The organism is Novosphingobium sp. SG919 (genome assembly GCF_012932495.1).
Taxonomy (GTDB): Bacteria; Pseudomonadota; Alphaproteobacteria; order Sphingomonadales; family Sphingomonadaceae; genus Novosphingobium; species Novosphingobium rhizosphaerae.
On sequence record NZ_JABCNG010000001.1, the window covers coordinates 980,418 to 1,035,416 of the forward strand.

At 65.6% G+C, this 54,999-nt stretch carries 56 protein-coding genes and 3 tRNA genes (2 of these 59 running past the window's edge); 34 read left to right on the forward strand and 25 right to left on the reverse strand.

Translation table 11 applies throughout. The features are described 5' to 3' along the window. The 19 genes in view from FHT19_RS04300 to FHT19_RS04390 are tightly spaced (at most 34 nt apart) and all read left to right on the forward strand, a layout consistent with a single transcriptional unit that may run on beyond the window. Positions 1-115, forward strand: partial view of an NADH-quinone oxidoreductase subunit B gene (locus FHT19_RS04300; RefSeq protein ID WP_168554519.1) — the 3' end only. It extends 443 nt beyond the left edge of the window; 115 of the gene's 558 nt are visible here — the last part of the coding sequence; its start codon lies beyond the left edge, outside the window; the stop codon is at positions 113-115. A gap of 13 nt (positions 116-128) precedes the next feature. Continuing rightward, positions 129-860: an NADH-quinone oxidoreductase subunit C gene (locus tag FHT19_RS04305; RefSeq protein ID WP_169474059.1), complete on the forward strand. Its 732-nt coding sequence runs from the start codon at positions 129-131 to the stop codon at positions 858-860. Next, on the forward strand, positions 857-2,068 hold the full coding sequence (locus FHT19_RS04310; protein WP_168554521.1) for an NADH-quinone oxidoreductase subunit D: 1,212 nt from the start codon (positions 857-859) through the stop codon (positions 2,066-2,068). Before FHT19_RS04305 ends, FHT19_RS04310 begins: the two co-directional genes overlap by 4 nt. Continuing rightward, positions 2,065-2,274 carry a hypothetical protein gene (locus tag FHT19_RS04315; protein ID WP_168554522.1) on the forward strand — a complete coding sequence of 70 codons (210 nt, stop codon included), beginning with the start codon at positions 2,065-2,067 and terminating at the stop codon, positions 2,272-2,274. The genes FHT19_RS04310 and FHT19_RS04315 overlap by 4 nt, the downstream gene beginning before the upstream one ends. Before the next feature lies 1 nt (position 2,275). Then, positions 2,276-2,611: a nuclear transport factor 2 family protein gene (locus FHT19_RS04320; protein ID WP_168554523.1), complete on the forward strand. Its 336-nt coding sequence runs from the start codon at positions 2,276-2,278 to the stop codon at positions 2,609-2,611. Further along, positions 2,611-3,279, forward strand: coding sequence for an NAD(P)H-dependent oxidoreductase subunit E (locus FHT19_RS04325; protein WP_169474060.1), 669 nt, complete (start codon positions 2,611-2,613; stop codon positions 3,277-3,279). Before FHT19_RS04320 ends, FHT19_RS04325 begins: the two co-directional genes overlap by 1 nt. A gap of 3 nt (positions 3,280-3,282) precedes the next feature. Further along, positions 3,283-4,578 (forward strand): NADH-quinone oxidoreductase subunit NuoF, encoded by a 1,296-nt coding sequence (gene nuoF / locus FHT19_RS04330; RefSeq protein WP_168554525.1) that lies wholly within the window; start codon positions 3,283-3,285, stop codon positions 4,576-4,578. Continuing rightward, positions 4,578-6,584 (forward strand): NADH-quinone oxidoreductase subunit NuoG, encoded by a 2,007-nt coding sequence (gene nuoG / locus FHT19_RS04335; RefSeq protein ID WP_169474061.1) that lies wholly within the window; start codon positions 4,578-4,580, stop codon positions 6,582-6,584. Before nuoF ends, nuoG begins: the two co-directional genes overlap by 1 nt. Continuing rightward, positions 6,581-7,627 (forward strand): NADH-quinone oxidoreductase subunit NuoH, encoded by a 1,047-nt coding sequence (gene nuoH / locus FHT19_RS04340; protein ID WP_168554527.1) that lies wholly within the window; start codon positions 6,581-6,583, stop codon positions 7,625-7,627. The genes nuoG and nuoH overlap by 4 nt, the downstream gene beginning before the upstream one ends. Beyond that, the gene (gene nuoI / locus FHT19_RS04345; protein WP_168554528.1) at positions 7,624-8,109 is read left to right on the forward strand and encodes an NADH-quinone oxidoreductase subunit NuoI; all 486 of its coding nucleotides are present in this window, start codon (positions 7,624-7,626) and stop codon (positions 8,107-8,109) included. The genes nuoH and nuoI overlap by 4 nt, the downstream gene beginning before the upstream one ends. A gap of 12 nt (positions 8,110-8,121) precedes the next feature. Further along, the gene (locus FHT19_RS04350; protein WP_169474062.1) at positions 8,122-8,739 is read left to right on the forward strand and encodes an NADH-quinone oxidoreductase subunit J; all 618 of its coding nucleotides are present in this window, start codon (positions 8,122-8,124) and stop codon (positions 8,737-8,739) included. Beyond that, a complete protein-coding gene (gene nuoK, locus FHT19_RS04355) occupies positions 8,739-9,044 on the forward strand; it encodes an NADH-quinone oxidoreductase subunit NuoK (RefSeq protein WP_110761368.1) in 306 nt (101 codons plus the stop codon). Before FHT19_RS04350 ends, nuoK begins: the two co-directional genes overlap by 1 nt. 4 nt (positions 9,045-9,048) lie before the next feature. Continuing rightward, the gene (gene nuoL, locus FHT19_RS04360) at positions 9,049-11,094 is read left to right on the forward strand and encodes an NADH-quinone oxidoreductase subunit L (RefSeq protein ID WP_169474063.1); all 2,046 of its coding nucleotides are present in this window, start codon (positions 9,049-9,051) and stop codon (positions 11,092-11,094) included. Further along, positions 11,091-12,623, forward strand: coding sequence for an NADH-quinone oxidoreductase subunit M (locus tag FHT19_RS04365; protein WP_168554531.1), 1,533 nt, complete (start codon positions 11,091-11,093; stop codon positions 12,621-12,623). The genes nuoL and FHT19_RS04365 overlap by 4 nt, the downstream gene beginning before the upstream one ends. After that, on the forward strand, positions 12,623-14,086 hold the full coding sequence (gene nuoN, locus FHT19_RS04370; RefSeq protein ID WP_168554532.1) for an NADH-quinone oxidoreductase subunit NuoN: 1,464 nt from the start codon (positions 12,623-12,625) through the stop codon (positions 14,084-14,086). The genes FHT19_RS04365 and nuoN overlap by 1 nt, the downstream gene beginning before the upstream one ends. 7 nt (positions 14,087-14,093) lie before the next feature. Continuing rightward, a complete protein-coding gene (locus FHT19_RS04375; RefSeq protein ID WP_248290267.1) occupies positions 14,094-14,840 on the forward strand; it encodes a biotin--[acetyl-CoA-carboxylase] ligase in 747 nt (248 codons plus the stop codon). Further along, the gene (locus FHT19_RS04380; protein WP_168554534.1) at positions 14,840-15,646 is read left to right on the forward strand and encodes a type III pantothenate kinase; all 807 of its coding nucleotides are present in this window, start codon (positions 14,840-14,842) and stop codon (positions 15,644-15,646) included. The genes FHT19_RS04375 and FHT19_RS04380 overlap by 1 nt, the downstream gene beginning before the upstream one ends. Further along, positions 15,643-17,295 carry a ribonuclease J gene (locus FHT19_RS04385; RefSeq protein WP_169474065.1) on the forward strand — a complete coding sequence of 551 codons (1,653 nt, stop codon included), beginning with the start codon at positions 15,643-15,645 and terminating at the stop codon, positions 17,293-17,295. The genes FHT19_RS04380 and FHT19_RS04385 overlap by 4 nt, the downstream gene beginning before the upstream one ends. Positions 17,296-17,329: 34 nt before the next feature. Beyond that, entirely contained in the window at positions 17,330-17,605 is a 276-nt protein-coding gene (locus FHT19_RS04390; protein ID WP_168554536.1) for a DUF1467 family protein, read from the forward strand. 87 nt (positions 17,606-17,692) lie between these two features. Here the strand turns inward: FHT19_RS04390 and FHT19_RS04395 are convergent, their stop codons facing one another. After that, complete coding sequence (locus FHT19_RS04395) at positions 17,693-18,577, reverse strand: bestrophin family ion channel (protein ID WP_168554537.1); 885 nt, start codon at positions 18,575-18,577, stop codon at positions 17,693-17,695. A gap of 18 nt (positions 18,578-18,595) precedes the next feature. Continuing rightward, complete coding sequence (locus FHT19_RS04400; RefSeq protein WP_168554538.1) at positions 18,596-18,895, reverse strand: hypothetical protein; 300 nt, start codon at positions 18,893-18,895, stop codon at positions 18,596-18,598. A gap of 186 nt (positions 18,896-19,081) precedes the next feature. Between FHT19_RS04400 and FHT19_RS04405 the strand changes: the two genes are divergently transcribed. Beyond that, positions 19,082-19,963 (forward strand): LysR family transcriptional regulator, encoded by an 882-nt coding sequence (locus FHT19_RS04405; protein WP_168554539.1) that lies wholly within the window; start codon positions 19,082-19,084, stop codon positions 19,961-19,963. Positions 19,964-20,029: 66 nt separating this feature from the next. On the opposite strand, the gene phoB is transcribed toward FHT19_RS04405, so the two are convergent. The 8 genes from phoB to FHT19_RS04445 all read right to left on the reverse strand — a co-directional run bounded on the left by phoB (position 20,030) and on the right by FHT19_RS04445 (position 27,782). Next, positions 20,030-20,719 carry a phosphate regulon transcriptional regulator PhoB gene (phoB, locus tag FHT19_RS04410; RefSeq protein ID WP_168554540.1) on the reverse strand — a complete coding sequence of 230 codons (690 nt, stop codon included), beginning with the start codon at positions 20,717-20,719 and terminating at the stop codon, positions 20,030-20,032. A 100-nt stretch (positions 20,720-20,819) separates the two neighbouring features. Further along, positions 20,820-21,503, reverse strand: a complete 684-nt coding sequence (gene phoU / locus FHT19_RS04415) for a phosphate signaling complex protein PhoU (RefSeq protein ID WP_168554541.1) — start codon at positions 21,501-21,503, stop codon at positions 20,820-20,822. Positions 21,504-21,514: 11 nt separating this feature from the next. Next, positions 21,515-22,357 carry a phosphate ABC transporter ATP-binding protein PstB gene (gene pstB / locus FHT19_RS04420; RefSeq protein ID WP_246865878.1) on the reverse strand — a complete coding sequence of 281 codons (843 nt, stop codon included), beginning with the start codon at positions 22,355-22,357 and terminating at the stop codon, positions 21,515-21,517. Position 22,358: 1 nt separating this feature from the next. Then, on the reverse strand, positions 22,359-23,642 hold the full coding sequence (pstA, locus tag FHT19_RS04425; RefSeq protein WP_169474066.1) for a phosphate ABC transporter permease PstA: 1,284 nt from the start codon (positions 23,640-23,642) through the stop codon (positions 22,359-22,361). Beyond that, positions 23,635-25,017, reverse strand: coding sequence for a phosphate ABC transporter permease subunit PstC (gene pstC / locus FHT19_RS04430; protein ID WP_179504498.1), 1,383 nt, complete (start codon positions 25,015-25,017; stop codon positions 23,635-23,637). The genes pstA and pstC overlap by 8 nt, the downstream gene beginning before the upstream one ends. 22 nt (positions 25,018-25,039) lie before the next feature. Next, positions 25,040-26,086, reverse strand: coding sequence for a substrate-binding domain-containing protein (locus tag FHT19_RS04435; protein ID WP_168554544.1), 1,047 nt, complete (start codon positions 26,084-26,086; stop codon positions 25,040-25,042). 151 nt (positions 26,087-26,237) lie between these two features. Then, entirely contained in the window at positions 26,238-27,431 is a 1,194-nt protein-coding gene (locus FHT19_RS04440; RefSeq protein ID WP_168554545.1) for an ATP-binding protein, read from the reverse strand. Between the two features lie 9 nt (positions 27,432-27,440). Next, positions 27,441-27,782 (reverse strand): hypothetical protein, encoded by a 342-nt coding sequence (locus FHT19_RS04445; protein WP_169474067.1) that lies wholly within the window; start codon positions 27,780-27,782, stop codon positions 27,441-27,443. A gap of 134 nt (positions 27,783-27,916) precedes the next feature. Here FHT19_RS04445 and FHT19_RS04450 point away from each other — a divergent pair, with 134 nt between their 5' ends. After that, positions 27,917-28,138, forward strand: a complete 222-nt coding sequence (locus FHT19_RS04450; protein ID WP_169474068.1) for a hypothetical protein — start codon at positions 27,917-27,919, stop codon at positions 28,136-28,138. A gap of 135 nt (positions 28,139-28,273) precedes the next feature. Here the strand turns inward: FHT19_RS04450 and FHT19_RS04455 are convergent. From FHT19_RS04455 to recJ, 4 genes are all read right to left on the reverse strand, one after another. After that, positions 28,274-28,348: transfer RNA gene (locus FHT19_RS04455), tRNA-Glu, on the reverse strand. Between the two features lie 79 nt (positions 28,349-28,427). Continuing rightward, positions 28,428-28,502: transfer RNA gene (locus FHT19_RS04460), tRNA-Glu, on the reverse strand. Positions 28,503-28,521: 19 nt separating this feature from the next. Continuing rightward, positions 28,522-28,596, reverse strand: a tRNA-Glu gene (locus FHT19_RS04465). Positions 28,597-28,700: 104 nt separating this feature from the next. After that, complete coding sequence (gene recJ, locus FHT19_RS04470; RefSeq protein WP_169474922.1) at positions 28,701-30,515, reverse strand: single-stranded-DNA-specific exonuclease RecJ; 1,815 nt, start codon at positions 30,513-30,515, stop codon at positions 28,701-28,703. A gap of 173 nt (positions 30,516-30,688) precedes the next feature. Here recJ and FHT19_RS04475 point away from each other — a divergent pair, with 173 nt between their 5' ends. From FHT19_RS04475 to FHT19_RS04485, 3 genes are all read left to right on the forward strand, one after another. Then, positions 30,689-31,171: an NAD(P)H-dependent oxidoreductase gene (locus FHT19_RS04475; RefSeq protein WP_169474069.1), complete on the forward strand. Its 483-nt coding sequence runs from the start codon at positions 30,689-30,691 to the stop codon at positions 31,169-31,171. Positions 31,172-31,318: 147 nt separating this feature from the next. Then, positions 31,319-32,023 (forward strand): hypothetical protein, encoded by a 705-nt coding sequence (locus FHT19_RS04480; protein ID WP_169474070.1) that lies wholly within the window; start codon positions 31,319-31,321, stop codon positions 32,021-32,023. After that, positions 32,014-32,562, forward strand: a complete 549-nt coding sequence (locus FHT19_RS04485; protein WP_168554550.1) for an AHH domain-containing protein — start codon at positions 32,014-32,016, stop codon at positions 32,560-32,562. The genes FHT19_RS04480 and FHT19_RS04485 overlap by 10 nt, the downstream gene beginning before the upstream one ends. 61 nt (positions 32,563-32,623) lie before the next feature. Here FHT19_RS04485 and leuA read toward each other — a convergent pair whose 3' ends face one another. The 7 genes from leuA to miaA form a co-directional block, all read right to left on the reverse strand. Further along, positions 32,624-34,294 carry a 2-isopropylmalate synthase gene (gene leuA, locus FHT19_RS04490; protein ID WP_169474071.1) on the reverse strand — a complete coding sequence of 557 codons (1,671 nt, stop codon included), beginning with the start codon at positions 34,292-34,294 and terminating at the stop codon, positions 32,624-32,626. Between the two features lie 250 nt (positions 34,295-34,544). Beyond that, the gene (locus FHT19_RS04495; RefSeq protein ID WP_168554552.1) at positions 34,545-35,198 is read right to left on the reverse strand and encodes a YceI family protein; all 654 of its coding nucleotides are present in this window, start codon (positions 35,196-35,198) and stop codon (positions 34,545-34,547) included. Positions 35,199-35,372: 174 nt separating this feature from the next. Continuing rightward, positions 35,373-35,756 (reverse strand): I78 family peptidase inhibitor, encoded by a 384-nt coding sequence (locus tag FHT19_RS04500; RefSeq protein WP_169474072.1) that lies wholly within the window; start codon positions 35,754-35,756, stop codon positions 35,373-35,375. 225 nt (positions 35,757-35,981) lie between these two features. Continuing rightward, positions 35,982-37,001, reverse strand: a complete 1,020-nt coding sequence (gene ilvC / locus FHT19_RS04505) for a ketol-acid reductoisomerase (RefSeq protein ID WP_168554554.1) — start codon at positions 36,999-37,001, stop codon at positions 35,982-35,984. 119 nt (positions 37,002-37,120) lie between these two features. Further along, a complete protein-coding gene (ilvN, locus tag FHT19_RS04510; RefSeq protein ID WP_179506435.1) occupies positions 37,121-37,636 on the reverse strand; it encodes an acetolactate synthase small subunit in 516 nt (171 codons plus the stop codon). Between the two features lie 39 nt (positions 37,637-37,675). After that, entirely contained in the window at positions 37,676-39,427 is a 1,752-nt protein-coding gene (gene ilvB, locus FHT19_RS04515; protein ID WP_169474073.1) for a biosynthetic-type acetolactate synthase large subunit, read from the reverse strand. 207 nt (positions 39,428-39,634) lie between these two features. Continuing rightward, positions 39,635-40,618, reverse strand: coding sequence for a tRNA (adenosine(37)-N6)-dimethylallyltransferase MiaA (gene miaA, locus FHT19_RS04520; protein ID WP_169474074.1), 984 nt, complete (start codon positions 40,616-40,618; stop codon positions 39,635-39,637). A gap of 52 nt (positions 40,619-40,670) precedes the next feature. Between miaA and serB the strand changes: the two genes are divergently transcribed. Together serB and FHT19_RS04530 are read left to right on the forward strand one after the other, a co-directional pair. Then, positions 40,671-41,495, forward strand: a complete 825-nt coding sequence (gene serB, locus FHT19_RS04525) for a phosphoserine phosphatase SerB (protein WP_211184780.1) — start codon at positions 40,671-40,673, stop codon at positions 41,493-41,495. Beyond that, positions 41,495-42,292 carry a Coq4 family protein gene (locus tag FHT19_RS04530; RefSeq protein ID WP_168554559.1) on the forward strand — a complete coding sequence of 266 codons (798 nt, stop codon included), beginning with the start codon at positions 41,495-41,497 and terminating at the stop codon, positions 42,290-42,292. The genes serB and FHT19_RS04530 overlap by 1 nt, the downstream gene beginning before the upstream one ends. Before the next feature lie 193 nt (positions 42,293-42,485). Here FHT19_RS04530 and purL read toward each other — a convergent pair whose 3' ends face one another. Beyond that, complete coding sequence (purL, locus tag FHT19_RS04535; RefSeq protein WP_169474076.1) at positions 42,486-44,627, reverse strand: phosphoribosylformylglycinamidine synthase subunit PurL; 2,142 nt, start codon at positions 44,625-44,627, stop codon at positions 42,486-42,488. A gap of 130 nt (positions 44,628-44,757) precedes the next feature. Here purL and FHT19_RS04540 point away from each other — a divergent pair, with 130 nt between their 5' ends. From FHT19_RS04540 to FHT19_RS04565, 6 genes are all read left to right on the forward strand, one after another. Further along, positions 44,758-45,003: an exodeoxyribonuclease VII small subunit gene (locus tag FHT19_RS04540; protein WP_110761299.1), complete on the forward strand. Its 246-nt coding sequence runs from the start codon at positions 44,758-44,760 to the stop codon at positions 45,001-45,003. 5 nt (positions 45,004-45,008) lie between these two features. Then, complete coding sequence (locus FHT19_RS04545) at positions 45,009-45,917, forward strand: polyprenyl synthetase family protein (RefSeq protein ID WP_168554561.1); 909 nt, start codon at positions 45,009-45,011, stop codon at positions 45,915-45,917. After that, positions 45,917-46,429, forward strand: a complete 513-nt coding sequence (gene coaD, locus FHT19_RS04550) for a pantetheine-phosphate adenylyltransferase (protein ID WP_168554562.1) — start codon at positions 45,917-45,919, stop codon at positions 46,427-46,429. Before FHT19_RS04545 ends, coaD begins: the two co-directional genes overlap by 1 nt. Before the next feature lie 109 nt (positions 46,430-46,538). Then, a complete protein-coding gene (locus tag FHT19_RS04555) occupies positions 46,539-47,270 on the forward strand; it encodes a peptidylprolyl isomerase (protein WP_248290268.1) in 732 nt (243 codons plus the stop codon). A gap of 149 nt (positions 47,271-47,419) precedes the next feature. Then, complete coding sequence (gene queA, locus FHT19_RS04560; RefSeq protein ID WP_169474077.1) at positions 47,420-48,448, forward strand: tRNA preQ1(34) S-adenosylmethionine ribosyltransferase-isomerase QueA; 1,029 nt, start codon at positions 47,420-47,422, stop codon at positions 48,446-48,448. A gap of 65 nt (positions 48,449-48,513) precedes the next feature. Further along, positions 48,514-49,704 carry a cytochrome P450 gene (locus tag FHT19_RS04565; protein WP_169474078.1) on the forward strand — a complete coding sequence of 397 codons (1,191 nt, stop codon included), beginning with the start codon at positions 48,514-48,516 and terminating at the stop codon, positions 49,702-49,704. Here FHT19_RS04565 and FHT19_RS04570 read toward each other — a convergent pair. Both FHT19_RS04570 and FHT19_RS04575 read right to left on the reverse strand, forming a co-directional pair. After that, positions 49,701-50,699 carry an FUSC family protein gene (locus tag FHT19_RS04570; RefSeq protein ID WP_169474079.1) on the reverse strand — a complete coding sequence of 333 codons (999 nt, stop codon included), beginning with the start codon at positions 50,697-50,699 and terminating at the stop codon, positions 49,701-49,703. The two genes, FHT19_RS04565 and FHT19_RS04570, sit on opposite strands and share 4 nt — an antisense overlap. After that, positions 50,699-51,526 (reverse strand): TSUP family transporter, encoded by an 828-nt coding sequence (locus FHT19_RS04575; RefSeq protein ID WP_168554566.1) that lies wholly within the window; start codon positions 51,524-51,526, stop codon positions 50,699-50,701. Before FHT19_RS04575 ends, FHT19_RS04570 begins: the two co-directional genes overlap by 1 nt. Positions 51,527-51,596: 70 nt before the next feature. Here FHT19_RS04575 and tgt point away from each other — a divergent pair, with 70 nt between their 5' ends. Together tgt and FHT19_RS04585 are read left to right on the forward strand one after the other, a co-directional pair. Beyond that, on the forward strand, positions 51,597-52,724 hold the full coding sequence (gene tgt / locus FHT19_RS04580) for a tRNA guanosine(34) transglycosylase Tgt (RefSeq protein ID WP_169474080.1): 1,128 nt from the start codon (positions 51,597-51,599) through the stop codon (positions 52,722-52,724). A gap of 145 nt (positions 52,725-52,869) precedes the next feature. Next, on the forward strand, positions 52,870-54,852 hold the full coding sequence (locus FHT19_RS04585) for a S9 family peptidase (RefSeq protein WP_211184779.1): 1,983 nt from the start codon (positions 52,870-52,872) through the stop codon (positions 54,850-54,852). A 34-nt stretch (positions 54,853-54,886) separates the two neighbouring features. Here FHT19_RS04585 and FHT19_RS04590 read toward each other — a convergent pair whose 3' ends face one another. After that, positions 54,887-54,999, reverse strand: partial view of a hypothetical protein gene (locus tag FHT19_RS04590; RefSeq protein ID WP_168554567.1) — the 3' portion only. 79 nt of this gene lie beyond the right edge of the window; the window shows 113 of its 192 coding nt (coding positions 80-192); the start codon falls outside the window, past its right edge; it ends in the stop codon at positions 54,887-54,889.

Here is a 54,999-nt window from a genome sequence, read left to right on the forward strand (position 1 = left end):
CATCGTGCCGGTCGACATCTATGTGCCGGGTTGCCCGCCCACTGCCGAAGCGCTGCTTTATGGCGTGATGCAGTTGCAGCGGAAGATCCGCCGCGTCGGCACGCTCGAGCGTTGAGAGGGTAGGGCACATGGCCATTCTGCATTCCGCGCCGCGCTATGCCCCCTTCGACGGGGTAAAGGACGCGCTGGTTGCCGCGCTGGGCGACCAGGTGATCGAAGCCAAGGAGCAGCACGGCGAAATCGTGCTGCTGGTGGCACGCGATTCCGTCGAGACCGTGCTGCGCACCCTGCGTGACGAGCACGAGTACCAGCAGCTGATGGAAATTGCCGGGGCGGACTATCCCCAGCGGCTCGATCGCTTCGAGGTGGTCTATTGCCTCCTCTCGCTGACGCGCAACCATCGCCTGATCGTCAAGGTTCGCACCGACGAGGCGACGCCGGTGCCCACGGTCACCACGCTGTGGCCGGTGGCCGGCTGGCTCGAACGCGAAGTCTACGACATGTATGGCGTGCTGTTCGAGGGCAACCCCGACCTGCGCCGCATTCTCACCGACTATGGCTTCCAGGGGCACCCGTTCCGCAAGGACTTCCCGCTGACCGGCTATGTCGAGCTGCGCTATTCCGAGGAAGACCAGCGCGTGGTCTATGAGCCGGTGCGCCTGGCCCAGGACTTGCGCCAGTTCGACTTCATGAGCCCATGGGAAGGCGCGGACTACGTGCTGCCGGGTGACGAAAAGGCGGCCCAGGCCGCGCCGCCGCCGCCCGTGGCCACGCCCAAGGACACGCCCACCCCGGCGCAGACCGGCGCCGGCGCTGCTGCCAACAAGGAAGCGACCAAGCCCGCGGGAGACAAGGCATGAGCTTCTCGCTCGAACAGTCGCCCACCACCGGCGACGAGGTCATCACCAACTACACGATCAACTTCGGCCCGCAGCATCCGGCCGCGCACGGCGTGCTGCGCATGGTGATGGAGCTGGACGGCGAAATCATCGAGCGCATCGATCCGCATGTCGGCCTGCTGCATCGCGGCACCGAAAAGCTGATCGAGCACAAGACCTATCTCCAGGCGCTGCCCTATTTCGATCGCCTGGACTATTGCTCGCCGCTGGCGATGGAGCACTCCTACGTGCTCGCGGTGGAAAAGCTGCTCAACGTGGAAGTGCCACTGCGCGCGCAGTACCTGCGCGTGCTGTTTGCGGAACTGACCCGCATCTGCAACCACATGCTCAACATCGGCAGCCACGTCATGGACGTGGGCGCGATGACGCCGAACCTGTGGCTGTTCGAAATCCGCGAGGACTGCCTCACGTTCTTCGAGCGGGCCTCGGGCGCGCGCATGCACTCGGCCTGGTTCCGTCCGGGTGGCGTGCACCAGGACGTGCCGCTCAAGCTCCTCACCGACATTGCCGACTGGCTCGATACCCGCCTGCCGCAACTGTTCGACGACGCAATGAGCCTGGTGGTCGATAACCGCATCTTCAAGCAGCGCAACGTCGATATCGCCGTTGTCAGCAAGGACGATGCGGTGCGCTGGGGTTTCTCCGGCCCGATGATCCGCGGTTCGGGCATCCCCTGGGATATCCGCAAGGCGCAGCCCTATGACGTCTATGACCGCATGGAATTCGACATTCCGGTGGGCACGCGGGGCGATTGCTATGACCGCATGATGGTGCGCGTGGAAGAAGTGCGCCAGTCGGCCCGCATCATGAAGCAGTGCCTGGCGCAGATGCCCGAAGGCCCGGTCATGACCGCCGACCGCAAGGTGGCCCCGCCCAAGCGCGGCGAGATGAAGAGCTCGATGGAAAGCCTGATCCATCACTTCAAGCTCTACACCGAAGGGTTCCACGTGCCGGCCGGCGAAGTCTATGTCGCCACCGAAAGCCCCAAGGGCGAATTCGGCGTCTATCTGGTCTCCGACGGCACCAACAAGCCCTACCGCTGCAAGATCCGCCCCACGGCGTTCTCGCACCTTCAGGCGATGGATTTCATGTCGAAGGGCCACATGCTGCCCGACGCGACCGCCATCCTGGGCGCGATCGACGTGGTGTTCGGGGAGTGCGACCGGTGAGCCGCGCGCAGGTCGACCAGGTTTCGATCCTCGCCTGCCTGACCGGGCTGGTGCTGACGGCCGCCTGGTTCATCGCCCTGGCCGTGACTGGCAAGGCCCCCGAAACGCTGGCCATGCTGGCCAGCGCGGTGGGTGGCTTCGAACTGTTCCATTTCGGCCAGGGGCTGTGGTTCGGCCGCGCCCTTCGTCGCAGCCGGAGGCGCTGACATGGCGGGGCTGACCGAAATCGCCACGGCCATGATCGCTGCGTACAACGCGCAGGATGCCGATACCTACGTCACCTACATGACCGATGATGCCTGCGAAGCGGGCTATCGCGGCGCGGTGGTGCGCGAAGGCAAGGAAGGCACCCGCGAGGGCCTCAAGAAGATGTTTGCCGAGTTTCCGGAAAACCGCGCCGAAGTGATCGGCGCGAACGAGCTGGGCAATTATGTCGTGTTTCACGAGCGTGTGTGGCGTTCTGCCGCGGCCGAGCCGTTTGACGTGATTGCCGTCTACAGCTTCGAAGGCGACAAGTGCGCACGCGTGGAGTTCATTCGCTAATGGCTGATCGTCATCCCGAACCCGATACCCCGCAGCTGCGCGCGCGCTGGGGTAACTTTGCCTGGACCGAGGCCAACGCGGCCAAGGCCAAGGAAATCATCGCGCGCTACCCCGCCGGCCGCCAGCGCTCGGCGGTCATGCCGCTGCTCGATCTGGCACAGCGCCAGGTGGGCGCCGAGGAAAACACGCAAGGCTGGCTGCCGCTGCCGGTGATGGAATACGTCGCCGCGCAGCTCGACATGCCGATCATCCGCGTGCTCGAAGTGGCCACCTTCTACACGATGTACAACATCGCGCCGGTCGGCCGGTTCCACGTGCAGGTCTGCGGCACCACGCCATGCATGCTGCGCGGGTCGGACGACATCCTGGCCGTGTGCAAGCAGCGTGGCCTCAAGAAGGGCCACACCACGGCCGATGGCCTGTTCACGCTGACCGAAGTGGAATGCATGGGCAACTGCGCCTCGGCCCCGATGGTGCAGATCAACGACGACAACTATGAAGACCTGACGGCCGAGCGGATCGAGCATATCCTCGACGAACTCGCCGCCGGGCGCCAGCCCAAGACCGGCACGCAGGAGCCGGGCCGCCACACCGTGGAACCGGTAGGCGGGCCGACCTCGCTGACGGCGATGGTTTCCGAAAACCACGATTATCGAGGGGAGTGGTAAGCCATGGCCCTTGCCGACAAGGATCGCATCTTCACCAATCTCTACGGCTATCAGCCGTGGAACCTGGCCGCCGCCCAGGCGCGCGGCGATTGGGACAACACCAAGGACCTGATCGCGCGCGGCCGTGACGCGATCATCCAGGAAATGAAGGACTCCGGCCTGCGCGGCCGTGGCGGTGCGGGCTTCCCCACCGGCATGAAGTGGTCGTTCATGCCCAAGGAATCCAAGGATGGCCGTCCCAGCTTCCTGGTGATCAACGCCGACGAATCCGAACCCGGTTCGTGCAAGGACCGCGAAATCATCCGCCACGATCCGCACAAGCTGATCGAAGGCGCGCTGGTGGCCGGCTTTGCGATGGGCGCGCGCGCGGCCTATATCTACATTCGCGGCGAATATATCCGCGAAGCCGAAACGCTGTTCGCCGCCGTGGCCGAAGCCTATGACGCGGGCCTGCTGGGCAAGAACGCGGCCGGTTCGGGCTATGACTTCGACGTCTTCGTCCATCGCGGCGCGGGCGCCTACATCTGCGGCGAAGAAACCGCGATGATCGAATCGCTCGAAGGCAAGAAGGGCCAGCCCCGCCTCAAGCCGCCGTTCCCGGCCGGCGCGGGCCTCTATGGCTGCCCCACCACGGTCAACAACGTGGAATCGATCGCGGTTGCCCCCACCATCCTGCGCCGTGGCGCGGCATGGTTTTCCAGCTTCGGCCGGGAAAACAACAAGGGCACCAAGCTGTTCCAGATCAGCGGGCACGTGGACAAGCCCTGCGTGGTTGAGGAAGAGATGTCGATCCCGTTCCGCGAACTGATCGAGAAGCACTGCGGCGGTATTCGCGGCGGCTGGGACAACCTCCTGGCCGTGATCCCCGGTGGTTCTTCGGTTCCGCTGGTGCCGGCGGCCGAGATCATGGACGCACCGATGGACTTCGACGGGTTGCGTGCGCTGGGCTCTGGCCTGGGCACCGCGGCGGTCATCGTCATGGACAAGTCCACCGACATCGTGCGCGCGATCAGCCGGCTTTCGTACTTCTACAAGCACGAAAGCTGCGGCCAGTGCACGCCCTGCCGCGAAGGCACCGGCTGGATGTGGCGCGTGATGGAACGCCTGCGCACCGGCGATGCCGACGTGGAGGAGATCGACATGCTCTTCAACGTGACCAAGCAGGTCGAAGGCCACACCATCTGCGCCCTGGGTGACGCGGCCGCCTGGCCGATCCAGGGCCTGATCCGCCACTTCCGCCCCGAAATCGAACGTCGCATCGCCGATCGTGCGGGCGATGTCCGGGAGGCAGCAGAATAATGCCCAAGGTCAAAGTAGACGGCGTCGAACTCGAAGTTCCAGCCGGGGCCACCGTGCTCCAGGCCTGCGAACTCGCCGGCAAGGAAATCCCTCGCTTCTGCTATCACGAGCGGCTGAGCATTGCCGGCAACTGCCGCATGTGCCTGGTCGAAGTGAAGCCCGGACCGCCCAAGCCGCAGGCTTCGTGCGCGCTTCCGGCGGCTGAGGGCCAGGAAATCCGCACCGACAGCGAAATGGTCAAGAAGGCGCGCGAAGGGGTGATGGAGTTCCTCCTCATCAACCACCCGCTCGATTGCCCGATCTGCGACCAGGGCGGCGAGTGCGACCTGCAGGACCAGTCGGTGGCCTATGGCCGCGGCGGCTCGCGCTATCACGAGCACAAGCGTGCCGTGACCGAGAAGTACATGGGCCCGCTCATCAAGACGACGATGACGCGCTGCATCCACTGCACCCGTTGCGTGCGCTTCTCGGAAGAGATCGCCGGCGTGGACGAAATCGGCGCGCTCTATCGCGGCGAAACGATGCAGATCAGCACCTACCTGGAAAAGGCCGCCAAGCACGAGCTTTCGGCCAACGTGATCGACCTGTGCCCGGTCGGCGCGCTGACCAGCAAGCCCTATGCGTTCGAAGCGCGCCCGTGGGAGCTGAAGAAGACGCTGTCGATCGACGTTTCGGACGCGATCGGCGCCAACATCCGGCTCGACAGCCGTGGCCGCGAAGTGCTGCGCATCCTGCCGCGCGTCAACGATGACGTGAACGAGGAATGGCTGGCCGACCGTGGCCGTTTCCTGGTCGACGGGCTGACCCGCCGCCGCCTCGACCGTCCGTGGCTGCGCCGCGACGGCAAGCTGGTGGCCGCGACTTGGGCGGAAGCCTTTGCTGCCGTTGCCTCGATCAATCCGGGCTCGTCGGTGGCGGTGGTTGCCGGTGACCTGGTCGATTGCGAGACCATGTTCGCCGCCAAGGAACTGGCCGGTGCGCTCGGTTCCACGCTGCTCGAAGGGCGGCAGACGGGCCTGGCCTATACCGCATCGAACCTGGCGGCCGTGGCGTTCAATTCGACGCTGGGCGGCATCGAGGAAGCCGACGCGATCCTGATCGTGGGCAGCCAGATCCGCGACGAAGCCCCGCTGCTCAACGCCCGCCTGCGCAAGGCGGTCAAGCGCGGCGCCAAGGTCTTCGTGATCGGGCCGGTGTGGGATACGACCTATCCCGCCACGTTCCTGGGCGAAGACGCCGGCCTGCTGTTCGACCTGCCGAGCGACGTCACCGACGCCTTCGGCGCGGCGGCCAAGCCGGCGATCATCATCGGCGGCGGCGCGCTGGCCAAGGGCGCGCTGGAAGCTGGCCTTGGCTTTGCCGAACGGTTCAACCTGGTGCGCGATGGCTGGAACGGCTTCAACGTGCTGCACATGGCGGCTTCGCGCATGGGTGGCCTGATGCTGGGCTATGCCCAGGCTGGCGGTCTTGCCGATCTGGTGGCGGCCAAGCCCAAGATGGTGATTTCGCTGGGCGCCGACGAAGTCGACTGGACCAAGTTTGCCGACAGCATGATCGTGCACATCGGCCACCACGGTGACAAGGCGGCCCATGCCGCCGACGTGATCCTGCCGGCCGCCGCGTTCAGCGAAAAGGACGGCACTTACGTCAACACCGAAGGCCGCGTGCAGTTTGCCGAACGCGCCGTGTTCGCCCCTGGCGAAGCGCGCGAAGACTGGACGATCCTGCGTGCGCTGGCCGATGCCTTTGGCGTGAACGTGGGCTTCGACAGCTTTGAGCAGTTGCGCGCCGCGATGATCGCGCAGGTTCCCGCGCTGGGCGTCGAAGGCCTCGCCGATTACGGCGCGCTGCCGGCGGCCCCGGCCACCGCGGCCTGTTCGGGCACGATCGGCTATCCGATCAAGGATCCTTACCTCAACAACGCCATCGGCCGGGCCAGCCCGACGCTGCAGCGGTGTTCGAGCGAACTGCTCCACGGTGAACTTCAGGCGGAGGCCGCGGAATGACTGCGTTCTTTCAAGGTCTTGGCCTGCCCTTCGGGGCGGCCTGGGCCATCTCCACGATCTGCGGCATTCTGCTGATCGCGCTGCCGGTGATGCTCGCCGTGGCGATGGTGATCTATGTCGACCGCAAGGTCTGGGCATCGATGGCGCTGCGCCGTGGCCCCAATGTGGTCGGTCCGTTCGGCATTCTCCAGTCGTTTGCCGATGGTCTCAAGGTCTTCCTCCAGGAAACCATCATTCCTTCGGCGGCGAACAAGGGCCTGTTCCTGATCGCCCCGATCATCACCTTCACCGTGGCGCTGCTGGCCTGGGCGGTGATCCCGTTCAATTCGGGCGCGATCCTGGCCGATATTAACGTCGGCCTGCTCTACATCCTCGCGATCTCGTCGCTGGGGGTTTACGGCATCGTCATCGCGGGCTGGTCTTCGAATTCGAAGTACCCGTTCTTCTCGGCGATGCGCGCCTCGGCCCAGATGATCAGCTATGAAGTCTCGATCGGCTTCATCCTGATCTGCGTGGTGCTGTGGGCCGGTTCGTTCAACCTCAACGATATCGTCAAGGCGCAGCACGGCTTCGGCCTTGGCTTCATCAACGGCTTCTGGTGCAGCCCGCTGCTGTTCCCGATGTGGGTGATGTTCCTCATCTCCAGCATGGCCGAAACCCAGCGCGCACCGTTCGATCTGACCGAAGCGGAAAGCGAACTCGTCGCCGGCTATCAGACCGAATATTCGTCGATGGCTTTCGCGCTGTTCTGGCTGGGCGAATACGGCAATGTGCTCTTGATGTGCGCGCTCAACGCCACGCTGTTCTGGGGTGGCTACCTGCCGCCGGTGGAACTGGCGATCCTCTATTGGATCCCTGGCTGGATCTGGCTCATCCTCAAGATCGCTTTCGGCTTCTTCGTGTTCAGCTGGGTCAAGGCAACGGTGCCCCGTTACCGTTATGACCAACTGATGCGCCTTGGCTGGAAGATCTTCCTGCCCGTCTCGCTGCTGTTCGTGTTCCTCGTCAGCGGCTACCTCATGGCTACCGGACACTTCGCATGACTGTCGGACAGCTCGTCAAGAGCTTCACCCTCTGGGAGTTCGTGAAAGCGCACTGGCTGACCCTGAAGTATTTCTTCAGGCCCAAGGCGACCGTGAACTACCCGTTCGAGAAGAACCCGCTCTCGCCGCGTTTCCGTGGTGAACACGCCCTGCGCCGTTATCCCAATGGCGAAGAGCGCTGCATCGCGTGCAAGCTGTGCGAGGCCGTGTGCCCGGCGCAGGCGATCACGATCGAGGCGCAACCGCGTGAGGACGGCAGCCGCCGGACCACCCGATACGATATCGACATGACCAAGTGCATCTTCTGCGGCTTTTGCCAGGAAGCCTGCCCGGTCGATGCCATCGTCGAAGGGCCGAACTTCGAATACGCGACCGAAACGCGCGAAGAGCTGCTCTACGACAAGGCCAAGCTTCTGGCGAACGGGGACAAGTGGGAGCGGGCGATTGCCGCGAACCTTGAAGCCGATGCACCGTACCGGTAAGGGGCGCGCGTCATGATCCAGGCAATTGCCTTTTATCTCTTTGCCACGCTGACGATCTTTTCGGGCGCGGTAACCATTCTCGCGCGCAACCCGGTCCATTCGGTGCTGTGGCTGATCCTCGCGTTCTTCAACGCGGCCGGCCTGATGATCCTCATCGGCGCCGAGTTTATCGCCATGCTGCTGGTGATCGTCTATGTCGGCGCCGTCGCGGTGCTGTTCCTGTTCGTTGTCATGATGCTCGACATCGACTTCTCGCAACTGCGGGCCGGGTTCATCAAGAACTTCCCGCTGGGTCTTGCGCTGGCCTTTGTCCTCCTGGCCGAACTGTTGATGGGCGTGGGCGCCTACAAGGCCGGTGGCCTGGCGCTGGGCACGGCGAACGCGGCCACTGCGCCGATCGCGGGCCTGTCGAACACGGCGGCCATCGGGGCGCTGCTCTATTCGCGCTATCTCTTCCTGTTCGAAACCGCCGGCATCATCCTGCTGGTGGCGATGATCGGCGCCATTGTGCTGACCCATCGCCAGCGTGGCGACGTGCGCGGCCAGAACGTGTCGCGCCAGAACGCGCGCCGTCCGGAAGAGGCGACTATCAATCTTCAGCCGGAAGTCGGGAAGGGGGTCACGCTCTGATGATCGGCATCGAACACTATGTCATCGTCAGCGCGATCCTGTTCGTGCTCGGCGTGCTGGGGATTTTCCTCAATCGCAAGAACGTCATCATCCTGTTGATGGCGATCGAACTGATCCTCCTGTCGGTGAACCTCAACCTGGTCGCCTTCAGCGTCTTCCTTCACGATCTGGTCGGCCAGATCTTCGCGATGTTCGTGCTGACCGTGGCGGCGGGCGAAGCGGCGATCGGGCTTGCCATTCTTGTCATCTACTTCCGTGGCCGCGGCACGATTGCCGTTGACGACGTCAACCGGATGAAGGGCTGAACCCATGTCGTCCATCAACGTCATCGTCTTTCTGCCGCTTCTGGCAGCGATCGTTGCCGGCCTTGGCAACAAGAAGCTGGGCATGGTCCCGGCCAAGGTGATCACCACCGGCGCGCTGGCCGTGTCCTGCGCGCTGTCGTGGCCGATCTTCCTTGCGTTCCTGGGTGGCCATGCCGAGGCCAGCGTCACGCCGGTGCTCAACTGGGTGAAATCGGGCGATCTCGATTTCCTCTGGGCGCTGCGCGTCGATACGCTCACGGCCGTGATGCTGGTGGTGATCACCAGCGTATCGTTCCTCGTGCACCTCTATTCCTGGGGGTACATGAGCGAGGAACCGGATCAGCCGCGCTTCTTCGCCTATCTCTCGCTGTTCACCTTCGCCATGCTCATGCTGGTGACGGCGGACAACCTGGTGCAGATGTTCTTCGGCTGGGAAGGCGTGGGCCTGGCCTCGTACCTGCTGATCGGTTTCTGGTTCCGCAAGCCGAGCGCCAACGCTGCCGCGATGAAGGCCTTCGTGGTCAATCGCGTGGGCGACCTTGGCTTCATGCTGGGTATCTTCGCGACGTTCCTGGTGTTCCACACCGTCTCGATCCCCCAGATCCTGCACGATGCGCCAGCCGTTCTTTCGGGCTCGACCATCGGTTTCCTGGGCTATCGCTTTGATACCGCCACGGTGATCTGCATCCTGCTGTTCATCGGCGCGATGGGCAAGTCGGCGCAGCTCGGCCTGCACACCTGGCTGCCTGACGCGATGGAAGGCCCGACCCCGGTGTCGGCGCTGATCCACGCGGCGACGATGGTGACCGCCGGCGTGTTCATGGTCTGCCGCCTTTCGCCGCTGTTCGAACTGAGCCCCACGGCGACTGGTTTCGTAACCTTCATCGGCGCGATGACCTGCTTCTTTGCCGCCACCGTCGGCACGACGCAGACCGACATCAAGCGCGTGATCGCCTATTCGACCTGCTCGCAGCTGGGCTACATGTTCTTCGCCGCCGGCGTTGGTGCCTATGGCGCGGCGATGTTCCACCTGTTCACCCACGCCTTCTTCAAGGCGCTGCTGTTCCTGGGCGCCGGTTCGGTGATCCACGCGATGCACCACGAGCAGGACATGCGCTATTACGGCGGCCTGCGGAAGAAGATCCCCTTCACCTTCTTGGCGATGATGGCCGGTACGCTGGCGATCACCGGGGTGGGCCTGGTCGATGTGTTCGGCTTTGCCGGGTTCTATTCCAAGGACGCGATCCTGGAGAGCGCCTGGGCCAAGGGCACCGAACTGGGGCACTTCGCCTTCTTCATGGGCGTGTTCGCCGCGCTGCTCACCAGCTTCTATTCGTGGCGCCTGGTCTACCTGACCTTCTTCGGCAAGCCACGCTGGGAGCAGTCGGAGCATATTCAGCACGCCGTTCACGATGCGCACGGGCATGACGACCACGCGCACGATCATGGCCACGATCATCACCATCACGACGCGCACAGCGACGGCACGGCGGGCTACCACCCGCACGAAAGCCCGCTGGTCATGCTGGTGCCGTTGATCGTGCTGTCGGTGGGCGCGGTGCTGGCTGGTTTCGTGTTCAACCATGCCTTCGTCAGCGAAGGGACGGGCGAATTCTGGAAGGGCGCGCTGGTCTATAGCGAGCACCTGATCCACGCCGCGCACCATGTGCCGACCTGGGTGAAGTGGGCGCCGTTCGGCGTGATGGCCACCGGTTTCCTGATCGCGACTTATGCCTATGTCGTGAACCCGGCATTCCCGGCGGCCTTTGTCGAGCAGTTCGGCTTCCTCTACCGCTTCCTGCTCAACAAGTGGTACTTCGACGAGCTCTATCACTTCATCTTCGTGCGCCCTGCGCTGTGGCTCGGTCGCGTGTTCTGGAAGGTGGGTGATATCGGGATCATCGATCGCTTTGGCCCGAACGGCGCTGCCTGGCTGGTGGCGCAGGGCAGCCGCGGGGCGGTCAAGCTCCAGTCCGGATATCTTTACAGCTATGCGCTGGTCATGCTCGTCGGTCTCGTCGGCGCGATCAGCTGGGTGATCGCACAATGACCGGCTTTCCGATCCTTTCGCTCCTGATGCTGGTGCCGCTGGTCGGCGCCGGCCTGGTCCTCAAGGCCAATCGCGAGCAGGCCCGCCTGATCGCCTTGGTGGCAACCCTGATCGACTTCGCGCTGGGCGTGGTGCTTTGGGCGCACTACGATGTCGGCGGCGCGCAGTGGCAGTTCCAGGAACGCGCCGCGCTGTTCTCGGGCTTCGAATGGAAGCTGGGCATCGACGGCATCGCCCTGCTGCTGATCGCGCTGACCGTGTTCCTCATGCCGATCTGCATCGGCGCGAGCTGGAACTCGATCGAGAAGCGTGCCGGCGAATATTATGCCGCCTTCCTGCTGATGGAAACGCTGATGATCGGCGTGTTCACGGCGCAGGACTTGTTCCTGTTCTACATCATGTTCGAAGCCGGCCTGATCCCGATGTACCTGATCATCGGCATCTGGGGCGGGGCGGATCGCATCTACGCCAGCTACAAGTTCTTCCTCTACACGCTGCTCGGCTCGGTGCTGATGCTGATCGCGATGTTCTGGATGGTCAACGTGGCCGGCACCAGCGACATCCCGACGCTGATGGCCTACAACTTCCCGGTCCATGCGCAGACCTGGCTGTGGCTTGCCTTCTTCGCCAGCTTTGCGGTGAAGATGCCGATGTGGCCGGTGCACACCTGGCTGCCCGACGCGCACGTGCAGGCGCCCACCGCCGGCTCGGTGATCCTGGCGGGCGTGCTGCTCAAGATGGGTGGTTACGGCTTCATCCGCTTCTCGCTGCCGATGTTCCCCGAAGCCTCGGCGCAGTTCGCGCCGCTGGTGTGGGGCCTGTCGATGGCCGCTGTGGTAATCACTTCGCTGATCGCGCTGGTCCAGCACGACATTAAGAAGCTGATTGCCTATTCGTCGGTCGCGCACATGGCGATCGTGACAATCGGCCTCTTCGCCTTCAACACGCAGGGCCTCGAAGGCTCGATGCTGATCATGCTCAGCCACGGCCTGGTGGCCGGCGCGCTGTTCCTCGGCGTGGGCGTGATCTACGATCGCCTGCACACCCGCGAGATCACGCGTTATGGTGGCCTTGCCATCAACATGCCCTACTATGCGCTGTTCATGCTGCTGTTCACCATGGCCTCGATCGGCCTGCCGGGCACCAGCGGGTTTGTGGGTGAATTCCTCTCGCTGATGGGCGTCTATGCCGAAAGCAGCTGGGTGGCGCTGGTCTGCACCACCGGGATCATCCTGGGCGCGGCCTACATGCTCTACCTCTATCGTCGCGTGATCTTTGGCGACCAGAAGAACGCCGATGCCGCCGCGATGCTCGATCTCGACAAGCGCGAATGGGCGATGATGGTGCCGCTCGCGGCCGTGGTGCTGTGGATGGGCGTCTATCCCGAAAGCTTCCTGGCGCCGATGCGCAAGGATATCGCCACGCTCGAACACCGCCTGGCCCCGGCCAAGCCGAAGGGCGACGCGCAACTGAAACTGGGGGCAGGCAAGCCGGCCCCTGAAGAAGCCGCGCACGGGGAGGCGCACTGATGGAACTGCTTCGCTCTCTCCAGATCACCCTGGCCGAGGAAGTGCTCAGCATTTCCGGCCTGGTGCTGCTGCTGGTTGCCGCCTGGGGCGGAGACAAGGCGTCGCGCCTGATCTCCATCCTGTCGGTAGCCGTGCTGACAGTCTGCGCGCTGATTGCCGCGCCCGCCCTGTGCGGCTCGGCCATGGGCCCCGACGTGACCGCCTTTTCCGGGCAGTACCGGGCCGACGCCTTTGCCGCCTTTGCCAAGCTGCTGATCTATGCCGGTGCCGGCGTGACGCTGATTGTTGCGCCTGCGTTCTTCGATCGCGTGCGCGCCATGCGGGCCGAATTCCCGCTGCTGGTGCTGTTCGCGGCGCTCGGCATGGGGATCATGGTTTCGGCTGGTGACCTGCTCGCGCTCTACATCGGTCTCGAACTCAACAGCCTTGCCTCCTACGTGCTCGCCTCGATGCTGCGCAGCGACGAGCGTTCGGCGGAATCGGGCCTCAAGTACTTCGTGCTGGGCTCGCTCGCTTCGGGCATCCTGCTCTACGGTGTCAGCCTGACCTATGGCTTCACCGGCACGACGAGCTTTGAAGGCATCCGCCTGGCGCTCAGCCACGGGCTGACCACCGGCGCCACCTTTGGCGTGGTCTTCGTGCTCGCCGGCCTGGCCTTCAAGATCAGCGCCGCGCCGTTCCACATGTGGACGCCCGACGTTTATGAAGGCGCGCCCACCCCGGTGACGACGTTCTTCGCCACGGCGCCCAAGGTTGCCGCGCTGTCGCTGCTGATGCGCGTGAGCCTGGAAGCCTTCGGCACGCAGGCACACGCCTGGCAGCAGATCGTGATCTTCGCCGCGCTGCTCTCGATCGTGATCGGGGCACTGGGCGCGATCGGGCAGAACAACATCAAGCGCCTGATGGCCTATTCGTCGATCAACAACGTCGGCTTCATGCTCATCGGCCTGGCTTGCGCCAACCAGCCGGGCGCTGCCGCGATGCTGATCTACCTGGCGATCTACGTGGCGATGTCGGTGGCTGGCTTTGTCGCCGTGCTGATGCTCAAGGACGCCGATGGCGAGCCGGTGGAAGCGATTTCCGACCTTGCCGGCCTGTCGAAGACGCGCCCCGGCCTGGCGGCCGCGCTGGCCGCGGTGATGTTCAGCCTGGCGGGCATTCCGCCGCTGTTCGGGTTCTGGGGCAAGTTCGTGGTGTTCCAGGCCGCGGTGCAGGCCAACCTGCTGGCACTGGCTGCCATCGGTATCGCCGCTTCGGTGATCGGCGCGTTCTACTACCTCAAGGTGGTGAAGGTGCTCTATTTCGACGACGCGACCGACAAGGTGACGGGCAAGAGCGACGTGGCGCACACCGTGCTGCTGGTGATCGCCACGCTGTTCATCTCGCCGCTGGGCTATCTGCTGACCAACTGGCTGCATGTGCTGGCCGGCAACGCGGCGGCTGCGCTGTTCCACGTGGCCTGAACCACCCTTGTTCGAATTCGTAGACGAGATCCCCTCCACCAACGCGGCCCTTGTGGCGCGCGCTGGTGGGGGGGATTGCCTTTTGGAAGGGCACTGGCTGATCGCCGATCGCCAGAGCGCCGGGCGCGGCCGCGCCGGGCGGGCCTGGAGCGATGGCTTCGGCAATTTCATGGGCTCCACTGCCGTGCAACTCGCGCCCCATGAAGCCGCGCCGCAGACGCTGGCGCTGGTCGCGGGGCTCGCGCTGTGGGATGCCGTGGCCGCCTGTGCGCCGGGGCTGCCCGATCTCTACCTCAAATGGCCCAACGACCTGCTGGTGCGCCAGGCCAAGCTGGCCGGCATCCTGCTGGAACGTGTGGGCAATACGGTGGTGGTGGGTATTGGCGTGAACCTGGCGGAGGCGCCGCCGGTATCCGGGCGGGAGACCGTTTCGCTTGCCGCCCTGGGGCATGGCACCGATCGCGATGCCTTTGCCGCCCAATTGGCGACGCACTGGGCCGCGCGCCTGGAAGCCTGGCACGCCGGGCAATGGCCCGCGCTGCGCCGCGCCTGGGAAGAGCGTGCCGTGCCGCGTGGCACGCTGGTTTCCGTCAATGACAAGGATCATGGCCCGATCATGGGTGGTTTTGCCGGGATCGATGCCGATGGCGTGGCGCAATTGCGCCTGGCGGACGGCCGGCTTCTTGCCATTCACGCCGGCGATGTCGATCTGGTGGGTGAGCCGGGGTCTTCCGCGGCCCGAGGAGAAGCGTGATGCTGCTGGCGGTCGATGTCGGCAATACCAATGTCGTCTTTGCCCTGTTCGAGGAACGGACGATCCGTGCGCGCTGGCGCGTGGCGACCGATCCGCGCCGCACGGCCGATGAATATGCCGTGTGGCTGCTGCAACTGATGCAGATCCAGGGTTTTGCCCGCGACGCCGTGCGCCAGATCGTGATTTCCACGGTGGTGCCGCGCGCGCTGCACAATCTGGAAGTTCTGGCCGACAAGTATTTTGGCCTGGAACCGCTGGTGGCGGGGCAGGGCGCGGCCGAATGGGGCTTCGTTGCCGATGTGGACGAACCGCGCTCGCTGGGTGCAGACCGTGCGCTCAACGTCATCGCCGCGCATGCACGCCATCCCGGCGAGCATCTGATCATCATCGATTTCGGCACCGCAACCACGTTCGATTGGGTTGACCCGGAGGGCACCTACAAGGGCGGGATCATCGCGCCGGGCATCAACCTGTCGCTCGATGCGCTGGTGAGTGCGGCGGCCAAATTGCCGCGCATCGCCATTTCCGTGCCGCGCCAGGGCGAAAGCGTGATAGGGCGCAACACCGAAGACCAGATGCACATCGGCGTGTTCTGGGGCTATGTGGCGATGATGGAAGGCCTGATCGCCCGCATGCGCGCCGAAATCGGCCATCCGGCCAAAGTGATTGCCACAGGCGGCCTGGCCGTGCTGTTTGACCGCCACACGCGGATTTTTGACCATGTCGACGCCGATCTGACGTTGGACGGCATGGCCTTGCTTGCAGAGCGCGCCCAGGGGGCCGCCCAGAACAGGACACAAGAGTGAAGCCCGGTAAGGAATTGTTGTTTCTCGCCCTTGGTGGTTCGGGCGAGATCGGGATGAACGTCAACCTCTATGGGTGTGACGGCAAATGGCTGATGGTCGACCTGGGCATGACCTTTGCCGATCCCTGGTATCCGGGCGTGGAACTGGTGTTTGCCGACCTCGAATTCATCGAGGAACGCAAGAAGGACCTGCTCGGCATCGTGCTCACGCACGCACACGAAGACCATATCGGTGCCGTGCCCTATTTTGCGCAGGAACTGGGCGTGCCGCTTTATGCCACGCCGTTCACCGCGCGGCTCGTGCATGAAAAGCTGGTCGAGGCGGGCATCGAGAACAGCGTCGAGCTGAACGTGATCGAGAACGAGGGCAGCCTCTCGCTGGGCGCGTTCGACATCCGCTATGTGCCGCTGGCGCACTCGATTGCCGAAGGCAATGCGCTGGTGATCGACACGCCCTATGGCCGCGTGTTCCACACCGGCGACTGGAAGCTGGATGACGAGCCCCGCGTGGGCACCCCGGCGACCGAGGAAGAACTCACCGCGATCGGCGACGAGGGCGTGCTGGCGCTGGTGTGCGATTCCACCAACGTGTTCAATCCCAAGCCTTCGGGCTCGGAAGGAGCGGTGCGTGCGGGCCTGCTGGAAACCATTGCGGAACTGAAGGGCCGCCGGGTGGTGGTGACGACCTTTGCCTCCAACGTGGCGCGGTTGCAGACCCTGGCCGAAGTGGCCGAGGCGACAGGGCGGCAGCTCTGCGTTGCGGGCCGTTCGCTTGATCGGATCATCAAGGTATCGCAGGCATCGGGCTATCTGCTCGATTTTCCCGATCCGATCAGCATGGACGCGGCGATGGACCTGCCGCGCGGCGAAGTGCTGATCCTGGCGACCGGCGGGCAGGGCGAAGCGCGCGCCGCGCTGGCGCGGATCGCGGGCGACCAGCACCCGATCAAGCTGGAAGCGGGCGATGCCGTGGTTTTTTCCAGCCGCCAGATCCCCGGAAACGAACTGGCCATCGGCCGCGTGCAGAACGCGCTGGTGGAAAAGGGCGTGCGCCTGGTCACCGACAAGCAATCGATGATCCACGTTTCGGGCCATCCAGGCCGGCCGGAACTCATGGCGCTGTATGAATGGCTGCGCCCGCACATCCTGGTGCCCGTGCATGGCGAGATCCGCCACATGGCCGAGCAGGCCCGCCTGGGCAAGACCGAGGGCATTCCCAAGACGATCGTGCAGAAGAACGGCGATCTGGTGCGCCTGGCGCCCAACGGGCCGGTCAAGCTGAGCACCGAGCGCAATGGTCGCCTGGTGCTGGACGGCGATATCATCGCCCCGGCCGATGGCGAAGCCATGGCTGCGCGGCGCAAGCTGGGCAACAATGGCCTGGTCAGCGTTGCCCTGGCGGTGACCGCGGAAGGCAAGCAGGCGTCGGGCGTCGATATCGGCTGCATCGGCGTGCCCCTGGAAGAGGACATGGAGCCTTTCCTGGAGGAAGCCCGCGAGGACGTGTCAAAGGCACTCAAGGCGCTGAAAGGCGATCGCAAGCGCGATCGCGTGGCCGTTGCCGAGTGCGTGCGGCTTACGGTAAGACGCACGGCGCAGCGCTGGTGCGGCAAGAAGCCGGTGGTGCAGGTCCTGCTGCGCGAACGCTGAAACCCATGCGCCGGCGCGGCTAGGGAGAGAGACGATGCGTTGGACGTCGATGTTGGCGATCTATGCCCTGTTCTGGGTGCTTTCGGCCTTTGCCGTGCTGCCGTTCGGCCTGCGCACCCCTGATGAAGTGGGCGTGGCGCCCGCTGCCGGCCATGCCACCAGCGCGCCGGTCAATTTCCGGCCGCGCGTGGTGCTGTTGCGCGCCACGCTGGTTTCGGCCGCGCTGTTCGCGCTGTTCTATGCGAATTTCTACAAGGGCTGGGTGACGGCGGCAGACCTTGATGTGTCTCGGCTTTTGGGGATCGACTGAGGCCCCTCCATCGCGGCTTCGCGGCGGCTCGCCCTCGCTATCACCGACGGGGATGGCGCAGACCGCAGGCCCGACGGACGGGCCCCATCACCACAAGATGCCGCCGTCGGGCTGAACCACCGGCACGGGCGGCAGGCCGATGCTTTCGTTGCAATCGGATTCGATCGTTGCGCACATCGCGGTCAGCGGGGCATCGTGGATCGTGTTGGCGAAGGGGTTCACCAGATCGTCGCCGATCTGCAGCGCGGCCAGGAACATGAACCCGGCCAGCGCCGAACCCAGCGGCGTTGCCGGCCCCAGCGTCTCGACCAGACCGATCGGCAGCAGCACGCAGAACAGCCGGGTAAAGAAGGTCGGGAAGCTGCGGTATTGCGCGGGCAGCGGCGTGTTGCGCAGGCGCTCCATCGCGCCTTGGGCGTTGGCGATATCCACCATGATCGCTTCGATCCGGTTCAACTGGACAGTGTCGATCCAGCCTTTGCGGAGCGCGGCGGCCAGGCGCATGCCATTGCCTTCGAGCAGGCCGTTGGCGGGATTGCGGCGCCCCAATTCGGGAATTTCGCCATCGCCCAGCACGCGATGCGCGCTGTCCGCCGGGCTTTCACCGCGCAACTGGTGGCGCAGCACATGCACATAGGCGATATGCCGCCGTACCACTTCGTGGCGCAGGGCCTGGCCTTCGGCATGATCGGGCAGGGCCGCGCCCACCGCGCGTGCCAAGCTGCGCGAGGCGTTGGTCATCGCGCCCCACACGATGCGGCCTTCCCACCAACGGGCATAGGCAGAGTTGACGCGGAAACCGAGCAGTAGCGCCAGGCCCGTGCCGAAAATGGTAAGCGGCAGGGCCGGCGCGGGAAACGGCGTGTAATAATAGAAGACGGTTACCGCCACGTCCCACACGAACAGTGCGATCAGCGTGTTCCACGCCGCCACGAATGTCATGCGGATACGCGGTGTCTTGCCAACGATCATGCCTGGATAAGCCCTTGGTCAGAGGCGTGCGGCCGAACTGCTGCCGTTATCCATGGTCAGCCAGGCCCGCCGCAGCGCGATGCAGCCGATAATACCGATCAACTTGGCCAGCGCCAGTTGCAGTGTCTGCCCTTCTTCGTTGAACGCCAGCCAGGCCAGCACGGCCATGGCAACCAGTGCGCAATGCACCGGCAGCGCTTCGATATCGTTCCAGCGCAGCGGTTGTTCGACATCCGCTGTGGTGTTGCGAAAGGGGAATGCAAAGGCCATCGACAGGTTCCCATGGTTGTGGATCGCGCCACCGTGGCGCGCCGCCATGCCCATCATTTTGCGTTGCGCCAGGCCCATGGGAAGGGCTGCGCAGGACAAGTGTGGCTTGCATTTCCCGAAAACATCATGTTTTTGAATGGGTTGCTCGGCGATTTCAAGAGTGGGCAACGATTTCAAACAGTTCTGCAACCTTCCTTATATTGCGACGCAACACCCGCTTCCTATCGTAGGGACATGGCTGATCGATTTTCCGAACTGCTCTCGTTCGTCCGCGTTGCCGAGGCTGGCAGCCTGTCGCAGGCGGCCGTCCGCCTGGGTTTGTCGCTGCCGGTGGTCAGCCGCCGTCTGGCGCAACTGGAAGCGCGCCTGGGTGTGGCACTCGTCCGGCGCAACAGCCGGCACCTTTCGCTGACCGAGGAAGGCCAGTTGTTCTATCGCCAGGCCGGGCAAGTCCTGGCGGATATGGAGCGCGCCGAAACCGTGGTGCGCACGCGGGCCTTCGGGCCGGCCGGGACATTGAAAGTGGCAACCACGCTGGCGTTCGGCCGCCGCCGCCTGGGTGACCTGCTGCAGCGCTTTGCCAAGGCCCATCCAGACGTGACCGTGCATCTCGACAGCGTGCCCGCGCTGAGCAATCCGGTGGAAAGCGGCCACGACCTGGTGATCAGCTTTGCCACGCCGCCGCTGTCATCGCTGATTTGCCGCCGCCTGGGCAGCAACCCGCGCTTGTTGTGTGCGGCGCCGTCTTATCTGGAGCGGCGCGGGCGGCCGCGCGTGGTGGAAGACCTGGCCCGGCACGATCACGTGGTGGTGCTGGACGAAGCGGGCGCCGTGTTGCGCGAAGGGCTGCCTGAAAGCCTGGCGCTGCCAGCGGGCCTGGCCACCAACGATGCCGACGTGGCGCGGGCATGGGCGCTGGACGGGGCCGGGATAGCCCTGCATTCGCTGTGGGAAGTGGCCGAAGACCTGGAAAGCGGCGCGCTTGAAGTGGTGTTGCCGGAAGTGGAACTGCCCGCGCTGCCCGTGGTTGCCCTGTTCGAGCCGCGCCAAGGCCGCACCCCGCGCCTGCGGCGGTGCCTGCAATTCCTGGCGCACCAGGTACCGGCCTTGGCTTGAGGGGAGGCCGCTGCCCCTCCGCCAGCCCTGCGGGCTGCGACCTCCCGATGGGGGAGTATCTTTGCTTTACACGCCTTCCAGCGCGTAGCCGGCCGAGCGCACGGTGCGCACGGGGTCGGCGGCGCCGGGCACGGCGATCGCCTGCCGCAGGCGGCGGATGTGGACGTCCACGGTGCGCAGTTCGATGTCGCTGCCGCTGCCCCACACGGCATCGAGCAGTTGCCCGCGCGAGAAGACGCGGCCGGGATGCTCCATGAAATGCTTGAGCAGGCGAAATTCGGTGGGGCCGATCTTGATCGACTGCCCGCGCCGCGTCACGCGGTGGGCGGTGGGATCGAGGCTCATGTCCCCGACGGTAATGGTTTCGCCGGCCAGCGCGGGGCGCACGCGGCGCAGCACGGCGCCAACGCGGGCAATCAGTTCGCGGGGAGAAAACGGCTTGGTGACATAATCGTCCGCCCCGGTTTCCAGGCCGCGCACGCGATCGTCCTCGTCGCTGCGCGCGGTCAGCATGATGATCGGCACATGCGCGGTGGCCTTGTTGCGGCGCAGGCGGCGGCACACCTCGATCCCGCTGGTGCCACCGATCATCCAATCGAGCAGGACGAGATCGGGCGTATCCTCGGCCGCGAGCAGCAAGGCCTCGTCACCGTCGTCGGTGCTGCGCACGTCATAGCCTTCGCCGCGAAAGCGGTATTCGACCAGTTCGGCCAGCGCGGTATCGTCTTCGACGAGAAGCAGCTTGGGGGCAGACACGCAGAACCTCCGGTAGTGAACCTTGACCGTAACCTTGCGAAAGCACGACAAATGTTACGCGGCCATGACGAAACCGGCGGGAATGTTGCCCCCCGGTGGATTACGCGGGCGGAATCACGTCTTCCCGTTCGGGCAGATAGGTGCCGGTGGCGGCATAGTGCACGATTTCGGCGATATTGGTGGCCTGGTCACCGATCCGCTCGATATTGCGGGCCACGAACATGAGCTGCGCCACGCTGCTGATCGTGGCGGGGTTTTCCACCATGTACGATACGAAGTTGCGGAACACGCTGTCATAGATCGCGTCCACCTTGGCATCGCGGCGCACGATCTCGGCTGCGGCCACGGCATCGCGCGCGGCATAGGCGGTGAGCACGTCGTGGACCATGTCGCTGGCCAGCTCGTTCATGATCGGCAGCAGGGTGAGCGGTTCGAAGCGCTTGCGCCCTTCGATGTGGCCCACGCGCTTGGCGATGTTCTTGGCATAATCGCCGATGCGCTCGATCACGCCGGCGATTTTCAGCGCGGCGATTACTTCGCGCAAGTCGTCGGCCATCGGCGCGCGCAGCGCGAGGACGCGGATGGCGAGGCGATCGACTTCGCCCTCCAGCTGGTCGATGCGCTTGTCGCGCGCGATCACGCTGGCGGCGAGGTCTTCGTTGCCGCCGACCAGGGCGTCCATCGCCTCGGTAATGGAAAGTTCGGCCAGGCCGCCCATTTCCGCCACCAGGCCGCGCAAGCGGGTGATGTCTTCGTCGAATGCCTTGACGGTATGTTCAGCCACGTCTCGTTCCCTTACCCGTAACGGCCGGTGATATAGTCCTTGGTGCGCTCTTGCCGCGGATTGGTGAAGATATCCGAGGTGGTGCCATATTCCACGATCTTGCCCATATGGAAGAATGCGGTGCGCTGCGAGACGCGGGCGGCCTGCTGCATGGAGTGGGTGACGATCACGATGGCATAGCGGCCGCGCAATTCGTCGATCAGTTCCTCGATACGGGCCGTGGCGATGGGATCGAGCGCGGAGCACGGCTCGTCCATCAGGATCACTTCGGGATCGACCGCAATGGCGCGGGCGATGCACAGCCGCTGCTGCTGCCCGCCCGAAAGCGCGGTGCCGCTGTCGGCCAGGCGATCCTTGACTTCTTCCCACAGCCCGGCGCGCTGCAGCGAGGTTTCGACAATGCCGTCGAGTTCGCTCTTGCTCGTCGTCAACCCGTGGATGCGCGGGCCATAGGCGATGTTTTCATAGATCGACTTGGGAAACGGGTTGGGCTTTTGAAAGACCATGCCCACGCGGGCGCGCAACTGCACCACGTCCATGCCTGAGCGGTAGATGTCCTGCCCGTCGAGCAGGATTTCGCCTTCGACGCGGGCGTGGGCAATGGTGTCGTTCATCCGGTTCAGCGAACGCAGGAAGGTGGACTTGCCGCAGCCCGAGGGGCCGATGAAGGCCGTGACGTAATCGTTGGGCACGTCGATCGAAACATCGTCGATCGCGCGCTTGGCGCCATAGAATACGCTGACATTGCGCGCGCTGATCTTGGCCGGGCCATCGTCGGGCAGGGCGTTGACGATCGGCGCGATTTCGCCGGTCGGTTCGGTCGTGGCATCGGTCAGGGGAAGGGGGGCGTTCATGTTACCACCGTTTCTCGAAGCGGTTGCGCAAGTAGATGGCAAGACCGTTCATGAGCAGAAGGAAGACCAGCAGCACCACGATCGCAGCGCTGGTGCGCTGGATGAAGCCGCGGTCGATTTCGTCGGACCACAGGAAGATCTGCACCGGCAGGACCGTGGAAGGCGAAGTGAGATCGCCCGGCGGCGAGGCGACGAAGGCGCGCATGCCGATCATCAGCAGCGGCGCGGTTTCGCCAAGCGCGCGCGCCATGCCGATGATCGTGCCGGTCAGGATGCCGGGCAGGGCCAGCGGCAGGACATGGTGGAACACCACCTGCACCGGGCTGGCACCCATGGCCAGCGCGGCGTCGCGGATCGAGGGCGGCACCGCCTTGATCGCGTTGCGGCCGGAAATCACGATGACCGGCATGGTCATCAGCGCCAGCGTCATGCCCCCGATCAGCGGGGCGGAGCGATAGTGCGGGAAAATCGCCAGGAACACCGCGAGGCCAAGCAGGCCGAAGATGATCGAAGGCACGGCTGCCAGGTTATTGATCGAGATTTCGATCAATTCGGTCCAGCGGTTGCGCGCGGCATATTCTTCCAGATAGAGCGCGGCGAGCACGCCGACCGGAAACGCCAGGACCAGCGTGACCAGCATGGTCATGATCGAGCCCTTGAGCGCGCCCCAGATGCCCACTGCCTGGGGGCTGGTGGCATCGGACCGGGCCAGGAAGCCCCAATCGAACGCGCGGACCAGCTTGCCCTGGTCCACCAGATGCTTTGCCACGGGGCGCAGCGCTTCCTGGCCATCGCCGCGTTGGGCTGAGGCGAGTTCGTCCGTCGCGGGCAGCGAGACGGGGATGCTGGCTTCATCAAGCAGGGCGGGTTTGGCGGCCAGGCGCGCGGCCACATCGCGCCACGCGCCGTCGGCGAGCAGGGCAGAGCCGCCCTGGCCCAGGCCCTTTTCGGCGGCTGCATCGACCAGGGCGGGCAGGCCCGCCAGTTCGAGCGCGCTGGCCGGATCGGGCTGGGCCAGCCGATCGCGATCGATCGAAAGCTGGCCGCGCAGCGGCAGGTCAAAGCGCAGTTCGCTGCGCTGGAAACCGGCCAGGCCGCTCGATGCCATCGACACCAGCAGGAATGCGAGAACCAGCGCGGAAAAGGCCACGGCGGCAAGGCCGGCCAGCTTGAACAGCCGGTCGCCAGCGTGGCGCTTGCCCAGGCGTGCCGCCATGCGCGCGCGGCGCTGCGCGGCCAGCGTATCGGAAGAAGAGGTCAGCGTGTCCATGGTCGGCTCACTCATAGGCTTCGCGATAGCGCTTCACCACGCGCAGGGCGATGAAGTTGAGCGCCAGGGTGACAAGGAACAGCACCATGCCCAGGGCAAAGGCCGAAAGCGTGGCAGGATGGTCAAAGCTGCCTTCGCCGGTAAGCATGGCGACGATCTGGAACGTCACCGTGGTCATCGACTGGAACGGATTGGCGGTGAGATTGGCCGAGGCCCCGGCGGCCATGACCACGATCATGGTTTCGCCGATCGCGCGGCTGACCGCCAGCATGATGCCCGCAACGATACCCGGCAGCGCGGCGGGCACCAGCACCTTGCGGATGGTTTCGGCGCGCGTGGCGCCCATCGCCAGGCTGCCGTCGCGCAGCGAATCCGGCACGGCGGCGATGGAATCGTCGGCCATGGAGGAGACGAAGGGAATGATCATCACGCCCATGACCAGGCCGGCGGCCACCGCGCTTTCGGTCGAGGCGCTGGAAATGCCGATCCCCTGGGCAAAATCGCGCACGGCGGGTGCCACGGTGAGCGCGGCAAAATAGCCATAGACCACGGTGGGCACGCCCGCGAGGATTTCGAGCAGCGGCTTCATCACCTTGCGCACCGTGGAGGAGGCATATTGGGTGAGGAAGATCGCGCTCATCAGGCCAAGCGGAATGGCCACGAGCATGGCGATGATCGCGCCGATATAGATCGTGCCCCAGAACAGCGGAATCGCACCGAACTGCTTGCCATCGACCGCGCCCGTGCTCATCGGATCGGGCGCCCAGTGGGTGCCGAACAGGAAATCGATGGGCGAGACCATGCCGAAGAAGCGTACGGTTTCGAACACCAGGCTGACGATGATGCCGGCCGTGGTGAGGATCGCCACCAGCGAGGCGATCAGCAGCAGGCCCATCACCGCGCGTTCCACCCGCGTGCGCGCGGTGAAATCGGGCTTCAATCGCAGGAAGGCAAAGGCCCCGCCGGCCAGCGCCACCAGGATGGTGACGACCAGGCCGATCGATTCATAGCGGGTAAGCGCCACGCGATAAGGCGCGATCAGCCCTTCGGCTTCGGGCATGAACACGCCATAGGCCTTGCCTTCGGCCACGGCGCGGGCCTGCGCCAGCATGGCTTCGCGTTCAAAGCCGAAGCCGGGCAGGGCGGCCGCGGCCGGATCGGCCAGCACGTGCGCCGTGATCAGCGCCGGGCTGACCGCGTTCCAGACCACTGCAAACACCAGCGCCGGCACCGCGATCCACAGCGCCACGTACCAAGCATGGAAACCGGGCAACGAATGCAGCCGCGCGTGCGGCGCTGCGCGGCGGAATGCCCAGGCACGCGAGCGGGCCGCCAGCCAGCCGACAAGGCCCAGCCCGAAGGCGAGCAGGAGAAGAATGGCTGGCGACATGATTGGGCTTACCCGTCCTTTCTTACTTGAGCTGCGAACCGTCGAGCGACGGCATCGTGGTCACGGCCTTGGCGCTTTCCGCCAGGATGGCATCGGGTGCAACCACCATGCCGAGCTTGGCCAGAGTGCCATCCTTGCCCCACAGCTTTGACCATTGCGTGACATAGGCCTGAAGACCCGGAATAGCCTTCAAATGCGCTTTCTTCACATAGATGTAGAGCGGGCGCGCACCGGGATAGCTGAAATCGGAAATGGTCTGGTAGGTCGGCGTGATGCCGCTCATCGTCAGGCCCTTGATGCGATCGGCGTTCTCTTCGACATAAGAGAAGCCGAAGATGCCGATCGCCTTGGGATTGGCTTCGATCTTCTGCACGATGAGGTTGTCGTTTTCGCCGGCATCCACATAGACGCCGTCTTCGCGAACCTGGGTGCAGACATCGTCATGCTTCTTCTTGTCGCTGTCCTTGAGCGCCTTCATCTCGGCATTGGCATCGCAGCCCTTGGCCAGGATCAGTTCCTTGAGCGCGTCGCGCGTGCCTGAGGTGGAGGGCGGGCCATAGACCAGGATCGGATCGGCGGGCAGCGACGGGTTCACGTCGTGCCAGGTCTTGGCGGTGTTGGGCTTGCCATAGGGATTCTTGGCCAGCGCCTTGTAGATGTCTTCGGGCGTCAGGGCGAGGCTGGCGCCGCCCTTGGCTTCGGCAAAGGCCACGCCATCCAGGCCCACCTGGATTTCGGCGATGTCCTTGACGCCATTGGCCACGCATTCGTCGAATTCCGACTTCTTCATGCGACGCGAGGCATCTTCGATATCGGGGTGCTGCGGGCCGACGCCAGCGCAGAACAGCTTCATGCCCGCGCCCGTGCCGGTCGATTCGATGATCGGCGACTTGATCGACGGGTCGCTCTTGGCGAGCTGCTCGGCCACGGCCTTGGCAAAGGGATAGACGGTCGACGAGCCGACCGCGCGGACCTGGTCGCGGCTGCCGGAGTCGGCGCCGCCGCAACCGGCCAGGGCAAACGAACCCAGCGCGGCCGTCGAAAGAGCAAGAGTGCGAAACGTGACCATGGCAATACCTTCCATTCCCCGTGGCCTGCCGTTCTTGGTGGCCTGGATGTGTCCCGGTGGATGCTGCGCCAATGCGACCGGCGTGTGACAGGTTTATGACAATTCCCGAAGCGATTGTGACAAAACCGCCAAGCCGCCGGAAAAGCGCCGGTCAGCCCTGTGCCGCGGCCTCTTCGGTGGCGAGATCCACCAGCGGCAGATGGACGGTTACGGTGGTGCCTTCGCCCAGGGTGCTGGCGATATCGAGCTTGCCACGATGGCGTTCGACGATGTGCTTCACGATCGCAAGGCCAAGCCCGGTACCGCCTGCCGCGCGGCTGCGCCCCGGATCGGAACGGTAGAACCGCCGCGTGAGGTAGGGCAGGTGATCGGGGTGGATGCCTTCGCCGCGGTCGGCCACTTCGAGCACGACATCGCTGCCCTCGCGGCGCACGCGCACCCGCACCGGTGCCTGCGCATCGCCATACTTGAAGGCGTTGTCGATCAGGTTGCGGATCAACTGGTCCAGTTGCTGGCGGTCGCCGCAGACCAGGCCGCTGTCGGTTTCGGCCACGATCCGCTCGTCGCCCACGGTAAAGCCCACTTCGCTGGCGATCGTCTGGGCCATTTGCCCCAGGTCGATCTTCTCGCGCGGGAATTCGTGCTTTTCCGCCTCGATCCGTGAAAGCGACATGAGGTCTTCCACCAGCGTCTGCAGCCGCTTGGCCTCGCGCAGGACGGTGGCGTGGAACTTGGCCGAGGTGGCCGGATCGATGCGCGCGTCGGGATCGGCCAGGGTTTCGACATAGCCGATGATCGAGGCCAGCGGCGTGCGCAATTCGTGGCTGGCATTGGCGACGAAATCGGTGTGGGCGCGGCTGATGTCGGCCTCGGCGGTGCGGTTGACCAGCTCGATCAGCGAAAACCGTTCGTCGATGGCCACGCGGCTGACCTGCCAGATGCTGCGTGCGCCAGTCAGCCCGCGAACCAGCGCGGTTCCCTCTGGCTTGTCGAGCAGGGTGATCGCCTCGGGGTGGCGCAGCGCCACGCGCGCATCCTGGCCCACGATGTGCGGGCCCAGCGCCTCGCGCGCGGCGGCATTGGCCGATGCGATGCGCTGGCGATCGAGCATCAGCACGGGCACGCTGAACGGCTCGACCAGCGCGACCATCGCCTGGCGCGAAACGCTGCCTTCCTCGGGCCGGACCTGGACGATCTCGGGCTCGGGACTGGCAAGCCAGAGCGAGGCGAGCCACACGACCAGCACTGCAAAGGCCAGCCACAGGCTGGCGCCGGCAAAGGGCATGGCAAGCGCAGCCGCCAGCGCGATGGCCACGCTTGTCCAGGGCAGGGCCAGACCTTTCATGGGGGTACGTCACTTTCGCAGGAAAACGAAGATGGCCCACCTGTTAGGCGAGGGCAGGGGGTGGCGGCAAGCCTGCGCGGGTGCTGTCACACTTGCGGTCCACAGAAGAGGCGCGTGGGCGCAAAGGCCGGGCGGCGCGCCAGCTTTTGCTTCCGTTTCGGCGGGACCGGTTATGCCGGGCACATCGATCGCGCAAATCTGGCCGGGATAAAAGATTGTTTTGCTTTGCCGAAGTCCGCCGTCTTGGCCATTTTGGCACATGCGCTGGTTGCAGCCGATACCGCCAAAGCTGCGGGGAAAGACGTGGCCGGGCGCCGCCGGGGCGCGTAAACGGGGGGCAAGGTCGAACATTCCCTTCATGGCTCGCCCGCAAGCAGGCACGGGGCAATGGCATGCGCAAGGGCGGTGGGGTGCGCAGGACGGCCCAACGAGGATGCAGCGTTCGGCATGAACCGATCGGCGCCATGGAGTGGAAGGACGTTAGCATGAAACCCTCGGATCGCACCGGCGCTGACAAGGCCGTTCTGGCCGACCTGATCGGCATGCTCGAAGGCTCGCTGGCCGTGCTGGATCGCCAGGGCGCCTCTCTGGCGGCTGCGCACCTGTCGATGGTGCTCGATCTCATGCGCAAGGAACTGGCCGGCCCACGCGTGGTGGAAGGCATCGCCGGCATCCCCGCAACCATGCAATCCTCGCAGGTGCATTGAGCGCCAACGGGGTGCCATCGGGCAAGGCGTTGCCGCCGGGACGCGCCCGTTGACGTGCCAAAATGGAAAGTGATCGGGACTGGCGCTTTGGCGCAGGACCATGATTGCAAACGGTGCTGCGGCAACCGACCGTCATGGTGACCCCTACGGGAATCGAACCCGTGTTTCAGCCGTGAAAGGGCCGCGTCCTGACCGCTAGACGAAGGGGCCTTTGCATGAAAAGGCGTGCCATAGGCTGCATCGCGCATTGTAGCGTTGCCGGCAATCCACACCTTGGGGAAGGCGGGAATGGTGACCCCTACGGGAATCGAACCCGTGTTTCAGCCGTGAAAGGGCCGCGTCCTGACCGCTAGACGAAGGGGCCGTCCGGCAGCGTGCAATGATGGTGACCCCTACGGGAATCGAACCCGTGTTTCAGCCGTGAAAGGGCCGCGTCCTGACCGCTAGACGAAGGGGCCGCCGGGCTTGCGCCGCTGGGCAGGTCCGCGCCTCTATTAGGCTGGGCGCGGTGCGTCAACCCGGCGATCCAAAAAATCCCGCCAAAAAAATCGGGCCTGAAAATTCAATCGGCAAAAGCGGCGTCTTCGATGTGGAGTTCGGCCGCCGGGCGGCTGCCCCAGTCATCCAGCCGGACCCGCCCGGCAAGCCACAACTGGCGCCCCTTGCAGCCGTGCAGCAGGGTCTGGCCCAACTCGGTCTGCGCGGCGCGAAAGGCCATGGCCTTGAACGAACGGCCATCCGCGCCAGCCACGATTGCGCGCACGTGATCGTTGCCCACCAGATCGCACTTGACCAGCCGCACCGGCCCCACCGCCACGCGCGGGCCAGGCCAGCCCACCCCATAGGGGCCGGCGCCCTCCAGCGTTTCGACCAGGCTGGGGGTGAGGCCACCGGGGCTGAGCGAGAGATCGAGCGCAAGGCTTTGCGCGGCGCGGGCGTTGGCGACATCGCGCCCCAGGCGCTCGTCCAGCCACTGTGCCAGCGGTTCGACGCGATCGTGCGCAATGGTCAGGCCGCAGGCCATGGCATGGCCGCCGCCCTTGACCAGCAACCCAGCTTCGCGCGCGGCAATGATCGCGGCACCCAGGTCGACGCCGGGAATGGACCGGCCCGAGCCCTTGCCCATGCCGGCACCATCCACCTCGGCCTGCTCGCCATCGTCCAGCGCGATGACCAGCGTGGGCTTGCCGGTCTTTTCCTTGATGCGCCCGGCCACGATCCCGATCACGCCAGGGTGCCAACCCAGGCCCGACACCACGACCACCGCACGGTTGTGCTGCGCTTCCACTTGCGCTTCGGCGGCTTCCTGCACCGCCTGCTCGATCGCGCGGCGTTCGTCGTTCAGCGCAGACAGGCGCGTGGCGATGTCCTTGGCTTCGTCCGGGTCTTGCGTGGTAAGCAGCCGCACGCCCAGCGAGGAATCGCCGATGCGCCCGGCGGCGTTGATGCGCGGGCCCAGCGCAAAGCCCAGGTCGCTGGCCGTGGGCGCGCGAGCGATGCGGCTGGCATCGATCAGCGCGGACAGGCCGATGTTGGCGCGCTTGGCCATGACTTTGAGCCCCTGTGCCACCAGCGCGCGGTTGAGGCCTTTCAACTGCGCCACGTCGGCCACGGTGCCCAGCGCCACCAGATCGAGCAGCGCCATGAGATCGGGCGGCGGCCGGCTTTCGAACCAGCCGCGGGCCCGCAGCACGCGGACCGTGGCCACGGCAAGGAGAAACGCGACGCCGACCGCCGCGAGATGGCCATGGGCGGCGGCCTCGTCTTCCTCGTCCAGGCGATTGGGATTGACCAGGGCCACGGCGGGCGGCAGTTCGGCCGCGCACTTGTGATGGTCCACCACGATCACGTCGATCCCGGCGGCCTGGGCCTGGCCCAGTGCATCGTGGGCCATCGCGCCGCAATCGACCGTGACGATCAGCTGGCTGCCTTCGCGGCCCAGCCGCACCAGCGCCTCGCCCGACGGGCCATAGCCTTCGAGCAGGCGATCGGGGATATAGGCCTGACCTTCCACCCCCAAGGCGCGGAGCAGGCGCAGCAGCAGCGCGGCGCTGGTGGCGCCATCGACGTCGTAATCGCCATAGACGGTGATGCGCTCGGCCCGCACCACGGCGTCCGCCAGGCGGCGGGCGGCCACATCCATGTCGCGAAACACCGAAGGATCGGGCAGGAAATCGCGCAAGGTGGGGCGGCGGTGCCGCTCCAGATCGTCATGGGGCACCCCGCGCGAGAGCAGCAGTTGATCGACCAGGTCATTGCTCAGGCCATCGTCGCCTGAACCGGCGCGGCCGAAGCGGCCCGAAAGGTCCATGTTGCCGCCGCGCCAACGCCAGGCGAGGCCGGAAAGGGAATGGGTAATCGCAGTGACGGGGATCATCCCTGCGCGGTAGCCGATCAGCGCCGCAGGGGCAAATCGGCCCGATGCCGCCAACACCGTGGAAACCGCATCGGCCACGCGCCGTTCATATCCGATTTGACACGAATTTGTCGGGCGCGTTTGCTGAGGTGGCCGGGGGCTTGGCGGGCAGGCGCGGGATTAAGGATCGGGGCATGTTGGCGATTATCTGGCACAGCCGCACGGGCGCGGCACAGGCCATGGCCGAAGCGGCCGCGCAGGGCGCTGCAGACGCGACGATTGCCGTCCGCCTGCTGCGTGCCGAAGCCGCCACGCCCGAAGATTGCCTGGCGGCGCAAGGCTTCCTGTTCATCTGCCCCGAGAACCTGGGCGGGCTGACCGGGGAGATGAAGGCGTTTTTCGATCGCTGCTATTATCCCTTGCTGGGCCGGCTGGAGGGGCGCGCCTATGCCAGTGCCATCGCCGCCGGCACGGCGGGGCAGGGGGCGCAGGCCCAGCTTGACAGAATCATCACCGGCTGGCGGCTGCGCCGTGTTGCTCCGCCCTGCATCATCCTTACGGGTGCAGATCGGCCCGATTCGATCTTGGCCGCTAAGACGCTGCCACATATTGCATTGCAAAAATGTCGCGAATTGGGACAGTTGTTATCAAATGGCTTGGAAATGGGTGCCTTTTGATCGTGGCGCCGCCAGATGTTGACGATATTTCGACCTTCTTGAGCGCAGGCACTCTAAGTAGCCGCAATGGATTGCGGTGCGGTGGTTGGCCCGAAGACAGGAGCTTGTGCGGTGGGCAATGGTAAGGACAGTGCAGGGGGGCGCGCGATGGCGACGCTGTTGTTCGCCCCGGGCGCTCGTCCCGATGCCGATGCCCTAGCCCGGCTGGCGCAGGCCGATCATGCTTTTGCGGTAAGCCATCGCCCGGCCGGCTCGGCGGGATGGGTGGAATTGCTGCGCGATGGTTTAACGTTCGATCTCAGCGGTTTATCCCCTGATAGCGGCAATCCCCCGCCCGTTGCCGCATCCCGCGTTGGGCTGCCTGCAGGGCTTGACGTGGCCGCGTGCGAAGCCTTGTCGCTGGCGCCGGGACCGCATCTGGCGGGCGCGGAAAATCTGCTTCCCGTGGTTCAGGTGGCCGCCAGCCTGCTCTTGGCGCTGGCCACGTTGCCGGGCCTGGTGGCGATCGGCTGGGTGCCTGCGGGCAACCTCGTTTCGCCACGCTGGTTCGTGGATGCCGTGCAACCCTGGCTCGACGGCGGGCCGTTTCCGGCGCTGGCGCTGGCCGGACTGAAGCGCGGGGCCGAGAGCGTGACGAGCAGTGGCTTGCGATTCTTCACCGGCCAGGAATTCGAACTGCACACGCAGGGCGGCCGGCCCAACGAAAGGCACGCGCGCGCTGCCGTGCGCCTGATCGATTGGCTGGTGGCCCATGGGCGGATCACCCAGGCCCAGACGATCACTTTGCCTGGCATTGGTGCGCTCTGGATAGAAACGGATGAAAGCGGTAATATTTCGGTACGATGGGCCTGACGAAAAACGTTCCTGATTCGTCCCAAAAGCTGCGCCAGGCGGCGCGCACCACGATTCCCTTCTATTCCGTTAACGTGGCCGGATCGCCAGGATACCAGGCGCACATGCAGCGGCACCATATCCTGCCGCGCCAGATCCTCAGCCGTCCCGCGCTGCACACGATGCTGGCCCGCCTGGGCGAGGCCAGCGTGGGCTTTCATGATTTCCGCCGCAACGGCCTGCTGCTGCCGGCGACCGAAGCGGCGGCACGGCGCGTGTTCATGCCGCTGCATCGCGGGCCGCACCGGCAATACAACCAACTCGTGCTCGAACGCATTGGCCAGATCGAGGCCGGCTGGCAAAAACGCCGCGCCGGCAACGATATGGCCGCCGATCACGAGGCGCTGATGCGGATCGACCTGTTGCAGCGCGCCTTGCGCCGGCGCCTGCTCGATCCGCGGCGCTGGGGCGGCATGCCGCTCAACCCGCGTGACCCTGCGGCCGATTTCAGCCATCTGGACGCGATGGCCGACATGCTCTGGGCCGAAACCGAAGCATAAGCAAAAACGCCCCGGAAGCAGACCTTCCGGGGCGTCCCATGCGATTGAAGTGGTTGGCCGTTCAGCGCCCGGCGTTGGCCGCCGAAAGGATGGCGCGCACGCTGGCGGTGGCGACGTCTTCGTCGATCCCCACGCCCCACACCACGCGGCCATCGGCCAGCACGCATTCGACATAGGCGGCGGCGCGCGCATTGGTGCCGCTGCCCATGGCATGTTCGGAATAGTCGCGCACTTCCAGGCCCACGCCGAAGCCATCGTTGAGCGTGGCCACCACCGACGAGATCAACCCGTTGCCGCGCCCACTGACCGATTGCACCTGGCCGTCGATCTCGATCTTGCCGGCAAACACGCGGGTGCCATCGGCGCCGCGCTGCTCGTCATAATCGACGAGCTGGAAATGCTGCGGCGCATCGAGGCGGTAGACCTTGCGGAACACGCCCCAGATATCGCCGGCCTGCAGTTCGCGCCCCAGTTCGTCGGCCAATTCCTGCACATGGCGCGAGAAGTGCGCCTGCATCTTCTTGGGCAGTTTCAGGCCCTGGTCCTGTTCCAGTACCCAGGCGAACCCGCCCTTGCCGCTTTGCGAATTGACGCGGATCACCGCTTCATAGCTGCGGCCCAGGTCTGCCGGGTCGATCGGCAGGTAGGGCACGGCCCAGAGTTCGTCATTGCGCTGTTCCTGCGCGGCGAAGCCCTTCTTGATGGCGTCCTGGTGGCTGCCGGAAAAGGCCGTGAAAACCAGTTCGCCGCCATAGGGATGGCGCGGGTGCACGGGCAGCTGGTTGCAGTATTCCACGGTCTGGATCACTTCGTCGATGTCCGAGAAGTCCAGTTCCGGGTCCACGCCTTGCGTGTAGAGATTGAGGCCCACCGTCACCAGGCAGCAGTTGCCGGTGCGCTCGCCATTGCCGAACAGGCAGCCTTCGACGCGGTCTGCGCCGGCCATCAGGCCCAGTTCCGCCGCGGCCACGCCGGTCCCACGGTCGTTATGGGTGTGCAGGCTGATCACCGCGCGGTCGCGGCCGGGCAGGTTGCGGCAGAAATACTCGATCTGGTCGGCATAGATGTTGGGCGTTGCCGCTTCCACCGTGGCCGGCAGGTTAAGGATGATCGGCTTTTCCACCGTGGGCTGCAGCACGTCCATCACCGCTTCGCAACATTCGATGCTGAAATCGAGTTCGGCGGTGGAGAAGGTTTCCGGGCTGTACTGGAAATGCCAGTCGGTCTGCGGGAAACGGGCGGCCTGGTCGCGCAGGAACGTGGCGCCGCGGCGGGCGATCTCGCGGATCTCGCTCTTTTCCATGCCGAACACCACTGTGCGCCACAGCGGCGAAACGGCGTTGTAGACGTGGACGATGGCCTTCCTGGCGCCAGCAAGGCTTTCGAACGAGGTCTTGATCAGGTCCTCGCGCGATTGCGTCAGCACCTGGACGACGACGTCTTCGGGAATGCGGCCTTCATCGACCAGCGCGCGGATGAAATCATATTCGGTCGCCCCGGCGCTGGGAAAGCCGACTTCGATTTCCTTGATGCCAACCTTGCACAGCAGATCGAAGAAGCGTGCCTTCTTGTCGGCGTCCATCGGATCGATCAGCGACTGGTTGCCATCGCGCATGTCGGTGGAAAGCCAGCGCGGCGCCTGGGTGATGGTGCGCGAGGGCCACTGGCGATCGGGCAGATCAACCTGCGGGAACGGACGGTACTTGATGCCGGGATTCTTCAGCATGGCCATGATGGCTGAACCTTGGATTTGGGAATGATGCGTCTGGTGTGAAGGGATGACCCTTGGGCGCCGTGCGCGCCGCGAAACCGACGCGTCAGCTCACGCCCAAGGGCGTGTAAGTCGCAGGGTAAGGTTCAGCGCGGCGATCATGGGGCATGCCTATGGTGGTTTGCGGCCGCCTTGTCCAGATGAAATGTCCGGCCAAGACAAACCCCGCACCGGCCGGGCCGATGCGGGGTTCGGGTCTGCGCTGGGCGGATCAGGCGGTCTTTTCGAACGCGATCGTGATGTTCAGCTTCACCTCGTCCGACACGAACGGCAGTACGCCGTTCACGCCGAAGTCGGAGCGCTTGATCGTGGTTGCGCCTTCAAAGCCCACGGTTTCCTTGCCCGACATGATGTTCTTGCCCGCGCCGATGAAATGCGCGGCGATCGACACCGGCTTGGTCACGCCGTTGAGCGTGAGGTTGCCGGCGACAGTGGCGCTGGTGCCGTCGGCGCCAGGCGTCACGCTGGTCGAGGTGAACGTGGCATCGGCCGGGGCGGGGCCGAAGAAATCGGGCTTCTTGCCGTCGGCGCCGGGGCGCAGCAGGTGGGCAGTAAGGCCGGCGCTGGCCGTGATCACCTTGCTGACGGGGATGGTGGCCGTCACCTTGGCGGCCGAAGGATTGGCCGGGTCGAGCGTCAGCGTGCCGGTCACGCTGCCGAACAGGCCGAAATAGTCATTGAAGCCCAGGTGATTGACACTCCAGGCCACCAGCGAGTGGTTGGGATCGGCGGCATAGCTGCCGGCAGTGACACGGGCCTTGTCGGGCTGGCCGGGCAGGGCCGGGGCCTGGGCAATCATCGGCGTGGCCGCCAGGGCAAGGGCCAGCGGCGCTGCCAGCGTGAACGCGGTACGAACGGTGATCATGTGAAGTCTCCCATGGGCGCTGCCGTTTCGCAGCAGGGCACGGCGCCCAGGGCATGGGATGCCAAAGGCCTGCGCCTGTGGCAAGCGAGCAAAGCTCATGGCTGCGCCGGCATGCGCGAACAAAACGCGTGCGCGCTGGGCGAGGCGGATAGACCAACGCCGCGCGCGATTGCCTCAGCCGCAGCGCGTGGCCGCAATCTGGCCGTGCTCGTCGACGATCACATTGAGGCGGCCGGGCTGGTAATCCATCGTCACGGCGTCGCCGGGATGCACCCAGCGGATGTGGCGGTGGCCAACGGCCGCGATGACGGCGGCGTGGGTCTCATCGTTCTCCGGCTGGTGCATCAGAGCGGCCAGGCGCCCTTCGCCGCAATTGATCGCGGGGAGGCTCTCGGCATCGACAGCGTCGCTGCCGTCGGCGAGCGGCGTGGCGGTGCTGGCCTCGGCCGAGGAACCCGGCTTGGGTACCTTGGCGCCGCACGCCGCCAGCAGGCAGAAACCGGCGCAGGCCGTGGCAAGATGTCGCAGCGAAAGCATCGGCAACTCGAATCTGGTCACGCGGGACACGTGGTGGGACAGGGCAAAGGCGGCAATTTCGAACCGGTAGGTCCAAAATGGCTATAATTGCTTTCTGGCCGTTGGCCATGCCGTTTGTCGAGCCTGCGCATACATCCGTAGAGGCCTGATATAAACGGCAAAGGGCCGGCCCGGGTGCGGGCCGGCCCTTTGCCGGACGACATGCGCCCCGCTGCGCAGGCAGCGGGGCGGCAGGCGTTCTGGGGATCAGTTCTTGGTCTGGTCGACCAGCTTGTTGGCGCCGATCCAGGGCATCATCGCGCGCAGCTGGGCACCGGTCTTTTCGATCGGGTGCGCGGCAGCGGCCTTGCGTGCAGCCTTGAGTTCGGGCTGGCCGGCGCGGTTGTCGAGCACGAAGTTCTTAACGAAGCGGCCCGACTGGATGTCGGCCAGAACGCGCTTCATTTCCGCCTTGGTTTCGGCGGTGATGATGCGCGGACCGGTCACGATGTCGCCGTATTCGGCGGTGTTCGAGATCGAGTAGCGCATGTTGGCGATGCCGCCTTCATAGAGCAGGTCGACGATCAGCTTGGTTTCGTGGAGGCATTCGAAATAGGCCATTTCCGGGGCATAGCCGGCTTCGACCAGGGTTTCGAAACCCGCCTGGATCAGGTGGGTCACGCCGCCGCACAGCACGGCCTGCTCGCCGAACAGGTCGGTTTCGCACTCTTCCTTGAAGTTGGTTTCGATGATGCCCGAACGGCCACCGCCCACGCCCGAAGCATAGGCCAGCGCGATATCGTGTGCATTGCCGGTCGCGTCCTGGTGGATCGCGACGAGGCAGGGCACGCCGCCGCCCTTGACGTATTCACCGCGCACGGTGTGGCCGGGGCCCTTGGGGGCGACCATGATCACGTCCACGTCGGCGCGCGGTTCGATCAGGCCGAAATGCACGTTGAGACCGTGGGCAAAGGCCAGCGCCGCGCCGGGGCGCAGGTTGGCATGGATGTCGTCGGCATAGATCGCGGCCTGGTGCTCGTCGGGCGCCAGGATCATGAGCACGTCGGCCCAGGCGGCGGCTTCGGCGTTGGGCAGGACCTTGAAGCCGGCGGCTTCCGCCTTGGCGGCGCTGGCCGAGCCCGGACGCAGCGCGATGGCCACTTCCTTGATGCCCGAATCGCGCAAGTTCTGCGCATGCGCGTGGCCCTGGCTGCCATAGCCGAGGATGGCGATCTTCTTGCCGGTGATCAGGTTCAGATCGCAATCGGCGTCGTAATAAACCTTCATGGTATTCGTCCTTGGTTGGTCGTCCTGCCGCAAGGGCATCCATCGGGCTGCAAGAGCGCTGTGGCGGACGTTGGTTTGGTCTGTCGCGAAAAATTCTGGTCTGGCGAACGCCGGCTGGGTCAGGCCGCCAGGGCGCCGCGGATCATGCCGACGATGCCGGTGCGGCCCACTTCCACCAGGCCGAGTTCCTTCATCAGTGCAACGAAGGTGTCGATCTTGTCGGGCGCGCCGGTCAGTTCGAAAATGAAGCTCGACGTGGTGGTGTCGACCACGTTGGCACGAAATACTTCGGCCAGGCGCAGCGCTTCCACGCGGTTCTCGCCCTTGCCCGAAACCTTGATCAGCGCCAGTTCGCGGGCCACGTAGGGGCCAACCTCGGTCAGGTCGGTCACCTTGTGCACCGGTACCAGGCGTTCGAGCTGGGCGTGGATCTGGTCGATCACCGCCGGCGGGCCGTGCGTCACGATCGTGATGCGGCTGACATCGTGCTCGTCGGTGATGTCGGCCACGGTCAGGCTGTCGATATTGTAGCCGCGCGCGGTGAACAGCCCGGCGATCTTGGCCAGGATGCCCGCTTCGTTGTCGACCGTGATGGTCAGGACGTGGCGCTCCTGCGCCTCTGCTTTGATTTTCATCATCGGATCAATCTTCAAAATCTGGCTTCAATTCCGGCTTCAGACCAGGGCCTTGGCCTCATCATCCATCGTGCCGGCCACCTCGTCGCCGTAGAGGATCATGTCGGTGTGCGCCGCGCCCGAGGGGATCATCGGGAAGCAGTTGGCTTCCTTCGTCACGCGGCAATCGACGATCACCGGGCCGGGATAGTCGATCATCGCGCGGATGCCATCGTCCAGCTGGTCGAGCGTGTCGATCTGGATGCCCTTCCAGCCATAGGCCTCTGCCAGCTTCACGAAATCGGGCAGCGCATCGGAATAGGAGCTGGAATAACGGCTTTCATACGTCAGTTCCTGCCACTGGCGCACCATCCCCATCCATTCGTTGTTGAGGATGAAGACCTTGACCGGCAGGCGAAACTGCGTGGCGGTGCCAAGTTCCTGGATGTTCATCTGGATCGAGGCGTCGCCGGCAATATCGATCACCAGCGCATCGGGGCAACCGACCTGCGCACCGATGGCGGCGGGCAGGCCATAGCCCATCGTCCCCAGGCCCCCGGACGTGAGCCACTTGTTGGGCGCATCGAAATGGAAGTGCTGCGCCGCCCACATCTGGTGCTGGCCCACTTCGGTGCTGATGATCGGCTCGCGGTCCTTGGTCAGTTCATAGAGCCGCTCGATCGCCAGCTGGGGCATGATCTCGCCATTGGTGCGCTTGGGATAGGCCAGGCTGTTGCGCGCGCGCCAGCCTTCGATCCGCGCCTGCCATTCGCCCAGGTCTTGCGCCACATGCCCGGCATCGAGCCAGCCGGTGATGATCTGGCGCAGCACCTGGCCGCAATCGCCCACAAGCGGCAGATCGACGCGCACGGTCTTGTTGATCGAGGCGCGGTCGATGTCGATGTGGATCTTGCGGCTGTCGGGCGAGAACGCATCGAGGCGGCCGGTGACGCGATCGTCGAACCGCGCCCCGACGCACACGACCAGGTCGGCCTTGTTCATCGCCATGTTGGCTTCATAGGTGCCGTGCATGCCCAGCATGCCCAGCCAATCCTTGTGCGCGGCGGGAAATGCGCCCAGGCCCATCAGCGTGGACGTGACCGGCGCGCCGGTGAGCGCCTGGAGTTCCTGCAGCAGGCGCGCGGCTTCCGGGCCGGAATTGATCACGCCGCCACCAGTATAGAGCACCGGCGCCTTGGCCGCGGCCAGCATGGCAACGGCCTGGGCAACGGCGTCGGCCGGGGCTTCCACTTGCGGGGTATAGCGGTTGCGCACTTGCGGTGCCTGGCCGGTCCAGCGGGTGGAGGCGATCTGCACGTCCTTGGGAATGTCGATCACCACCGGGCCGGGGCGGCCTTGCGTCGCGATGCGGAACGCCTCGTCGATCACGCTGGCCAGTTCGGCCGGGTCCTTCACCAGGTAATTGTGCTTGGTGCAGTGGCGCGTGATGCCAACGGTATCGGCTTCCTGGAACGCGTCGGAACCGATGAGGGCGGTGGGCACCTGGCCGGTAATCACGACGAGCGGAATCGAATCGAGGAACGCGTCGGCAATGCCGGTGACGGCATTGGTGGCGCCGGGGCCGGAGGTGACCAGCACGACGCCGGGCTTGCCCGTGGCGCGGGCATAGCCTTCGGCCGCGTGGGCCGCGCCGGCTTCATGGCGGACGAGGATGTGGCGGATGCGTTCATCGCCGAACAGCGCATCATAGATCGGAAGTACGGCGCCGCCGGGATAGCCGAACACGAATTCGACGCCCTTGGCGACCAGGCTTTCGACCAGGATTTCAGCGCCGCTGCGCTCGCTTTTCACGACCTTGTTCCCTTGCTTGCAGGGCCGGATCAACGGCCCAAAACCCTTGAAAACTGCGACCGGCCGCAGTCGCCTGCGCCGGTCCAAAACCCTTAAAAACTGCGGCCCGGCTGCAGTTGCCTGCGCCGGGCCGTCTCTCCCTACTCGGGCACCTGGCAAAGCCAGGCAATTGACGGCTTGGTAATTGACACAAACATTCGTGTCAACTCATGAGTTTTGAAATAAAGATGCTAGGGCGTGGCTGTCAAGGAAATTTTCGTGCGTCCCGCGCGGCCATTCGCCCGGAAACTGGTGTTTGGCCCAGGTGAATTGCCGTTTGGCGTAACGCCGCGTCGCCTGTTGACCGGCGGCAATGGCGGATTCGGCAGTCATTTCCCCGCGCAGGAACGCGGCGATTTCGGGCACGCCGATCGCGCGCATCACCGGCAGATCGGGATCGAGGTTGCGCGCCAGCAGCGCTGCCACTTCCTCCAGCGCGCCGCCCTGCCACATGCGTTCAAAGCGCAAGTCGCAGCGGGCATAGAGCCAGGCGCGATCGGGCAGCAGCACCAGCGGGCGCAGGTCGACCGCAGCGGCAATGCCGCCTTCGCGCCGGCCCTGCCAGTGGGCCAGGGGCTGCCCGGTGGAGCGCACCACTTCGAGGGCACGCGCCACGCGGGTGGTATCTGCCGGGTTGAGCAGTGCGGCGCGCGCCGGGTCTTCGCGGGAGAGCGCGGCATGGGCCTCTGCCACGGGCAGCGCGCGCACCGCGGCGCGGGTGGCGGGGTCGATCGGCGGGATGGGGGCAATGCCCTCGATCAGCGTGCGGATATAAAGGCCGGTGCCGCCCACCAGGATGGGCAGCGCGTCTTGCGCATGCGCCGCGGCGATCGCGGCCTTGGCCGCCTGCGCCCAATCGGCGGCAGAGCAGGCCTGCGCCCCGTCCCATGCGCCGAACAGGTGGTGGGGCACGCTTTGCATTTCTTCGGGCGATGGGCGTGCGCTCAACACGGCAAGGTCGGCATAGACCTGCGCGCTATCGGCGTTGATCACCACGGCGCGGCCGCCGGCGGCCTGCTCGGCCAGGGCCAGGCGCACGGCAAGATCGCTCTTGCCGCTGGCGGTCGGCCCTGCAATGAGCGCGAGCGGAGGCCGGCGGTCCGCTGCGGATGCGTGTTGGCCGGAACAGGAAAGGGACGTTTCAGTGCTCATTGCCCGTCTGATAGCAGACCCGGAGACGCTTGGTGACAATCTTGCGCGGGCTATGGAACTGATCGAGGAAGCCGGCGCCGAAGTGGCCGGGGCCGGCATGCTGGATTTCTGCGAATCGGTGCTGGAAATGGAAGTGGTCGATGGCGATGCGGCCACGGTGCGCGACATTCTCGATCGCTGCTTCCCCACCAGCGATTTCCTGCTGTCCGACCGCGTGATCGAAACCCCGCGCCTGTTCGTGTCTGACATGGATTCGACCATGATCAGCGCCGAATGCATCGATGAGCTGGCCGATTTTGCCGGGCTCAAGGATCGCATCGCGGCGATTACCGAACGCGCCATGCAGGGCGAGCTTGATTTCGAATCCGCCCTGCGCGAGCGGGTGGGCCTGCTCAAGGACTTGCCCGAGGCCGCGATCACGCAGTGCCTCGACGAACGCATCCGCCCGATGCCCGGCGCGCGCGTGCTGGTGTCCACCCTGAAATCGCGCGGCTGCCACACCGTGCTGGTTACCGGGGGCTTCCATTCCTTTGCCGATCCAGTCGCGGCGCAGCTTGGTTTCGACCGCGTGGTGGGCAATCGCCTGGAAATCGTCGATGGCAAGCTGACGGGGGCCCTGGTTGGCGGGATCGTCGACAGCGGCGTGAAAAAGACCGTGCTGCTGGACGAGCTGGCGCGGCTTGGCCCAGCCACCGTCAGCCTGGCCACGGGCGACGGTGCCAACGATATCCCGATGATCGAGGCCGCGACCCACGGGATTGCCTATTATGCCAAGCCCAAGGCACGCCAGGCCGCCGACGGCTGGATCGATCGGGGCGACCTGACCTCGATCCTCCATCTGTTCGGGATCGCGCGCGAGGATTGGGTGATCGACTGATGCAGGCGGAAGAGCGCGACTTTGCGGCGCTGCCGCTGCTGGATCCCGCACGGGAAAAGCCGCGCCTGCGCCCCTGGGTTGCATTCGGGCACTTTCGCCGCCTGATGCACAACACCGAGAACACCGCCGAAGTGTTCGGCATCTTTGCCGCGTTGCCCTGGCGCGGCGGCGGCCGGGCAGGGACGGCGTTCCTGTCCACGCCGCAGGGCCAGGCCCTGGCCCTGGCCGAACCGTGGCTGCCCGCCGTGCTCGACGATCACGCGGCGCTGCGCCGCATGCCGGCCGGCTCGCTCGCCCAGGCCTATTGCGATTTCATGGAAGCCGAGGGGCTGACCGCACAGGGCCTGGTGGACGAGGCTGAGCGCTTCCTGGCCGATCGCCCGCGCTACAACGACCGTTTCCAGTGGTACATGAACCGGCTGCGCGATGTGCACGATCTGATCCACGTGCTCACCGGTTATGGCCGTGATCCGCTGGGCGAGGCCTGCGTGCTGGCATTCACTTACCCGCAGCAACCCGCGCCGGGGCACTTGTTCATCGCCTGGATGGCCGCGCTGCAGATGAAACTGCGCCTCAAGAGCCGTGCCCCGGTGTTGGCCGCCGTGCGCGAGGCGTGGCAGCGGGGCAAGCCATGTCCGCGCCTGATGGAGCAGCCGATCACCGCACTGCTGCCCCTGCCACTCGATGAAGCGCGCCGCCGCCTGGGGATCGTGCCGGGCGTGGTCTACACCCGCGCCCATGCGGTGTGGCGCGGCGAAGGCATCGACCCGCGCGATCTGCTCGCAGCGGCCCGCTGAATCCACAAAGCCCCTCCCGCCTGCGGGAGGAGTTGGGGGAGGGCGTGTCATGCCCTGCCGTTTCGGGCTTCCACCACCCCCCGACCCCCTCCTCTGAAGAGGACGGGGAGTATCGAGCAGGCACAAAAAAGCCCCCTCCTCTTCAGAGGAGGGGGTTGGGGGTGGTGCGAGGCCTAGCAAAGACCTCGAACGATCACCCCTCCATCCAGTCCCGGAAGAACGCTTCGTTGGCTTCGCGCAGGGTGGCGAGCGGCACGCCGGCCACGGCCTGGCCACCAGTGGTGCCGAGCTTCGTCGCGCCTTCCAGGTCCACCCCGGCAGGCGTGGTGACGACATAGCGCGACTGGTCTTCGCCAAACGCCTGCGCGGTGCTGAGCGGGGCATCGAGCGTCACGCCGATCTTGCCGGCCAGCGCCATTTCGGTGAGCGCCACGAGCAGGCCGCCGTCGGCCACGTCGTGCACCGCAGTCACCTTGCCATCCGCGATCCATTCGCGCACCTGTTCGCCGTTGCGGCGCTCCAGCGCGAGATCGACGGACGGTGCTTCGCCTTCCTCGCGGCCCAGGATTTCGCGCAAGTAGAGCGACTGGCCCAGGTGCGTGCCCTGGGGCCCAAGCAGCCACACGGTTTCGCCTTCGGCCTTGAACGCGATGGTGGCCATCTGTTCGTGGTCGAGCATCAGGCCCACGCCGCCGATGGCCGGGGTGGGCAGGATCGCCGAGCCGCCGCCGGTCGCCTTGGATTCGTTGTAGAGCGAGACGTTGCCCGACACGATGGGGTAATCCAGCGCGCGGCAGGCATCGCCCATGCCTTCCAGGCAGCCCACGATCTGGCCCATGATTTCCGGGCGCTGCGGGTTGGCGAAGTTGAGGCAGTTGGTGATGGCCAGCGGCGTGGCGCCGACCGCGCAGATGTTGCGGAAGGTCTCGGCCACGGCCTGCTTGCCGCCTTCATAGGGATCGGCAAAGCAATAGCGAGGGGTGCAATCGGTGCTCATCGCCAGCGCCTTGTCGGTGCCGTGCACGCGCACCACGGCCGCATCGCCACCGCTCTTCTGCAGCGTGTCGGCGCCCACCTGGCTATCGTATTGCTCGAAGATCCAGCGGCGGTTGGCCAGGTCCGGGCTGCCGATCAGCTTGACCAGGTCCGCGCCGATATCCGTGCTTTCGGGCAGGGCCCCGAGCGGCGCCGGCTTGGGGCTCGGCACGTGCGGGCGATCATAGAGCGGGGCATCGTCGGCCAGCGGGTCGAGCGGAATGTCGCACACCACTTCGCCGTTCCATTCCAGCACCATGTGGCCGGTGTCGGTCACTTCGCCGATCACGGCAAAGTCCAGTTCCCACTTGCGGAAGATCGCTTCGGCCATCGGCTCCTTGCCGGGCTTCAGCACCATGAGCATGCGCTCCTGGCTTTCCGAGAGCATCATTTCATAAGGCGTCATGCCCTCTTCGCGGCACGGCACCATGTTCATGTTGAGGCGGATGCCCGCGCCGCCCTTGCTGGCCATTTCCACCGAGGAAGAGGTGAGACCGGCCGCGCCCATGTCCTGGATGGCCACGATCGCGTCGGTCGCCATCAATTCGAGGCAGGCCTCAATCAGCAGCTTTTCGGTGAAGGGGTCGCCCACTTGCACGGTGGGGCGCTTTTCCTCGCTCTTCTCGTCGAAATCGGCGCTGGCCATGGTGGCGCCGTGGATGCCGTCGCGCCCGGTCTTGGACCCGACATAGACGATCGGATTGCCCAGGCCCGTGGCCGCCGAGTAAAAGATCTTGTCGGTATCGGCCACGCCCACGGTCATCGCGTTGACCAGGATGTTGCCGTCATAGGCCTTGTGGAAATTGGTTTCGCCGCCAACCGTCGGCACGCCCACGCAATTGCCATAGCCGCCGATGCCCGCGACCACGCCTTGCACCAGGTGCTTCATCTTGGGGTGGTCGGGTCGGCCGAAACGCAGCGCGTTCATGTTGGCCACCGGCCGCGCGCCCATGGTGAACACGTCGCGCAGGATGCCGCCAACGCCCGTGGCTGCGCCCTGGTAGGGTTCGATGTAGCTGGGGTGGTTGTGGCTTTCCATCTTGAAGATGGCGGCCTGGCCATCGCCAATGTCGATCACGCCAGCGTTCTCGCCGGGGCCGCAGATCACCCAGGGCGCCGTGGTCGGCAGCTTCTTCAAGTGGATGCGGCTCGACTTGTACGAGCAGTGTTCGGACCACATGACCGAGAAGATGCCCAGTTCCACCAGATTGGGCTCGCGCCCCAGCGCGCCGAGCACGCGGGCGTATTCTTCTTCCGACAGGCCGTGGGCGGCGACGATTTCAGCGGTGATCTGGGACATGGCAGCGCCCTTAGCCGCGTGCGCGCGATTGCGCCAGAGGGAGAACGGCGCAAAAGGCGGGTGAGGGCGCGCATGTTCGTCGTGTCACCGGGCTTGACCGGCCTGCCGCGCCCGGCCATTGCTGGCGCCGATGGCAAGCACACCCGATATCGCCGCGCTCAGCTTCGAGGATGCGCTGAAAGAACTGGAAGTGGTGGTTCGCCGCCTAGAAAGCGGCGAGGCTCCGCTCGACGAGTCGATCGACCTCTACACCCGGGGCGAGGCATTGCGCACGCATTGCCAGGCCCGGCTCGATGCCGCGCAGGCGCGAATCGAGGCGGTCGTGGCCGATCGTGAAGGACGTCCGGCGGCAACGCGGCCGTTCGACGGGGCCTGAACGCCATGGCCACGCCCGAGGGCCGCTTCGGCTTGCTCAAGCCCGCACTGGCGGCGATCCAGGCCGAGATCGACGCGAGTTTCGACGCGCTGCTGCCCATCCCGGGCGATCCGCGCGACCGGCTGGTCGAGGCCATGCGCTATGCCACCATCGGCGGCGGCAAGCGGTTGCGCCCGCTTTTGGTAACCGCGACTGCGGCGATGTATGGCGTCGATCGCCAGGCGGCGGTGCGTGCCGGCACCGCGCTTGAGGCGATCCACGTCTATTCGCTGATCCACGACGATCTGCCGTGCATGGACAATGACGACCTGCGCCATGGCAAGGCCACGGTGCACAAGGCGTTCGACGATGCCACGGCCGTGCTGGCCGGCGACGCGCTGCACGATTTCGCGTTCGAAGTGCTGTCCGATCCGGCGATGAGCGGCGATCCCTTCGTGCGGGTGGAATTGATCCGCACTCTGGCGGTCAACAGTGGCACGCATGGCATGGCCGGCGGCCAGATGATGGACATCGTGGCCGAAACCGCCACGTTCGATTTGCCCACGGTCACCCGGCTGCAACAGCTCAAGACCGGGGCCCTGCTCGCCACGGCGGTGGAAATGGGCGCGATCCTGGGGCGCCTGCCGCCCGAGGGACGCACCCATCTGCGCGGCTATGCGCGCGACATCGGCCTGGCGTTCCAGATCGCCGACGACCTGCTCGACGCCGAAGGCGATGAAGCCGCCGCCGGCAAGGCGCTGCGCAAGGACGCGGTGGCGGGCAAGGAAACCTTTGTTTCGCTGCTGGGCGTGGAGCGCGCCCGCGAACAGGCGAGCATCCTGGTGGAGCAGGCCATTGCGCATCTCGCCAGCCATGGTTCGGAGGCGGACCTGCTGCGCGAACTGGCGCGCTTCATCGTGGAAAGGAATCACTGATGGCGCCGCGCGTTGGCATCTATCCCGGCACGTTCGATCCGATCACGCTGGGCCATCTCGACATCATCCGCCGCGGGGCCAAGCTGGTGGACCAGCTGATCGTGGGGGTGACCACCAATCCTTCCAAGAACCCGATGTTCACGCCTGAAGAGCGCATGGATATGGTGACCCGCGAACTGGACGAGCAGGGCATCGAGAATGTCTCCGTGGTTGGGTTCAATGCCCTGCTGATGAAGTTTGCCGAAGCGCAGGGCGCCAGCGTGATCGTGCGGGGGCTGCGCGCCGTGGCCGATTTCGAATACGAATACCAGATGGCCGGGATGAACCAGCAGCTCAATGACCGCATCGAGACGGTGTTCCTGATGGCTGATGTCAGCCTTCAGCCGATCGCGTCCAAGCTGGTCAAGGAAATCGCCCTGTTCGGTGGCGACATTTCCGGCTTCGTTACCCCCACCGTGCGCGACGATGTGGTGGCGCGTGTGGAGCAGATCGGCCGCCTGGGAGACTATTGACCCCGCGCGCCGGGACACTGGCGGCGTTTATTGCCGAATCGTTCATTGCAGTGTCAGCGCGCTCGGCCTAATCGGCGTTTCACCTATTCCAACAAGGATCGCAGGCTTGATGATCGCCCGTTCGTTTTCCAAGGCCCTGATGAGCGCTGCACTGGCGGCCACGGCGATTGTCTTTGCGGCAACTGCCGCGCCGGCGATGGCGCAAAGCCAGCAGGAAAAGGCGCCGGCCCAGCCCTTCAAGCTCGACAAGGTGGTGCCCGAGCACGAAATTCCATATGCCGTCGACACGGATCCCGCGCACGATCCCGACAACGTGCTGGTGCTCGACCTGTCGAATGGCGGGCGCGTGCTCATCCGCCTGATGCCGCAATGGGCCCCGCATCATGTGGAGCGGATCAAGACCCTGACGCGCCAGGGCTTTTACGACGGGATCATCTTCCACCGCGTGATCGACGGGTTCATGGCGCAGACCGGCGATCCCACCGGCACCGGGCAGGGCGGGTCCAAGCTGCCCGACCTTCAGGCCGAATTCAACGATGCCCCGCACATGCGCGGCACGGTGTCGATGGCCCGCACCAACGAGCCCAATTCGGCCAACAGCCAGTTCTTCATCGTGTTCTATCCGCGCTTTGCGCTGGATCACAAGTATACCAATTTCGGCCGTGTGATCAGCGGTATGGATGCGGTGGACACGATCGTGCGCGGCGAACCGCCCAGCAACCCGACCAAGATCCTCCAGGCCTCGATCCTGGCCGACAACAAGCCACGTCCGGCCCCGCCGGCAGCCGTGCCGACCAGCGCGATCACGCCCGACATGCTGAGCAAGTCGCGCACCAACTGAGCGGGTAACCGCAAGGCCCTTCGACAAGCTCAGGGCGAACGGCGGGGAGTGTTCGGATTCTCTCAAATTCCGTTCGGGCTGAGCCTGTCGAAGCCCCCTAGCGGTCAAGCCCTTGCCCTGCGCCACCGCTGCGGCTAGCGGCCTGCCCCATGCGTGTTGACCTTTTCGATTTCGAACTGCCGCCCGAAAACATCGCCCTGCGTCCGGCCCGCCCGCGCGATGCGGCCAAGCTGCTCCATGTTGCCGGTGGCGCGGCGCTGACCGATCACGTGGTGCGCGATCTGCCCGGCCTGTTGCGCGCAGGCGACGTGCTCGTGTTCAACGATACCCGCGTGATTCCCGCCCAATTGGAAGGCCGCCGGGGCGAAGCGCGGATCGGCGCCACGCTGCACAAGCGGCTGGATCTGCGGCGCTGGCAAGCGTTCATCCGCAATGGCAAGCGCCTGCGCGCGGGCGATACGATCGATTTCGGCGCCGATGTTGCCGCCACGGCCGAAGAGCGCCATGCCGATGGCAGCTGGACCCTGCTCTTTCCGGGCGAGGAGCCGGTGGAAATCTTGCTGGAGCGGGCGGGGCGCATGCCGCTGCCGCCCTACATCGCCGGCAAGCGAGAGACCGACGCGCAGGATCGCAGCGACTATCAGACGATGTTCGCGCAAAAGGATGGCGCCGTGGCCGCGCCCACGGCGGCGCTGCATTTCACGCCCGAACTGATGGCGGCGCTGGCCCAGGCCGGGATCGCCCATGAAACGCTGACTTTGCATGTCGGCGCGGGCACGTTCCTGCCGGTCAAGGCAGACGACACTGCCGACCACCAGATGCATGCCGAATGGGGCCGGATCGAGCCGGACACCGCAGCCCGCCTCAACGCCGCGCGGGCAGCCGGTGGGCGGATCATCGCGGTGGGCACCACGTCGCTGCGCCTGCTGGAAAGCGCGGCCGACGAGGCCCGCACGATCCATCCCTTCGAAGGCGACACCGCCATTTTCATCACGCCCGGCTACACCTTCAAGGCGATCGACGGGCTGATGACCAATTTCCACCTGCCCAAGTCCACGCTGTTCATGCTGGTTTCGGCGTTGATGGGGCTGGAAACGATGCAGGCGGCCTATGCCCACGCCATCGCCGGTGGTTATCGCTTCTACAGCTACGGGGATTCCTCGCTGCTGCTGCCATAAAGCGCAGTTTGCGCCGCGCGCATGATCGTTAAGCCTGCGCTTCCGACAAGCCAGGGGAGAGCGGCATGGTTCCGGCGCATGTTCCACACGCGCGGGTGGTGGATTTCGACATCTTCGATCCGCCCGGCGTGGAGCAGGACTATTTCGCGGCATGGCAGGCGCTGGCTGCTGGGCAGGGCCTGGTGTGGACGCGGTCCAATGGCGGCCACTGGATCGCCACGCGGGGCGATGTGGTGCGTGCGCTGTGGATGGATGCAGACCGGCTTTCCAGCGCCTGCCTGGCGGTAACGCCGGGGCTGGGGGAGGTGATGCAGTTCATTCCGCTGCAGCAGGACGGGGCCGAGCACAAGGCATACCGCACCCCGGTGATGAAGGGCCTGGCGTCCCGCTTCGTAGTGGCGATGGAGCCGCAGGTGGAAGCGGTGGCGCGCGAATTGTGCGCCGGCCTGCGCCCGCGCCAGGCTTGCGAATTCGTGGCCGACTTTGCCGAGATCCTGCCCCTCAATATCTTCCTCACCATGATCGACGTGCCGCTGGAAGATCGCCCGCGCCTGCGCCGGCTGGGCGCGCAGCTCACCCGGCCCGATGGCTCGATGACGGTGGAGCAGTTGAAGCAGGCTGCCGACGACTATCTCTGGCCGTTCATCGAGAAGCGCATGGCCGCGCCGGGCGAAGACCTGTTCAGCCGCATCCTGGCCGAACCAGTGGAGGGCCGGCCCTGGACGGTCGACGCGGCGCGGCGCATGTGCCGCAACCTGCTGTTCGGCGGGCTCGATACGGTGGCGGCGATGATCGGCATGGTGGCGCTGCATCTGGCGCGCCATCCGCAGGACCAGGACCTGCTGCGCGCGCAGCCCGACCTGATCCCGGCCGCGGCGGATGAACTGATGCGGCGCTATCCCACGGTCTCGGTCAGCCGCAATGCCGTGGCCGATGTTGCCGTGGATGGCGTGACGATCCGCGCCGGCGATCTGGTCTATCTGCCCAGCGTTCTGCACAATCTCGATCCGGCCTGCTTCGACCGGCCAGAGGAAGTGGACTTTGCCCGCTCCCTTTCGCCCATGCGCCACACCACGCTGGGGGCCGGGGCGCATCGCTGCGTCGGCGCGGGGCTGGCGCGGATGGAAGTGATCGTGTTCCTGCGCGAATGGCTGGCGGCGATCCCGCGCTTTGCCCTGGCGCCCGATCAGCCGGTGACGATGAAAGGCGGCAATGTGGGGGCCTGCACCCGGTTGCCGCTGGTCTGGACGGCCTAGGCGCGGGAACGATCGAGCCGGACGAGAGCAAAGCCGGCGAGAAGCGCCACGGCGCTGCCGATCACGGTATCGAGTGCACGGGCGAGCAGCAGCGTTTCCAGCGCCAGCGGGCCGCGATGCGCGGCTTGCGCCAGCAGCAGCGCCAGCGGTGTGATCAGCATCACGGCCAGGCCATAGTGGCGCGGCACCAGCGCTTCGACGCCCCACGAAAGCAATGTGATCGCCAGCGCGACCAGCCAGGGATGCGGCGCAAGCGGGAGCAGCAGGGCGGCCGGCACCAGGCCGAGCAGCGTGCCCGCCACGCGGTGGGCATAACGGGTCTTCACCGCGGCAAAGCTCATCCCCTGGATCACGGCGATGCAACTGACCGGTGCCCAATAAGGGCGCGGCACGCCGGCAAGGTGGGCAAGCGCGTGCGATGCCGCCACGGCAAGTCCTACAACCACCGGCACTGCGCCGCTGCGCTCTACCCAGGCCAGCGGCGTGGCAGCGGGGGCGGACAAGTCCGGCGCCACCACGCGGAACAGCCCGACCATCGCCAGGGCCAGGGCTACGCCGCCGCCCAATTGCAGCATCACCTGCGGCAGGGCGGCGAGCGGCAGCGCAATTTGCGTGGCAAGCGCAGCACTCATGCACGGGAACAGCGCGCCGGGCATCCCCACGCGCCCGCGGAGCACCGCCGCCACCGCGCCGGCGGCAAACAGGCCCAGCCCGATTGCCGCCATCGGCCCGGAAGGCGCCATGATCGTGCCCAGCACGAACCCGGCGATGATCCCCAGCCCCATCGCGCCGACCACTGCAAATTGCCGCCGGGGTGAGCCAGGGGGCAGGGCGCAAAAGGCAAAGGCGCCCAACGCCGCATTGGTGCCGGCCGGAATATTGCCCGCGATCGCGCCGCCGGCCATGGCCACGCCCACCGCCGCTGCGGCCAGCACGGCCAACTGCCACGGACGGCTCGCCGGGCGCAGCGTCAGCAGGCCGTGCAGCCGTGCCATCACCCGGCAAACCATTGCCACACCAGCCGCCCGGTCAGGCCCAGGCTGACGACGATGAGCAGCGGGCGTATCAACCGGGCGCCAAAGCGGGTGGCGAAATGGCTGCCGATCACCGCGCCCGCCATCGCGCCTGCACCCATGCACAGGCCCAGCAGCCACAGCACGTGGCCACCCAGCGCGAAGACGATCACGCTGGCGAGGTTGCTGATCAGGTTGAGCAGCTTGGTCAGTCCCGTGGCGCGGGTCAGCCCCATGCCGCGCAGGGCAACCAGGGTGGTCGTATAGAACTGCCCCGCGCCCGGTCCGAAGAAGCCGTCATAGAACCCCACGCCACCGGCAACGGGCAGGAAGCCGCGCGGCCCCACGCGATCGTGCCGGTCGCCATCGTCCATGCGCGGCGAGAGCACGGTATAGAGTGCCACGCCGATCAGCAGCACCGGCACGATCAGCGAAAGCACATGGGCATCGAAATGCTGGATGATCAGTGCCCCGATCAACGCCCCGGCAAAAGTCACCGCGGCAAGGGTGCCATTGCCCGCCATGGTGAACAGGCCGGCGCGGTGATAGCGCCAGGTGGCCATGCTGGTGCCGCACATCGACTGGATCTTGTTGGTGCCCAGCGTCAGGTGCGGGGGCAGGCCCAGTGTGATCAGCGCCGGCATCATGATCAGACCGCCGCCCCCGGCAATCGCATCGACCATGCCGGTGACCACGGCGATCGCCGTCAGCACGCCATACATCCAGGCGTGCGGCTCGAACGGCGCAACCGGCGGGGTGGCCTGGGTCGCAGCTTGGGCGGTGGCGATGGCAAGGTGGATCAGCGACATTTGCACGCCTTGGCGTTTGCGCCTAAGGGCCGCAACTGTTCTTTCTCCCCCGGATGCCAGCTAGCCCACGATGACCCGCTTTTCGTTCCAGATTCACGCCACCAGCGGCAAGGCCCGCACCGGCACCATCCAGATGATGCGGGGCGAGATCCGCACCCCCGCGTTCATGCCGGTGGGCACCGCGGCCACGGTCAAGGCGATGAAAGTGGAAGACGTGCGCCGCACCGGCGCTGACATCATCCTGGGCAACACCTATCACCTGATGCTGCGTCCCGGCGCCGAGCGCATGGCCCGGCTGGGGGGCCTGCACGCCTTCATGGGCTGGGATCGCCCGATCCTGACCGATAGCGGCGGCTATCAGGTGATGAGCCTGTCGGAACTGCGCAAGATCACCGAGGATGGCGTGACGTTCGCCAGCCACCTCGATGGTTCGCGCCACATGCTCAGCCCCGAACGCTCGATGGAAATCCAGCGGCTGCTGGGGTCGGACATCGTCATGGCATTTGATGAATGCCCGCGCGCCGATCAGCCGCGCGACGTGATCGCGCGGTCCATGGAAATGTCGATGCGCTGGGCCCGCCGCAGCCGTGCCGGGTTCGACAGCGGGGAAGAGCATGCCGCGCGTTCCGCCCTGTTCGGCATCCAGCAGGGCGCACTGGATGAAGGCCTGCGCCAGGCCAGTGCCGACGCGCTGCGCGACATCGGCTTCGATGGCTATGCCATCGGTGGGCTTGCCGTGGGCGAGGGGCAGGAGGCGATGTTCGCCACGCTCGATTTCGCACCGGGCCAGTTGCCCGCCGATCGCCCGCGCTACCTGATGGGCGTGGGCAAGCCCGATGACCTGGTGGGCGCGGTGGAGCGCGGAGTGGACATGTTCGATTGCGTGCTGCCCACGCGATCGGGCCGCAACGGCCAGGGCTTTACCTGGAACGGCCCGATCAACATGCGCAACGCCCGCCATGCCGAGGATACCGGCCCGCTCGACGAGCGCTGCACCTGCCCGGTCTGCGCCAAATACAGCCGCGCCTATCTGCATCACCTGCACAAATCGGGCGAGATGCTGGGCGCCATGCTGCTGACCGAGCACAACCTCTCGTTCTACCAGCAACTGATGGCGGCCATGCGCGCCGCGATTGCCGAAGACCGCTTTGCCGCCTTTGCCGCCGATTTCCGCCGGGACTATCTGCGCAAGGAGTAAGCCCCGCAAAACGGATGCGAATTTTCCCGGTCCGGCCTTTCCCATCCGCGCCACTTTGCTATGCCTAGCAAGGTTTTGATATAAATTGGGATGGGGCATGGCGCATCGGCATCGGGGATTGGGCTGCCTTTTGGCAGGCGCGGGAATGGCGCTGGTGGCGGCGGTTGCTGGCAGCAGCGCCCAGGCCGCCGATCCGGCGCCGCTGGATGGCGCCGCAGCCGCGCGGGCATTTGGCGCACGCGTGGGCGTTTCGGCAATGAGCATGTCGCCCGATGGCACCCATGTCTCTTTCCTGGTGCCCGATGGCGATGGGCAAAAGGTCATGGTCGCAGATCTGGTCGCGGGCGGCGCGCCGCGCGCGATCCTGGGCAGCAATCGCAGCGATGAAAGGATCGGTAGCTGCACCTGGCCCACCAACCAGCGCCTGTTCTGCCGTGTCCAGGTCTATTCCGAGAATGCCGGCACACCGATCAGCTTTGCGCGCATGCTGGCCGTCGATGTGGATGGCAAGCACGTTGGCGTGGTGTCTGAACAGCAAAGCGATCGGGCCCTGGGTTTCGATTATCACGGCGGCGCGGTGATCGATTGGACCGGCGATAAGCCCGGGCAGGTGCTGATGACGCGCACGTTCGTGCCCGAAACCACGATCGGCACGCACCTGGCCAAGACCGACGACGGCTTCGGCGTCGAATCCGTGGACGCGACCACCTTGCAGCGCCGCACCGTGGAACGGCCCCGTGTCGATGCCGAGGCCTATGTCACCGATGGCATCGGCCACGTCCGCCTGATGGCCCGCGCTGTGGCCAATGCCACCGGTTACGATACCGGCAAAGCCACGTGGTACTATCGCAAGGCCGGATCGTCCGATTGGCTGGCATTGGGCCGCACGGATGAAAGCGACGGCATTTCCGCGCGCGGTTTCCAGCCCGCTGCGGTCGATCCCACGCAGGACGTGGCCTTTGGCTTCGATGCCGGCGATGGCGGGCGCAGCGCACTGTTTCGCATCAAGCTGGACGGCTCGCTGGCACGCGATCGCGTGCTTGGGCGCGGCGATGTCGATGTTGACGAACTGGTCACCATCGGGCGCAACCGCCGCGTCGTGGGGGTGAGCTACGCCACCGAAACCCGCGTGGTGGAATTCTTCGATCCCGCGCTCAAGACCCTGGCTGCCGCGCTGCACAAGGCCTTGCCCGGCCAGCCGCAGATCGACTTCATCGATGCGGCGGCCGACGAAAGCCGGCTGCTGCTGCTGGCTGGTGGCGATACTGATCCGGGAACCTATTACGTCTTCGACAAGCCGACGCACCATCTCGAACAGGTCCTCGCCGTCCGTCCGGAACTTACCGGTGTCGGCTTGGCCCCGATGAAGCCGATCACTTATCCCGCCGCTGACGGAACGTCGATCCCGGCCTACCTCACGCTCCCGGCTGGCAGCAACGGCAGGGGCCTGCCGGCCATCGTCATGCCCCATGGCGGGCCCAGTGCGCGCGATGAATGGGGTTTTGACTGGCTGGTGCAGTTCTTCGCGGCGCGTGGCTATGCCGTGCTGCAGCCCAATTATCGTGGCTCGTCGGGGTTCGGGATCGACTGGCAATCCAGGAACGGCTTTCAATCCTGGCCCAAGGCGATCGGCGATATCGACGACGCGGGTCGCTGGCTTTTGTCGCAGGGCATTGCCGCGCCCGGGAAGATCGCCATCTTCGGCTGGTCCTATGGCGGCTATGCCGCGCTGCAATCGGGGGTAGTTGATCCCGGATTGTTCAAGGCCATCGTCGCGGTCGCACCGGTGACGGACCTCGCGCGGCTGCGCGAAAACGCGCAAAGCTATACCAATGGTGTCATCGTCGACCGCCAGATCGGCCATGGCGACTATATCAAGGCGGGCTCACCCGCGCAGAACGCATCGTCGATCACGGTGCCGGTCATGCTGTTTCACGGCGATGCCGATCTCAATGTGCCGGTGGACCAATCGCGCCTGATGGCAGACCGGCTCCGCGCGGCGGGTCGCTCTGTCGAATATGTCGAGTTCAAGAAGCTCGATCATCAGCTCGATAGCGGGGCGGCGCGCATCCAGTTGCTGAGCAGCAGCGATGCGTTCCTGCGCAAGGCGATGGCCATCGCTCCCTAAAGCGAGGCCGCCGCCCGGGGCGTAGCGCCCGGCGTCAGGCAGCGATCTGGGGACGCGGCGTCATCACCGCCTGCGTCTCCAGGCGCGTGCCGGGATATTGCGCGAATTCGCCGGTGCGCGTGTCCAGAAAGCCGGCGCCGATGGCGC

What these genes read in the sequence shown, in the direction of transcription:
- FHT19_RS04305 (WP_169474059.1), top strand. Translation starts at nt 129, where the DNA reads ATGGCCATTCTGCATTCCGCGCCGCGCTATGCCCCCTTCGACGGGGTA.
- FHT19_RS04310 (WP_168554521.1), top strand. Translation starts at nt 857, where the DNA reads ATGAGCTTCTCGCTCGAACAGTCGCCCACCACCGGCGACGAGGTCATC.
- FHT19_RS04320 (WP_168554523.1), top strand. Translation starts at nt 2,276, where the DNA reads ATGGCGGGGCTGACCGAAATCGCCACGGCCATGATCGCTGCGTACAAC.
- FHT19_RS04325 (WP_169474060.1), top strand. Translation starts at nt 2,611, where the DNA reads ATGGCTGATCGTCATCCCGAACCCGATACCCCGCAGCTGCGCGCGCGC.
- nuoF (WP_168554525.1), top strand. Translation starts at nt 3,283, where the DNA reads ATGGCCCTTGCCGACAAGGATCGCATCTTCACCAATCTCTACGGCTAT.
- nuoG (WP_169474061.1), top strand. Translation starts at nt 4,578, where the DNA reads ATGCCCAAGGTCAAAGTAGACGGCGTCGAACTCGAAGTTCCAGCCGGG.
- nuoH (WP_168554527.1), top strand. Translation starts at nt 6,581, where the DNA reads ATGACTGCGTTCTTTCAAGGTCTTGGCCTGCCCTTCGGGGCGGCCTGG.
- nuoI (WP_168554528.1), top strand. Translation starts at nt 7,624, where the DNA reads ATGACTGTCGGACAGCTCGTCAAGAGCTTCACCCTCTGGGAGTTCGTG.
- FHT19_RS04350 (WP_169474062.1), top strand. Translation starts at nt 8,122, where the DNA reads ATGATCCAGGCAATTGCCTTTTATCTCTTTGCCACGCTGACGATCTTT.
- nuoK (WP_110761368.1), top strand. Translation starts at nt 8,739, where the DNA reads ATGATCGGCATCGAACACTATGTCATCGTCAGCGCGATCCTGTTCGTG.
- nuoL (WP_169474063.1), top strand. Translation starts at nt 9,049, where the DNA reads ATGTCGTCCATCAACGTCATCGTCTTTCTGCCGCTTCTGGCAGCGATC.
- FHT19_RS04365 (WP_168554531.1), top strand. Translation starts at nt 11,091, where the DNA reads ATGACCGGCTTTCCGATCCTTTCGCTCCTGATGCTGGTGCCGCTGGTC.
- nuoN (WP_168554532.1), top strand. Translation starts at nt 12,623, where the DNA reads ATGGAACTGCTTCGCTCTCTCCAGATCACCCTGGCCGAGGAAGTGCTC.
- FHT19_RS04380 (WP_168554534.1), top strand. Translation starts at nt 14,840, where the DNA reads ATGCTGCTGGCGGTCGATGTCGGCAATACCAATGTCGTCTTTGCCCTG.
- FHT19_RS04390 (WP_168554536.1), top strand. Translation starts at nt 17,330, where the DNA reads ATGCGTTGGACGTCGATGTTGGCGATCTATGCCCTGTTCTGGGTGCTT.
- FHT19_RS04395 (WP_168554537.1), bottom strand. Translation starts at nt 18,577, where the DNA reads ATGATCGTTGGCAAGACACCGCGTATCCGCATGACATTCGTGGCGGCG.
- FHT19_RS04400 (WP_168554538.1), bottom strand. Translation starts at nt 18,895, where the DNA reads ATGGCGGCGCGCCACGGTGGCGCGATCCACAACCATGGGAACCTGTCG.
- FHT19_RS04405 (WP_168554539.1), top strand. Translation starts at nt 19,082, where the DNA reads ATGGCTGATCGATTTTCCGAACTGCTCTCGTTCGTCCGCGTTGCCGAG.
- pstB (WP_246865878.1), bottom strand. Translation starts at nt 22,357, where the DNA reads ATGAACGCCCCCCTTCCCCTGACCGATGCCACGACCGAACCGACCGGC.
- pstA (WP_169474066.1), bottom strand. Translation starts at nt 23,642, where the DNA reads ATGAGTGAGCCGACCATGGACACGCTGACCTCTTCTTCCGATACGCTG.
- pstC (WP_179504498.1), bottom strand. Translation starts at nt 25,017, where the DNA reads ATGTCGCCAGCCATTCTTCTCCTGCTCGCCTTCGGGCTGGGCCTTGTC.
- FHT19_RS04435 (WP_168554544.1), bottom strand. Translation starts at nt 26,086, where the DNA reads ATGGTCACGTTTCGCACTCTTGCTCTTTCGACGGCCGCGCTGGGTTCG.
- FHT19_RS04440 (WP_168554545.1), bottom strand. Translation starts at nt 27,431, where the DNA reads ATGAAAGGTCTGGCCCTGCCCTGGACAAGCGTGGCCATCGCGCTGGCG.
- FHT19_RS04445 (WP_169474067.1), bottom strand. Translation starts at nt 27,782, where the DNA reads ATGTTCGACCTTGCCCCCCGTTTACGCGCCCCGGCGGCGCCCGGCCAC.
- FHT19_RS04450 (WP_169474068.1), top strand. Translation starts at nt 27,917, where the DNA reads ATGAAACCCTCGGATCGCACCGGCGCTGACAAGGCCGTTCTGGCCGAC.
- recJ (WP_169474922.1), bottom strand. Translation starts at nt 30,515, where the DNA reads ATGATCCCCGTCACTGCGATTACCCATTCCCTTTCCGGCCTCGCCTGG.
- FHT19_RS04475 (WP_169474069.1), top strand. Translation starts at nt 30,689, where the DNA reads ATGTTGGCGATTATCTGGCACAGCCGCACGGGCGCGGCACAGGCCATG.
- FHT19_RS04480 (WP_169474070.1), top strand. Translation starts at nt 31,319, where the DNA reads ATGGCGACGCTGTTGTTCGCCCCGGGCGCTCGTCCCGATGCCGATGCC.
- FHT19_RS04485 (WP_168554550.1), top strand. Translation starts at nt 32,014, where the DNA reads ATGGGCCTGACGAAAAACGTTCCTGATTCGTCCCAAAAGCTGCGCCAG.
- leuA (WP_169474071.1), bottom strand. Translation starts at nt 34,294, where the DNA reads ATGGCCATGCTGAAGAATCCCGGCATCAAGTACCGTCCGTTCCCGCAG.
- FHT19_RS04495 (WP_168554552.1), bottom strand. Translation starts at nt 35,198, where the DNA reads ATGATCACCGTTCGTACCGCGTTCACGCTGGCAGCGCCGCTGGCCCTT.
- ilvC (WP_168554554.1), bottom strand. Translation starts at nt 37,001, where the DNA reads ATGAAGGTTTATTACGACGCCGATTGCGATCTGAACCTGATCACCGGC.
- ilvN (WP_179506435.1), bottom strand. Translation starts at nt 37,636, where the DNA reads ATGAAAATCAAAGCAGAGGCGCAGGAGCGCCACGTCCTGACCATCACG.
- miaA (WP_169474074.1), bottom strand. Translation starts at nt 40,618, where the DNA reads ATGAGCACTGAAACGTCCCTTTCCTGTTCCGGCCAACACGCATCCGCA.
- serB (WP_211184780.1), top strand. Translation starts at nt 40,671, where the DNA reads ATGGAACTGATCGAGGAAGCCGGCGCCGAAGTGGCCGGGGCCGGCATG.
- FHT19_RS04530 (WP_168554559.1), top strand. Translation starts at nt 41,495, where the DNA reads ATGCAGGCGGAAGAGCGCGACTTTGCGGCGCTGCCGCTGCTGGATCCC.
- purL (WP_169474076.1), bottom strand. Translation starts at nt 44,627, where the DNA reads ATGTCCCAGATCACCGCTGAAATCGTCGCCGCCCACGGCCTGTCGGAA.
- FHT19_RS04540 (WP_110761299.1), top strand. Translation starts at nt 44,758, where the DNA reads ATGGCAAGCACACCCGATATCGCCGCGCTCAGCTTCGAGGATGCGCTG.
- FHT19_RS04545 (WP_168554561.1), top strand. Translation starts at nt 45,009, where the DNA reads ATGGCCACGCCCGAGGGCCGCTTCGGCTTGCTCAAGCCCGCACTGGCG.
- coaD (WP_168554562.1), top strand. Translation starts at nt 45,917, where the DNA reads ATGGCGCCGCGCGTTGGCATCTATCCCGGCACGTTCGATCCGATCACG.
- FHT19_RS04555 (WP_248290268.1), top strand. Translation starts at nt 46,539, where the DNA reads ATGATCGCCCGTTCGTTTTCCAAGGCCCTGATGAGCGCTGCACTGGCG.
- queA (WP_169474077.1), top strand. Translation starts at nt 47,420, where the DNA reads ATGCGTGTTGACCTTTTCGATTTCGAACTGCCGCCCGAAAACATCGCC.
- FHT19_RS04565 (WP_169474078.1), top strand. Translation starts at nt 48,514, where the DNA reads ATGGTTCCGGCGCATGTTCCACACGCGCGGGTGGTGGATTTCGACATC.
- FHT19_RS04570 (WP_169474079.1), bottom strand. Translation starts at nt 50,699, where the DNA reads ATGGCACGGCTGCACGGCCTGCTGACGCTGCGCCCGGCGAGCCGTCCG.
- FHT19_RS04575 (WP_168554566.1), bottom strand. Translation starts at nt 51,526, where the DNA reads ATGTCGCTGATCCACCTTGCCATCGCCACCGCCCAAGCTGCGACCCAG.
- tgt (WP_169474080.1), top strand. Translation starts at nt 51,597, where the DNA reads ATGACCCGCTTTTCGTTCCAGATTCACGCCACCAGCGGCAAGGCCCGC.
- FHT19_RS04585 (WP_211184779.1), top strand. Translation starts at nt 52,870, where the DNA reads ATGGCGCTGGTGGCGGCGGTTGCTGGCAGCAGCGCCCAGGCCGCCGAT.